Raw genomic sequence first — 57,671 nt, 5'->3', positions numbered from 1 at the left:
TCTTACTGCCGCACCTATTTTTCTGTTAAGACTTCTTACACCTGACTCTCTGGTATAATCTTCGATAATTTTATTAATTGCTTTTTTACTGAACTGAACATCTTCTTCTTTCAGTCCATGTTCCTCTTTTTGCTTTGGAATTAGATAATCTTTTGCAATATGGGCTTTCTCCTCAAGCGTATATCCATTAATTTCAATGATTTCCATCCTGTCCAAAAGAGCAGGGTGAATGGTATCAAGGGAATTTGCTGTGGCTATGAATAAGATTTTTGAGAGATCATATTCTACTTCCAGGTAGTTGTCCACAAAAGTAGAATTCTGCTCTGGATCAAGAACCTCTAACAAAGCAGAAGAAGGATCTCCTCTAAAGTCTGAACCGATTTTATCTATTTCATCAAGAATAAAGACAGGGTTAGAACTCTGTACTTTTTTGATATTGTAAATAATTCTGCCAGGCATCGCTCCGACGTAGGTTTTTCTATGTCCCCGAACTTCTGCTTCATCCTTAACCCCGCCTAATGACATTCTGACATACTTTCGGTTCAAAGCTTTGGCTATAGACTTACCTAAAGATGTTTTTCCAACACCTGGAGGGCCATACAAGCAAAGGATTGGAGCTTTCATGTTGTTTTTCAACTTCAGAACTGCCAGATATTCAATAATTCTTTCTTTTACTTTTTCGAGTCCGAAATGATCCTCGTCTAGTATTTTCTTGGCCCTTTTAAGATTAAAATTGTCTTTGCTGTATTCATTCCAAGGCAGTTCCGCAAGAAATTCCACATAGTTCATAGAAAGAGGATATTCGGACGCCATAGGATTCATGCGCTCGATTTTCTCAAGTTCTTTATGGAAATGCTTAGCTACAGCCTCAGGCCATTGCTTATTTTCTACCTTCTTTTTCAGATTGTCAATATCCTGGTCTGAAGATTCGTATCCAAGCTCATCCTGTAGTACCTTAATCTGCTGACGCAGATAATAATCTCTTTGTTGCTGATCAATATCTGAGTGAACTTTGCTCTGGATCTCCTGCTTCAATTCAAGCATTTGGATCTCTTTCATCATGTACTCCAGTAAGAGCGTCGCTCTTTTCAAACCATCATTGATTTCCAGCAGATTTTGCTTCTCCTTTACCTCAGTATTGATATTTGAAGAAAGAAAATGAGTCAGGAAAGAGGGGCTTTCAATATTATTCAGAGCAATCTGTGCATCCTGAGGAATTTCAGGATTAAGTTTTAAAATTTTATTTGCAGAATCTTTTAATGACTGAAGCAGTGCTTTAACCTCTTTCTTTTTAATATCCGGAAAATTTTCTTCCAGAATTTTTATCTTGGCTATTATGAAAGGGTTTTCCTGAAATACATCTTCGATCTGAAACCGCTTCATTCCCTGTATGATAATGGTCGTATTACCATCTGGCATTACCAGCATTTTCAGGATCTTGGCAACAGTTCCGACTTTATATAAATCTTGTATCTGAGGCTCTTCAGTAGTAGCATTTTCCTGTGCTACAACGCCAATGATTCTATTGCCTTTGTAAGCTTTTTTTACAAGTCTTATTGATTTTTGTCTTCCAACCGTAATGGGAATCACAACACCAGGAAATAGTACAGTATTTCTGACGGGTAGTATAGGTAACTCATCTGGTGTCCCTTCTTTGTTAAGTTCCTCTTCTTCCTCAGGAGATAAAAGGGGGATCATTTCCCCGGTATCACCTTCTAAAAACTTAGGTAAAAAAATTGATATTCTCTCCTTCTTTTTATTATTCATTTTCTATCCCTTCCCTTTTTTACGATTTCGTTGCCAAGATGGCACAAGTTATTAGTTTTTCACAAAATAATATGCAGAATTAAATGTTTACAACCCTCGTGCCAATTATTTCGTTTTCAAACTTGATTTTTATATCATATATCATGTACTTTGTCGTTAGTGTCTGAGGCAGAATTTATTTTGAAGCGCTTAATGAGGTCTCATAGTTTATTAATCATTATCATAACCCAGTTTATTTTTTTTAGTTTTCAAACTGCTACTGCACAGAGAAATAAAAAAAATTATACTACCAGAGATGTTTCTTTGGGAAATCCTGATTCTTTGAAAGCCATTGATGAAAATTTCTCCATTGAATTTAAAAATCTCAACAAAGTCCCCTTCTATCAGGATCCTAAGCAATTGGCGTTGATCCGAAAACTAGAGGACCAGAAAAACTATGCCGCATTACTTCCTGTCCTGGAAAATTATGTAAGCAATTTTGGAATAGATAACTTCTCCCAAAACCCTGTATTGCTTTGGAAGCTAGCCCAGTTGTACGAACATTTCGGCAGAGCAAACAAAGCCAAATCCCTTTATCGTATTATCCTCAAACACCATAGAGGCAAAGAACTCAGGAAAATATTACTACATTATGACACATTGAATACTGACAAAAAGGAATTTTATGTTCCGCTTCAGTATTATTATGACCTTGTAGAATACAGAAAAGCCATTGATACACTGATTCCTCCCAAAAGTGTATTTCTGAATATGGGAGAGCTCGTAAACGACAATAAATTTCCTGATTACGGGCCTAGCTATCACGCAGAGCAAGATTTACTGGTGTTTACTAAAAGGAAAAAAGAACTGAGTGCTACTAAATTGTCCTTCAGAGAAAATGAAGAACTATATGTAAGCAAAAATTATGACGGTTTCTGGGACGAATCTTACCCTTTCTCGAATGTCATAAATTCTCATTGTAATGAAGGATCTGCATACCTCAGCAGAGATGGTAAAACATTATTCTTCAGCAGATGCATCGTAGAAGAATATAAGTACGACTGCAGAGACTGCATGGGAAGCTGCGATATCTACGTGAGTTACTTTAAAGACTCTACATGGACTGTACCAGAAAACCTCGGACCTCAAGTGAATAGTGTTTCATGGGATTCTCACCCAACCCTTTCACATACAGAAGATACGCTTTACTTTGCTTCCGACAGAATTGGAGGGTTCGGACTTTCTGACATTTACTTTACTTATAAGACACCGAAAGGCTGGGCACCTGCGCAGAACATGGGCCCAATATTCAATACCAGAGGTAATGAAGTAAGTCCATTTTATCACGCAGCTCACGATGTATTTTATTTTAGTTCAAATGGTCAGTTACTGAACTTTGGAGATTTGGATTCTACAGACTATAGTTTCCATACAATGGATATTTACAAATCCGTAAAACTAAACGGAAGATGGACTGAGCCTAAAAACATAGGACCACTAGTAAATGGGCAAGGAGAAGAATATTACTTTACAATTGATCCAAAGTCAAAAGATCTGTTTTATGCTAAGACAGAAGTAATAGATCCTAAGAATCTGGACCTGTATAGCTTCCCACTTCCGATGGAAGCGCAACCAACTGCAAATATTAAATTTTCAGGATCTCTTACAGATACAGCTACAGGAAACCCATATAAAGGTATTGTTTCCATTATTGACTTAACGAATGGTATTGAGGTAGCTCCTAAGTTTATGAGGCCGGATGGCTCTTTTGAATTTGACCTGATTGATAATAATGATTACTTGCTTGTGATTCAGGGAGAGGATTTCTTTAGAGTGGAACAAAAATTTCACCTGGATGGCGATACTACTTTAAACCTTCATACACCAGGGCTGAAATATAACAAATGGAAATTTGCCTCTATTGAGTTTGAAGGAGGAAGTTCCCAAATACGTACAGAAATGGAACCTGACCTTGATAAGGTTGTAAACTTCCTTTTGGACAACCCTACTCTTAAGCTCAGGATTTCCGGGCACACAGACTCTGACGGAAACTCTGACCTGAACTTGAAATTATCTCAAAAAAGAGCTCAGGCAATTAAAGAATATATTATTGCCAAAGGGCAGATTGATCCTGACCGAATCGAAGCACTTGGATTCGGAAACCAGAAGTCGATTGTGGAGGAAAAGACAGACGAAGATAAAAGAATCAACAGAAGGGTTGAATTTGAAATTATCAGACCTGAAAAGAAATAATACATTCCTATCACTATGTCTTCATCTCTTGACGATATGCCTCCCTATGAATTCTTCCAGCAAGAACTGGAGGAGGCTATTTTAAAGTTTTTGGACTCAAAAGCAGATACTGATGATATTCCAAAATCTACAGAGGTATTAAGATTAAATCTTTTTGTTGAATATATCTCCTTTCACAAAAATCTGGAAAGAAAAGATCAGCTACTTCGAATAGACGAGCTATTGGGAGATTTCACCTCCCATCTTGCTACAAATTCAATTGAACTTCAGCCAGCAGCTAAAACCTTAATTTTAGAATTCGTAACTTATTTTCTTAATTCATAACAGGAAGTTCTACCTTCCATTTTTATGGTTTAGAGAGGTTGTCTATTTGCAATATGCCTGTATGAATGCTCTACTACCTTCAAAATTTAGTTTGAGTGCTTCATGCCAGTCTGCACATCCGCCTTGTTTATCTCCGGTCTGATAGCGTAACACTCCTCTGTTATTGTAAGCCAGTCCAAAAGACTTATTTAATTCCAAAGCTTTGTTATAATCTTTCATTGCTCCGGCTTTGTCTCCCAGATTGGCTTTGGCCAGACCTCTGTTACAATAAGCGTCAGCATAGTCTTGATCTAGAACTATAGCCATATTAAGATCTTCTATTACTCCCTTAAAATCATTTGATGCAAATTTAAGGATGGCTCGGTTGCCATAAACCAAAGGATTTTCAGGTATATAAATAGCTGCCTTCGCATAATCACTGATTGCACCGTTTACATTTCCGGTATTTGCCTTTAATATTCCCCTATTCAAAAATACTTCTCCATATGTGGAATCCAGCTCAATAGCCTTGTTATAATCTTTAAGGGCAAGCTCAACAGATTGAATATGGTAATATGTTATACCTCTGTTAAGATAAATCTCTTTATCCGAAGGATTTATAGTGACTGCCTTATTAAAATCTTCCAGAGCTCCTTTAAAATCATTAAGCTTGCATTTGGCAATTCCGCTGTTAAGGTAAGCTACACTTACATTTGGGTTAATTGACATAGCCTTTTGATTATCTTCCATTGCTCCTTTAGCATCATTCAATGCATACTTCACCATACTTCTGTTGCTATAAGCATCAGCATTGTCAGGATCAAAAAGGATTGCCTTATCAAAATCATTCAATGCCTCATTCAGCTTGCCAAGACTTTTGAGAACAAGTCCCCTGTTATTGTAAACAGATAAATACTTTGGATCAAGCTTCAGCACCTGATCATAATCATTTAAAGCAGTATTTGCTTCATTGAGCTTTGCATAAGAATTTCCCCTGTTATAAAGTGCATTAACATAGGTTGGATGAATTTTTAAAGCATTATCATATGCTGATATTGCTTCCTTATTTTTACCCAGGTTAGCAAGCGCTACACCAAGGTTATTATAAGCTTCCTTATGAGTCGGGTTTAATTCTATAGCTTTATTAAAATCCTCAATTGCCTGTTTATATTCCCCGGTTTTATTGAATTCTACACCTCTGTTGTTAAAAGCCACATCAGAAGGAATATGCCCAATTGCATAATTCCATAATGAAAAGCTGTCTTTCCACACTTGTACATGTGAATAATTATAAATTCCCAGAGCCAAAATATATAAGGCTAATATTCCCCGTCCAATCAAATATCCTTTTTGAAAACTCAGAACCTTATCAACAGCAAACACCAGCAATAGAAAAAAACCAATGGAAGGTAGATAGGCATAACGATCTGCCATAAGAGCCTTGCCAACAGGAAGTATCTGAAGTACTAGAACAATATTCAATATGAAGAAAATGACTGAGAGGATTACTATTTTATTCGTTCTAAAGAAAATAACAAGCCAGGTAAAAAAGCATGTGACTGAGAGGAAAGCAGCATAATAGTAAAATGGTATTTCAGCTTTGGGATATGGATAAAAAGCAACCAGATCATATGGCCACAAAAGCTTTAGTATGTACTGAGAGCATCCATATCCTGCAAATACCAGACGCTTAAATAAATTATAATCAGGGATTCCTTCTGTATCTGGCCCTAAGCTCTGTGCATACACAGCTAATATACCAAAACCTAATGCAAGTAGAAAAAAAGGAATTTTCTCCAAAATTACTTTTATAGATTTTATATCTCTCCCATAAAAATAATCCAGCAGAAAAAGAGTAGGAGCCAAAGAAACTGCCATTCCCTTTGATAACAAACTGAAAATAAAGAAGACCAAAGATAGGCCATAATAAACGTAATTCTTTTCTTTAGCGAATCCTGCATAAAGCCATAGTGAAATAAGGAAGAAAAACGTGAAAAGAACATCCTTTCTTTCGGCTATCCAGGCTACGGATTCTGCGTGTATCGGATGGACTCCAAATAATAAAGCGGTAAAAAAAGCGGTATAGCTATTTTCGAGTAATCTGTATATCAACAGAAATACGAGAACCGAATTTAAAATATGCAGAATAAGATTTGTTCTGTGATAGGGTAAAGGATTAAATTTATCTGATTGATAATCCAACGATAGAGAAATAAGAGAAAAAGGATGGTAATTTCCCATATGATTCTCCGTAAAATAGGGTTTATAATTTCCCTTTTCTATAAGTTTTATAAACGGACTTTCAGTAACGTAATTCGGATCATCCCAATTTGTAAATTTATTCTTCAGAACAGGAGCATAACTTAAATAAGTTAATATTCCCGTAAGAATAATTAAAAGAATAAGATTTAAATTCTGTTTTTTGTCTTTTTCAAAAACAACACTCATAAACTAAAATATTACCTAAAATAACCTTAGACAGGTAAATTTATTGCGAAATAATATTGAATCATAATGGTAAATTTTCCTTTATTCAAGAAGACCGCGAGCGACAGTACTTACTATAAAATAACTTCATATGTATACTTTGAAGAGATTAAACGGATAGGCACAAAATATCTATTTTACACGATAGAAGCTACTCAACTTCCAGAAAGAAATTATATCAGAGATCTTACGGAAAATGAGCATGGATATCTCATCTCAATTACAGAAGAAGAATATGAAGAGATTAAAAGGAAATGTGATTTTCATAAATAATAAAACCTGTATCTTTTCAATACAGGTTTTAAGAAAAAATAAATCTAAAGTTAATTAATTACTTATTAATGAGAGTTCATTTTGCTATTCTCCATATTGCTGTTATTCATTTTTGTGCTGCTTGTTGCATTAAGCTTTGATTCTAAAGCAGTAGCTTTGTCATAATGCATTTGAATGGTTTTAATGTTAGTAGCAGCATAGTTCTTCAGTTCAGTATCTTTAAGTTCAGTAGATGCTTTCTGAAAAAGATCCAGCATTTTTTTATGGCTGTCAACCATATCTTTGATATAAGCTTTATCAAACTCCGTACCTGTCTTCTTTTTCAGCTCATTCATCATCATTGTTTTTTCCTCACCCACAGAAGTTGGCACTGTAATATTTTGTTTGGTAGCGATTTTCTTCAGCTCAGTATTTGCTTTGGTGTGCTCATCTACCATCATTTGAGCAAAACTTTTAACTTCTTTATCCTTGGCATTTTTAACTGCTAGTTTACCCATTTCTACTTCAGCCATTCCACCGGTAGCGGCTTTCTGAACAAATTCTTTAGGGTCCATTACGGTCACTTCCACAACCTTTTTAGGTTCAATGGCAGCCTGTTTCACTTCGGCAGTTTGTTTTTCATTACCTGAATTACATGCCGTAGCATATAACAATACACTGAGGCAACCTGCAAGAATCTTTATTTTTTTCATGTTTTGTTTGGAGTTTTCTCTTTTCAAACAACTAACCAGACTACACACATGAATGTTTACGTCTTTAAAGTAAAAAATATTCTTATCCCTTATTCATCAATTAATTCTATCATAAGTATATTAAAGCAGAGATAAAGACTAAAAAAAAGAGAGCCTTCTTTGCAAAGGCTCTCCCCACAATTAAACAATTAAAACAAAGTAACTTATTTAGCAACATATATTTCTTGTCTGCTCGAAGATATTCTGGATCTGTCTATTCCAATCTCTTCGCAGATTTTTTCAAGTTCATTTACTCTGTGAAAACAGGTATGTTTTTTATTAATTGCTCTCAGGCCTGAAATAGAAAGCGCTTCATTTATACTTGTATTCAAAACAGCTGCAAGATGTAATACCATTTGTTTTCCTGTTCTTGCTACCAGATAGTCCTTACCTGGAGAAAACAGGTTTTCACAATTGCTCCATGGAGCGCTAATTAAAGGGATACCGCAAGCAAGTGCTTCAAAAGGTCTTATTGTAGGTATACCTGGTAATAGCTGAACATATGGTCTGCGGGGAATGTGTACAGTAACACGGTATTTGGCAAAGATGTCCGGCACTTTAAAGTTCGGTAACCACCCACCATATTCAATGCCTGCGTCTTTAAAAGCTTTGATAACACTTTCCGGAAATCTTACTCCATATACTTTAGCTTTCAATTTTAGTTCTTTCACAGGATTGATCAAAAACTCCTGTAGTTCAACACTTCTTTCCTCATCATAATTTCCTATCCAGACAAGGTCTCCTTCGTAAGATTTACTTCTCGGATAAAACATTCTGGTATCAGCCGCTTCATGCCATGCCCAGGCTCTTTTAGCCCAGCCTTCTATGAGAAAAATATTTTTTATAACATCCCCAAATGCCAATACTCCATCTACGTTACCAAGATTATATTTTTCTATTGCTTCTTTGTCAGTTACAACCCTATGATTTGTAACATGGAACAACAGCTTAAATTTATGTTTACTTTTCACTTCGCCAATCCTTGCAATCATCTCTGGGTCATTAGCCTCATGAGCTATAACTAGGTCAGCTTCCTTTAAAATATTATCAAGATTTAGTTTTAAAGGATTATAAAAATTTGTGCTTAAGTCAGGGTAAAAAGAATAAAACTCTTTAACAGCTTTCTGACCGTGCTCTAATACAAGATTCTGGATACAGGTATTTCCATCCTGTTCATATAATTTAACATCATGCCCTCTGGATTTCAATTCCGAAATTATTCCTCTTAAAAAATGCGCATTACCATTATTCCAGTCAGATATGAGGGATTGATAAAACATTACGATTTTCATATAATGATATATGTTAAAATGTTTATTTAGACCAAAAGAGCAGGCGTACTTCACCAGCTCCACCAATGCACTGTGTGATTTCAGAATGAAACATCAGAGTGTTCCACCTTATATATTTTATTTTAGCTTTATGTTTGTCAGATAAAGTGAACAGAAGTTTTAACTTTCAAATAGAAAAAATGTTAAAAGTAACAATCTAAAAATTTTACTCAATATTTAATTTATGAAGTGCGAGCATTGCACCTGCTACCGAACCTGAAACTTTGATTTCTCCCTGTAAAAGCATTGTTTTCAGCTCTTCTACCGATACCAAAAGTACCTCTATAGCTTCTGTTTCATCAAGATTCTGTTCTCCGGATTTAACAGCATTTTTAACTCCATATAAAGAAATTCTATTCGTGTCTTTAGTTGGATTATCTATCAGTTCTGCTATTTTCACAACTTTACCTGAGTATCCGGTTTCTTCCTTAAGCTCCCTTAAAGCTGCTTCTTCCGGACTTTCAGTGTCCGGATCATAGATACCTCCGGGTAACTCAATTAATATTTCACCGGAGCCATGTTTGTACTGCTTTACAAGGACAACCTTCTTACTTTTAGTTATGGCAAAAATAATTACAACCTCAGGTCTTACACTTACAAAATAATCATCTACAATTTTTCCATCAGGTAGTTGAACAAGATCCTTTCTTAATTTATACCATTTATGGTTGAATACTATTTCCGAGGCCAGTGTTTTCCATTTCTCAATCATAGTGCAATAATATAAATAAGCTTTGACAAAGAGGTCATTTAAAAATGCTTAAATAAAAATAATATTGATAGAAATTCATTCAAGGGTAATAAGTCTATATGGCAAGACTCTGAAATGTTCTTCAACAATTAATTTCTTTTTTCCATATCGGCATTAATAACTATGATATGTTCATCCTGCACTTTATTTCCAAATATTTTGGGAGGCGTAATTTTGTAATCAGTGATAAGAACCTTCCACTCTGCGTTGGCTGTGAGCTTGTCTCCTGTTCTTGTTAATGTACCTTCTACAGTTATTTCCCTTGAGACTCCATGCATTTTAAAATTCCCTTTGACGGTTACTTTCTGATTGCCCTCCTTCTCTGAATTAAAGTCAGAAATGATCTTTCCTTCAAATTCCGCATCAGGATATTTATCTGTTTCAATCAATTCCTTCATGTGTTTATTTCGCTTTTTTATCCCTGTATCAATACTTTCAAAAGGGACAGAGAAATAAACAGTTTTCTCCTTAAGATTAATACTTCCTTTAAGCTGATTTGAATTGCCTGTATAGCTGTTCAATGAAGCTTTTGCCTTAAATTCTGCATGTCCACTTTCTGTTGTATAAGTCTGAGCATAGGCATGATTAAAAAAGAAATAATAGAAGAAAAATGATTTAAGAAATAAGTAGGATACCTTTTTATTCATCATAACATAATTATTTTCTAAGAAACTAACACTTATCTACCCTGCCTTGTTATGATCGCTAAACTAAAATAGTAGTAATTAAGTAAAAGGAAATTAAATAAATATTTTATTTTCAGGCTTTAATAGCCTTAATCATTCAAAAAATTTTTCCTATTGCTATCCTGATATGATAGAAGAAAAAAATCTGAATCTTAATCAAGAAATGTTTCAGATTCTGATAAAAAGCAGCTCCGAAGGCATATTAGCTTTTGATACAGGATTAAAATTTACTGTCTGGAATAAAACTTTGGAGCAAAAGACGGGAAAAAAGGCTGAAGAGTGCATTGGGAAATTTATTTTTGATGTATTTCCTCATCTTTTTCAGGAAGAAACAAGAACTAAATTTTTTGATACTCTTAAAGGAAAAAGTCCTATCTCTCAAAACAGCATATTTATTCCAAGCGATACAGGTCAGAAAATTTTTTTTGATGCTAAATATTTCCCTATCAAAAATGGTGAAGAAATAGAAGGAGGTCTTGTAATCATTAATGACATTACAGAAAGTAACTCTGTAAAAAAACATCTGGATCTGCTTGAACAAACTATTAAAACTACTTTTGAAAGCACGCCATATGACTATTGGCTACTGGATGCTGAAGGCAAATTCCTCTTACAGAATAATCATTCTATTCAAAATTTTGGAGACTTGAAAGGGAAAAACTTTAGAGACCTTGACGACTCTCAGGAGTTTTTGGCAAAATGGAAAACAGATTTTGAAAAATTAAGAAAAGGAGAAACAGTAACGAGGGAACAAAACTATTTTGCCAACCAGGATGAGAAGCATTTCTACTCTATCATCACTCCGGTAAAGCAGCATCAGGAAGTAATGGCAATCGTCGGCCTTAGCATTGACATTACCGAAAGAATTAAAAATGAAAATATCAAATTAAGAAATGAGCTGGAGTTAAAAACCCTTCTGGAAAACTCTCCTGACATAATAGTAAGGATAGATCTTGATTTGAAGATTACTTTCATCAATAGAACCGTCGGAAAGATTAGCTCTACTCCACCTTCATCATTTATCGGAAAAACTTATAAGGAACTTGGTATGGACCCTAAGGAGTATGAAACTTTCGAAAAGCAGGTTCGCATTGCTATAAAGGAAAGAACTCCCTTAGAGTTTGAAAATGATTACAAATCTCATCAAGGGATTATTTCATTTTCGATAAGGCTTATACCTGAATTTTCAAGTACAGGTGAAGTCTGTAGTGTCTTGATGATATCCAGAGAAACTACAGGGCTGGAGAAAGTAAGAAATCAACTTCTTGAAAATCAAAACAGACTATCAAGTATTATGTCAAATATTCCAGGTGCCGTTTTTAAATGCAAAAACGACCCACACTGGACCATGGAATTTATTAGTGAAGGGGTAAAACAACTCACGGGGTATGATGTAAGAGACCTCATTAACAATGAAGTTCTTTCATTTCAGAAACTGATACATCCTGCGGACAGAGCAAGAGTCTGGGACGAAGTTCAAACTGCTATTGATAATGATGGCAATTATCTTGTAGAGTATAGGATTATTACAAAAGAAGGCAAAATCAAATGGGTCTGGGAGCAAGGTAGATTAGTTAATAATGGAGGATTTTCAAGCTCATTGGAAGGTGTTATTATCGATATTACAGAGCGGAAGGATTTTGAAGAAGCCTTGAAAAAAAGTGAATCGGAACTAAAGAAAACTAACGCAGAGCTTGAGGCTTATATCTATAAAGCATCTCATGATCTCAGAGGTCCCCTTGCTTCCATCATCGGGCTGGCTATGGTTGCCGAAATGGAGATTTCGGATGCTCATCCTTTACAGTATATAAAACTAATTAAAGATCGTACAGAGAGACTTAATGATACTTTAACCAATCTTCTTGACCTTGCAAAGATCAAACAAAAAGTTCTGGAACCAGAGCGAATCATTGCAGAAGAGCTGGTAAATGAAATTATCGATAATCTCAAAAGTAAAGTAGGGATTTCAAACATTGAATTTCATATAAATCTTCTTTTTAAGGAATTTTATTATGATCCTTTTATACTAACAAGTATTCTCCATAATCTTATAGAGAACAGCATTGATTTCAAACGGTCCGGTGATTCACCTCAAATTTCCATAAGTATGAGTAATGAAGCAGACGGAATAAGAATTAATATTGAAGACAATGGTATAGGCATCCCGGAAGATATTATGGAGAAAATCTTCTATATGTTTTACCGAGGTCACGATAAATCTACCGGATCCGGTCTGGGACTTTATATAGTAAAATCATCTGTAGATAAAGTCGGAGGCATTATCGACGTTAAAAGTGAGCTCAATAAAGGAAGTAAATTTTCAATATTTCTCCCTTGTATTGAGAGTGGTCAAAGTGAGACTATTAATCCTGAATAACCTCACTTTGAAAACTTTCAGGACTCTGCTTTGGAATGATAACTGATTTGAAGTTCTTTGAATACAAATGCAGATACACCACCAAATATCATATGTGCAAAAGCATTTACAACATTTCGTCCTTCGACAAACCAGGGAAACAACATAGCGAATCCGTAGAAATGAACAAAATAAAGTACTAGTCCGAAAACTACTCCGATTAGTGTGCCAGTGGCCAAGGACTGGAACCGGATAAGAAAGACCAGAATAAGTGAATAAATTATAGAGAAAGCAAAGTGAATAATTCCTGCCAACAATACTATACCTAAATTAAAATTCTGATGACTTAAAATTCCTTTTCCAAGTATCATTGCAGATATCATTCTTGGCGGTACCCATGGACTAGTCTTCAGATACAATGCCATTAACAGCATTTGAATTACAAGGAAAAACAAACCTGCAATCAAACCTGCGTAAACCCCTTCTTTCAAATCTTCCCTGTTCATAACGAATAATTCTTTTCATTAAAAACAAAGGCTAATCCTTAATAGTGCTTACTCTTTTATTTTATTAATAGCTGCATCTACCAATGGATCTTTTCCTGCAAGAAAGTCCAGATTAGTCAGTTCTTTATAAATTTCAGGAGCCAAGCCTGTCCTCTCAAAAACATTATTTTGCTTGTCTGTGGTGATGCTGGAAACTACTGTATACTGAATCCCATTAGGTAAAGTCCTTTGGATGATAGGACTAAATGCTCCTCCGGTCGTATCACCTATTGTTGTCACATTGGTCAGATCCCTTGTTGCCATAACAAAATGCTCTGTTGCACTGAAATCGTATCGATTAGTCAGAATAGCTGCTGGCTTTGTCCCAAATGAGCCAAGCCCATCTCCCTGTGTATATAGTCTGTAATTATCTGAGAAATTATTATCAAGAGGACCGGTTTTATTTTTAATATAGCCATATAGCTGAGTCGTACCAGTAAAATAAGAGGCAAGTTTTTGGGCAGCAGATAGGATACCTCCTCCGTTGCTGCGCATGTCTACAATCACCCCCATCAATTGCGGATTTCTTTTCACTATATTTCGCAGTGTATCTCTGATCGGAAGGTTGGTAAGAAATGTTCCTACATGAAAATAAAGAATATTACTGTTTATAAAACCATATCTTATGATAGTATCAGTTTTAGTTTTGTCGGAATAATCAGGAGCTGTTACAAAATTCACCTTATTATTAAGGTATTTGACCCTGACAAGACTAAAACTAAAATTGGAGTAATACTGATAATGTCTCTCATTTGCCCAAGTCTCTCCATTAGGCTTCTTTAATGAAATGTGTCCATCAAGTAAAGGACGTAGCATATTTTTAAAAATTTCAAAAAGTTCATCATCTGTAGTGGAGGCATTTACGAGAGGTCTGTTGGAATTATATACAGCCTGCCAATCTACATGATCGTATTTAAAGAAGGGATAAGTGTTATTGATATCGTTCCAGAAGATTTCAAAGTTTTTTTCTGGTGAGGAACTTTTATTGGGTTCTATCAAAGCCTTCTCGCAAGCCGAAAACAAAATAACCAACAACAGAAGAGTATAAATATATTTTATCTGAATGAGTTTCACAGAATAAGTTTTTTAGCTTTTATAAAGTTGAATGTTAAAACATTATAGCCAGTCCTAATGTCAGATTTTGAATGACCATCTGTTCTTTCCTTGGCTTCTTGAATTGATAATAATAAAAGATATAATTGATATCGATTCCTATATTTTGGGAAAAACTATAGCTGTATGTAATCCTGCTTTCCACACCAAAATAGTTTTTGAAAAAAGATGTTCCTGAAGCTTTGGCTCCACTACCTTCTTCAGGAGTTAACGTTCTTGAACCTATATTGAATATAGAAGCCGACAGGGCATATTGAAATTCATGCTGACCGGAAATGTAAACGGGCATAATCTGGGGACCGACAGAAAGGAAACGTTCTTTCAGTTTATTTTCATAGTCAAGAACCAAAAATTTTTTGTTGATTAAATCATATTGGGCAAAACCTCCGAGTCCTAGACTGAAGCGGTCATCAATATGTATCCTTGCCAGATAATACAACCTGGTTTGGAACATTAAAAAATTAACCTGACTTTGATTAAGACCATTTACCTTATCTGGAATAAAAGTCCCAAGGTCGCCCGAATAGGAGAAACCTTTATTCTCATCTGTTTTAAGTTTACTTTTTAAGAAGTATAACCTCAATCCCAGCAAAGATTTATACCCTTTATAGGAGTATTCACCTATGACGGGAATACTTTTCTTTTTATAAATATAAGTTGAAATTACCTTGTCTTTCAAAGTGCTTCCCGCTAAACCACCACTGACAGATATTTTATTAAAGCTTTCCTGACCTTTTGAAGATATTGCAAAAGCCATAAATAAGAGGAGAAAAGCAATAGGACGACTTTTTTTCAGATTCATTTGATTATTATAAGAATTAGCCAAAAACATTGTTTGGCCAGGCAATATTCGGTCTTTAAAATGAATTTTGATCAGTAACTTCCTAAAATTTCTTTGAGAATCTTAGCTCTGAAATCGAAAATTTCATTCACCTTCTTTTTAACAATAAGAGCGTGTGCAAGGGAACCTATCGGACCAAATGGAAGAGCATAATGCACTAGATCTTCCATTTCAACTCCCTCTTTTACCTCTCTGAACTTGTGCAAATGATGCCAGAAAGCGTATGGACCGAAACGTTGTTCATCTACAAATAAATGCTGATGCGCTACATGAGTTATTTCAGTGACCCAGTCAAGAGGTATCCCCAATATCGGATGCACCTTATAGCGAATGATCATCCCTGGATGAATCGGACCCTCGTTTTTTGATAAGACTTTAAAATTCAAAGAGGAAGGAGTAATTTTTGAAAGATTATGAGGAGAAGTAAAGAAATCCCATGCTTGCTCTATCTTAACCGGTAATATTTGAACTCTATTTATTGTATATATTTTCATTCGACAATTTCAATATAACTCTGCTAATTTATCTGCTTCATATATTAAAGGTAAACCTTAATTTGTTGGTATACTTTTCAGAATTCAACTTTTTTTATAACAATTTTCGAATTTCTACTTTTGTTAAAATAACTGAAAAACAAACATTTAACCCCAAAACCTTCTTTTTGATAAAAACTTTTTCATTTGATGATTTGGATTTTACTTCGCTATAACCTAATTTAGTCTATAGATTTAATAGAGTATAAAAATAAGTCATCACATAATCCTGATATAGCCATGAAAAATCCATTTAAAAACCCATACATTCTATCTGAAAACAATTCTGATTTGTTTGAAGAATATTTAAATCCTTCAGAAAAAGCTGAAGACTATGGTCAGGATTATGCAACCACTAATCCAAAAGTTACATTCTTTGAACAGCGAATTGCTGCATTAGAAGGAGGAACAAATGCTTTGGTGGTAAAATCACTTCATGCTGCTAAATTTCTTTTATTTAAAACATTACTCACTGCAGGACAAAACATAGTAACTGTTAATCCATCTACATTCCAGGGAAAAGAAAAATCGAAGCTTCAGATTCTGGGAATAACAGTTAAATCACTGTCAACATACAGCCTCCCTGAATTTAAAAGTTTAATCGATGATAAAACAGGCATTATATATCTTGAAACGATAGGTGAAAACGATCTAAGCATTCCAGACTTTGCGAGAATCATTGCTGTGGCTAAGGAAAAGAACGTACCTGTGGTGGTAGACAATAGTCATGGAGTTGCTGGATATTTTATAAAACCTTTAAGCAAAGGTGCTTCGATAGTGATTGAAAGCACAAGTGAATATTTCGACAATGCTCCAAACACTCCACAGGCAGTTATTATTGAGGGAAATACAGACTGGTCAAAATTCAATGTAAAAACTTCACCTGAGGAAATAACTTATCTTACTATAAACAATGGAATTATCAGACCAGAAACTATAAATACTTCTTCCAAAGTGACTTTGATAGATGTCCTCAGAAAATCCGTATCAAACTACAATAAATATGAAATTCCAAATGATCCATTAAGTCTGATACATAAATTGGAGACTATCTATTCAAAAGCATCCAAAAGGTCTGAGAATGCATTGCAGATTGCAAAATACCTAAATACCAATGATAATATTGCAAAAGTAGTTTATGCTGGCTTGCCTACTTCTGAAAGTTATTTACCAGCATTTACCAATATGAGAAATGGGTTTGGAAACAGAATCGGATTCTATCTTAAAGACAGGACTCAAACAGGAGCATTTATAAAATCAATCAACGAAAAAAATCCAGGAATAGAACTAAAAATAGTGTTGAATGGAAACGCTCCACTTATAATATTCTCTGCGCCAGAGGACACTATAAGTATCGTTGTTGCACTAGAATATGCTTTAAATAATCTCAAAAAAAATATAGCTGAAGCGCAATTTCTTCAGCTGACCAGCAATCTGAATGAAATTATATAAATAAAAATCACACCATTCCTTCCAACCAGAAGTGGCAATATAATTCCCCCAAAAAGAGGTTTTAGCAAACCTCTTTTTTATTTCCAGTATATTTTCCTACTGTACGATTGTTATAATGAATAATAGTCTTCCTTTTCATGAGAAAGCACTTTTATCAGTTTCATCCTGACAAGATTTACCAGGATCTTACTGGCCCTCCACCTGGAAATATTGGCTATTTTACAAAAAGCCTTTAATGTTATTCTTTCATTATGTTCCAGGTATTCTAAAATAATCTTCTCAGCTTTTCCAATTGTAATCTGAGCATCAAAACCTCTGGTATCACTTTTCATAACATCCAGCATTACTTTACTTGCTAAGAGGCATTGATCCTTAACACGAATATAAGCCCACCATTTTCCATCTTCTCCCTTTGAATAGTGCGGTTTTTCATCACTTTCCGGAACTTCTGCGATTAAAATACTTTTACCTTCAATTATTTCTTCAGTAAAATTTACTTTTATTTCTGGTTTACAAAAAAATGAAGCCGCTCCCTCAAGCATATGTCGTTCCTCCTCAGCCTTCGCCCCGGCAATACTTCCATTATCCCTCACTCCTACTAATATCTTCCCTCCCTTTGTATTTGCAAATGCTACTATTGTCTTGGCAATCTTTTGAACACTGCCAATTGTTTGTTTAAAGTCAAGCACTTCATTTTCTCCCAGCCTTATCTGTTGCCTGATACTCATTCTTTTAAAGTTATAAGTTTTAAGTTGTAAGTTATAAGAAAAAAGCGGAATGCGGAATACGCAAAGCTGAATGTAAATTTTATATAAACCCTGCTTATTTTAAACATTTTTACAACTGAATTTTAAAGCAAAAACCCAATACTTAAGTTCCCTGTCTTACATGAACTTAAATATTGGGTCTTTTATTAAATAAATTTTATTACTTAGTACTTAGTACTTAATTAAAACTGCACCTTGTATCCCATGTATGGAAATAACCCAAGCTGATAATAAGTTTCTACTTCTTTTTTCTTCTCATCCCACTCCTGAGTTAATACATTTTGAGTATTGAGCAAATTGTCTGCTGCTATAAAGAAATTATGATTTGATTTGGCTTTGTTAAGTCTGTACGAAATCTTCAAATCAGTCCTGAAGTAATCTTTTAGCTGCGTTTCATAAGCTCTGCTATAGTCATACACTGCTTCCCCCTTTTGAATGGACGCCTGTGCATCAATTGGTATAATTCTTCTTCCTCCAGATGATGTTACTTTAAAGTCAACTGATATCAACTTTTTATTATTTGCATCAAGGTGAAATTCTTTTCCGGCAAGTGCATTGACTACATACCCGATGTTAAAGGCTGAGTTTCTCCATACTCCATCAGATCCCTGATATTCAGATTTAAGAAGTGACAAATTGGTTAAGAAATAATAATCTTTATTGAAATACCTTTCTAAAGTTAGTTCAAGTCCATAATTTCTCCCTTTTCCTGTATTAACAGTGCTGTCAAGAACATAGAAACCGTAATCAGCTCCTGTGTTTAAGATGGAATATACCCCTGCTCCATCCTCATGTGAGATACTTACAGGAACATTATACATATGCTGATAATAGGCTTCCGTTTTAAACTTCAGATTTTTAGTGAGAGCTCTTTGATATCCTCCAACAAGGTGTAGACTCTTGGTAAATCCTACGTTTTTGTTTGGCTGATTATAGTTTCCAGTTTTATCATCATAGAATCTATACTGATATATAAACAGGTTCTGAGCCTGACTATGAAGTCCTGTTGCGATACTTATTCTATCCTTTTCTGTAACCATATATGTCGCTGCCAATCTTGGCTCCAGAGACTGGGTACCATTTAGAGTCAAACGTTGATAATACACTCCTGAATTTAAAGTAAGCTTTTCTGTAACTCTGAATTGCCAGTGCGCAAATGACTGAAACAATTCTGTGCTGCCTTTTTGCTTTAAACCTTGTTTGAATAAACTATCGGTATCATCGAAATAATTAGAATTATTATTATAGAAAATGCTTCTGTAAATAACTCCTCCTTTTACAAGATTTCTTCTACTTAATTTGTGCGTAACGGTATAGTTTGCAATATACTGGCCCTCGGTATTTGACATATCAAATTCAAAAAATTCTGGTTTGATATCATATATCTTTGAACTAACCACTTTAATACGACTTCCGGAAGTACTAAGAATTATCTTACCTGTTGTTTTAGGAGTTATATTGTGAGCATTGGAAATACCTGCAGCATACATATCGGAGGAAAAATTATCTGTTGTGAACTTATAAGGATCACCAGGGTCTATTTCCAGTTCCGGATCTTTAATATAGATCTTACTCTTACCTCCAATTCCCCATAATGTAAATGTTCCGGCCTTTTTCGTAGGTATATTAATTTTCAATGCTGCATCCTGAAACTGTGGAATACCGTTGACTCCAAAGTTTACACCAATTTTATTCAATGCTTCAAAAGAGAGTAATCTGTAGCTTGCCAAATATGAACTACCTGATTTCTTTGATATAGGTCCTTCTGTTACAAACTCAAGTCCATTAAGCCCTGCCTGAATTGTATGTTCTCTTTTTTCATTGTTTCCGTTTCTCAATTTCACATCAAACACCGCTGCGCTTTTATTTCCATATTCAGCAGGAAATGCGCCGGTAAGAAAATCTGAATTCGCAAGCAGGTTGTTATTTAAAATACTGAATGCACCTCCGCTGTTACCTGTAAAGGTAAAGTGGTTCGGGTTCGGAATGTCAACACCTTCGAGCCTCCACAAAACACCTATTGGAGAATTACCTCTTACAATAATATCATTCCTTTGATCTCCTCCACCGGCAACTCCTGCATAGTTAGAGGCCATCCTGCTCGGATCTTGTCTTGATCCCGCAAATCTGTTTATCTCTTCTGTACGAAGATTTGTTGCACTGACAACAGCAAGCTGGTTATTGGCCTGTGATTTATCCTTTTGTCCTACTACAACAACTTCTTTTACATTCTCTATTTCTTCTTCCATGTCCATATTCAGGATAACTTCTTTTCCTGATGTAACCAGCACGTTGGCTGAACCACCTTCCTTATATCCTGCATACATTATTTTTATTTCATGTCTTCCGAGAGGTACATTGTCAAATCGGAATCTACCATTCTCATCTGTAGCAGTTCCCATTGGAGGATTGGTACTTGTGATCACCACGTTTACTCCTGGTAGTGGTGATTGAAGATTTTTATCAATTACAGTTCCTCTTATAGTCTGAGTCACTTGCTGTGCTATTACCGAAAAGTTTAGGCATAGCAATGCCATTATAAGGCTAAAAATTAGTCTCATCGTCTTAGTTTTTTAAATGTGTTTTACTTGAGTTTTCCTGGTTGTACTAAAAATCAGAACCTGATACCTGCGTTAAATCCGGGCCACATTTTCACATTTGTATTTTCTTTTCGACCTTTATCTACACGACCTGCGTAGGTTTCATCGGAGACTGTCCATGGAGCTATATTAGAGCCGTATTCGTTTTTATCGGCATCAAAAATCTGGGATACCATTACGTTAAAAGTAGGACCAAAGAATATTGTCGTTCTCTCTCCTAATGCTATCCCAACATTTACTCTTAGTTGATTAAGTAAATTGAGTTTGTTGGTCCAAGCTCCATCTTCGTTGATGTGGTATGCGATAGCATCTATATTTACACAAAGCTTTTGACTTGCCTTTAATTCAGTACCGAATCCCACTCCGTATCCTGTTCTGAACTTTCCTCCATTGTTCAGTTGAGCACCGACAGCAAAGATGTTATAAAAACTTCTTGAACCTCCCATTTTGAAAGCTATGTTTCCATATAAACTCTCTGAACCCCAGATTTCAAATCTGCGATAGCCTTTCTTTGCTATATTAAGAATGCCTATCTGAGCACCATCAACAGTGTCTGCGATATTTATTACACCTATCTGAACACCTTTTACTCTTTTTGCAAAATTGATGAAGCCAGAAGCTTGTGCACCTCTTAAATCACCGGTAGTATTCATAAAACCAGCTAACTGACAACCTTCAGAGTTATGCTTAGCGACACTCATGAATCCTGCAGCTTGAATTCCCTTATGGCTTCCATTCGCAACATTTATAAACCCAGCCAACTGAGGACCTGTCACCATACCATTGGCTACGTTTGCGAATCCCGCGCACTGTGGGCCATACATATATCCGTTGCTAAAATTTACCAATCCGGAAAACTGTCCACCCAGGCTATTTCCTCCTGAGCTGTTCACCAATCCTGCAGCCTGAAAGCAATACATACTGTCTTTGGCGGTATTAACAAGACCACTCACTTGCACACCTTCTACATAGCCTGAAGATATATTGGTAAGACCAGCAATCTGCGCGCCTTTTACATTCTTTCCTACTAAGTTTGTCAAACCAGCAATTTGTACACCATTGACAAACTCCTTGTCCACATTTACAAGAGCCCCAACTTCAACACCATCCAGCCCTCTTGAAGTACCGGCCAGAATGTTCAATGAAGCTTTGTTTACAACCTCCGATGCATGAGCACCATTCGTGCTCATAGGAGGAACGAAGCTGACAGAAAGCGGTACGGTTTTATAAGTGGCAGAGTCTACATTTTGTCCTTCATTGCCTGAAAGTGAATCAGAAGGGTTATCAGACTTTTGCAATCTTTTCCAAACTCCTACTGGCGCTCTGTTTTCAATACTGTCAGCAATCTCGTTTAACTCTTCTCTAAGTTTGTGAGAAATCGTTTTAAAGCTGCTTTTAAAGTCTTCCTTTGTTTTCTTGTTTCCTCCGGAATTCAGGCTGTCCATCTTGGTAAGATATTCATCCCTCAATCTCCTTTTCTCCAATAAATATTGCTTACGCAGACTTACCACATCATCGCCTTTGGGTTTCTTAGCCTTCAGCATGGGTGCTTTTAAAGTTGTATCTGATGATACCAGAAGTGTTTCTTCAAGTTTTTCACTGGTTTCTGGTTGCACTTCGTCCGCATGATCATTTTCTTCAACTTCTTCAGCTTTATCAGTGCTCACACTGTTTATCGTAATTGAATTCGCATTTTCCACAATCACAAATGAAGTAGCTCCCTTTCTTGAATCTGCAGTGGCATCAGCCGATTTTTTAACAGCTTTCTTTTTCAGTACAACCTGATTTCCTACTACAGAGTAATTCACGTTATGCTCCGTAAAGACTAGGTCCAGGACTTCTCTCAACGATTTCCCCTGAACATTCAGAGATACATTTTTGTCAAGCGAAACCATATTATTCGAATAAGAAAATCTTATTCCATATTTTTCAGTAATGGTTTTCAGTATTTCGCTTTGCTTGGCCTTCATCTTAAGTGTAACCTTTGTATCCAGCGATGGCTGAGCCTGCAGGGAAAAGTTAAGACAAAGTAATAGTATGATAAGGATTTGAATAAGCCTCATTAGTGAAATGAATTAATAAATTAAATGATTTTTACCTGCGTAATCTTAACCTAAATAGGTAGTAACACGCTCTGTTGATTAATTACTGACAGCCCGAACCCTCTAGTATATATCCGTTGCCGTCTTTTTTAGAGCTTAAGCTCATAGATTCCGAAACTACATCCAATACTTCCTGTATTTTAGGTTTTTCAAAAGTTCCGGTAAACCTGCAGTTGACTAATTCTGAATTAGCCAGCTCTACATTTGTTCCAAAATAAGCCTCTACTGTAGATGCTACTTCTTCAAGCGTACTGTTTTCAAAGACCAGTTTCTCCTGTTTCCATGCTAAGAAATTCGGATTATCGATTTTCTCCGAAACAACATTGCTATTGTTTTCAACTCTTCCTTTCATGCCAGGAGTCAGAATGACTTTCTTTGTCTCGTTTTTCTTTAATGCGAAAGACACTTTACCGGTAACGACCTCTACTTCATCGGCCTGACCTACAATTGTTTTTACATTAAATGAAGTACCTAATACCTGAGTAATAGATGACAATCCTTCTACTCTGAATGGTTTTTCAACATTTCGCTTTACTTCAAAGAAGGCTTCTCCTTCTAGTTTTACCTTTCTTATATCGCCTTTGAAATCCTTGGCATAAGAAATTTTACTGTGTGCATTCAGCCAGACTTTGCTGCTGTCAGGAAGTTGTAATTCCCTTTTTTCATTTCCGGCTGCAAAAGACATTTCTTGAATCTCCTTTTGATTAAACAGCTTCATTGATAAATAGCTAATGCCGGCAAATACCAATAAAACTGCAGCAGCTTTCAAAATAAGGTTATAATCGAAGAGCTTGACAACTTTGGCTTCCTTCTGAGGCACTGTCTGCTGAGGCTCAAAACCGGCCTTTGCTTTAAACTTCATCCAGGCAGCGTCTACATCGGGCTCAAAGTCAACTTTGGCTCTTGCGGAAAAATCCCAAGTCCGGACATACTCTTCAAATTCCTTTCTGTTAGAAGGATTTTCCTGCAGCCATTCGGAAAGTAATTGTTCTTCGAAACCCGAAGATTCTTTCCTTAAGTGCTTAAGAATAAGTTCCTGATGTTCTCTTTCCATCTTTAATTAATTGGCCAATCTGATACTATGACAATTGAATTTTAATTTACCCCTACGCTACCTTCAATTTTTTTTTTAGAAATTATTTAGCAAAAAAATCAAAACCAGAATGGCATCTTTCAGGAACGGAGCTAATCTCTCCCGAAGGACTTTCAAAGCTTTGACCATTTGATTTTCAACCGTTTTAACCGATATCTGTAAAGTTTCGGCTATTTCCTTGTAGCTAAGTTCTTCATACCTGCTCAAAATAAAAACAGAACGACAGGCAGGAGGCAAACTATCTATTGCCTGAGAGATATGCCCATCCAGCTCCCCTACTTGCAGGGATTGATCTGCTCTATCGCTGCCCGGAATATTAATCCAGGTATCCTCTTCTGTTTCAGAAAATTTTTTCTTCTGTTTTAAATAGTTAAATGAGCTGTTGTAGGCTGCAGCAAAAAGATAAGATTTGACAGTAAGATGAATGGAGAGTTCATCCTTTTTAGTCCAGATCCTCATAAAAACCTCCTGCACAATATCTTCACTTGCGTCTTTATCCTGGACTATCCGATAGACGGAACGGCAAAGCTGAGCGTAGTATGTTCTGAAAATCCTTTCAAAAGATTCAGGATCAGAAAAACTTTCTTGTGTACCTTCCTTATTTATACTTTCAGACATGCTATGCTAAACTCGGTCTTAAAGGTCGGAAATATTAATTTGATTTTCCAATTATGGATGTATGATTCTTTTAATCAATATCTCAGGAAGTTGTTATAATACAACTTTACAGCTTTCTGAGCCTTATTGAGTAAATTTTTACTATTAACCTTTGATCATTAGATATTTACCGAGTGAAATGATTTTATTAAATAAAGAACCTCGGAAAAAACACAGAGAACCAGAGGCTGTAAATTTCCTCCTTTAATTTTCTTAAAAAATTTAATCATAAAATTAAACTTACTTACTAGTAAGTATTATATTTGTAATATTAAAAATAAGCCCTAATGACTTCCACCAAAGAGTCTATAGTAAATATTGCAGATGACCTTATCCGAAGAAGAGGATATAATGCATTCAGTTACAATGATATTTCTAAAGTCTTATCAGTAAAAAATGCTGCTATCCATTATCACTTTCCATCCAAATCAGACCTTGGAGTTGCTGTTATTGAATTTCATATTCAGAAAGTTGAGCACTTTATTAAGGAAGTTGCTTCTCTTTCAGAACCTGAAAAAGTAGAAGCATTTCTGAATATCTATGATCAGATTCAGACCAATAAAAAAGTATGTCTTGTGGGGACTTTGGCCACTGACTGGGACACAATCGATGAAAAAATCCAACAAAAACTTACTGTTTTTGTGACCATTGTGGGTGATTGGTTAACAAATGTTATGGAAGAAGGGCTTCAAAATGGTACTTTAACATATAAAGGAGATTCACGAACCAGAGCGATGCTTATTATCACTTCTATTATGGCTGCAGCTCAAATGGCTAAAATATTGGGGCCGGAAAGTTTTAAAAGTGTTAAAAATGCAATTTTAAACGAACTAAATCGAAGTTAAAAAAATTTGAAAGCACAACTTACTTACTAATAAGTATAATTTATAATATAAATAAAAAACACTCATATGAAACGAGTTGTAATAACAGGTATGGGAGCGATTACCCCAATTGGAAATTCTATCCATGATTTTTGGAGTTCTGTTAAGCAAGGGAAAAGTGGAGCAAACCTTATTTCAAGATTTGACACGACACACTTCAAGACAAAGTTTGCCTGTGAGGTAAAGAATTTTAATCCCCTGGACTATCTGGATAAGAAAGAATCCCGAAAAATGGACCTGTTTTGCCAATACGGAATTGCAAGTACAGAGGAGGCCATAAAAGATGCAGGAATCAACTTTGATACAATCAATAAAGATAAAGTTGGTGTGATATGGTCTTCAGGGATTGGAGGTTTTGTAACATTTCAGGAAGAGGTTCTGGCATACGCTCAAAGCAAAGTACCTAAGTTTAATCCATTCTTCATTACCAAAATGATTTCCGATATAGTTCCGGGTTATATCTCTATAAAATTTGGTTTACGGGGAATAAATTTCGGTACAGTCTCAGCTTGCGCTTCATCAACAAATGCTATAGTAGACGCCTTTAATTATTTAAGACTTGGAAAAGCAAATATAATTATTGCAGGTGGTTCGGAAGCTCCAGTTATTGATGCCGGTATCGGTGGTTTTAATGCGATGAAAGCTTTATCGGAAAATAATGAAGAATACTCAAAAGCTTCACGCCCCTTTGACAAAACAAGAGATGGCTTTGTACTGGGAGAAGGTAGTGGTACATTGATTCTTGAAGAACTGGAACAAGCAAAGTCCAGGGGCGCCAGAATTTATGCAGAAATTATCGGAGGGGGACTTGCGGCAGATGCTTATCATATTACAGCCACACATCCGGAAGGAATCGGAGCTTATCTTGCCATGAAAGATGCTTTGGAAGATGCGCATATTTCTCCTTCTGAAGTGGACTATATCAATTGCCACGCAACTTCTACTCCCCTTGGAGATCCGAGCGAACTGGCGGCAATTGACAGATTATTCAACGGACAAAAACTACATATCAGTGCTACAAAATCTATGACTGGTCATCTGCTGGGGGCCGCGGGAGCTGTGGAAGCCATCATAGCGATTAAAAGTATTGATGAAAATATTATTCCTCCGACTATTAATACAAATGATCTTTCTGAATTTAATCTGGCACCAGGAATTGAGATTGTAACAGGTAAACATAAATCAACCAATGTGGATGTAGCAATGAGCAATACATTTGGTTTTGGTGGACATAATGCTATTGCACTGTTCAGAAGATATAAAGAGTAATGGCCAGATAAAAAAAGAAGAAAGGTGGTTTACCATTCTTCTTTTTTATTAATGATCGTTCAATTAACTGTTGGATTCTGATCAAGCGATGACGGCCTATTTATTTTGAGTGCAAGCGGACGCTTGATAACAAAAAGTATGTATTCCAAAATCTTCTTCGATAGACTATTCTTATCTCTTCTCAAACTTTCTGACTTCAACGCCTGCAGATGTTAGTATACTCAGGAAGTAAACTCCTGTTGGCAATGATGATACATTTAAAGAAAGCGTATTAAGACCTTTTTCAACAACTTGTTCTTTTGTTAAAAGCTGTTTTCCTACAATATCAGTCAATTCGAGTAACACTGATGATTGACCTGAAGCCACAATCTGTAGATACAATATTTCTGAAGCAGGATTCGGAAACAGATTGATATAATTTTCATTGTCACCTTTCAAATGTATGATGGGACTATATGTAAAAGTACCATCTCTATCAACCATTTTAAGCCTGTAATAAAAACTGCTACCTCCATTCATATCCTGAAACTGATAGTGACCAAGACCGGTTGCAGAGACAAATCCTTTTGATTCAAATTGAAATCCATCGCTACTGCTTTCAATTATAAAACCTTCAACATTTTTCTCCATTGCTGTAGACCAATACAAATTGGCTACTCCATCCTGACTTACTCCTGAAAAAGATAAGAGCATTAAAGGAAGCGGACAGCTCTTTTTAGCCCAGATAGGCATTCTTCCACATGGAGCTCCATATTCAATTTCCCAATTAAAGAACGCTCCTGATTTTTTCAGATTTGGAAGAATGGTCATTACAACAGGAATGGAATAAGCTTCTTCTTCATCGCTGATTTTAAAAAAAGCTTTATCAATACCATCAATTCTTAATTCATAATTATTTCCTGGAGGAATATCAAAATTCAAGACAACTTTAGTCGGAACATCGCATTGAATAGTACCTGTTGCTGTTTGTCCTGTGGCTACCCCATTTTGAAAAAGCTGAATGGTTACACTCCTTGTAACCCCGCAACCACCAATATATAGGGCTGCCCTAACTTCTACAGATTTAAGCTTTATGGGAGCAATGACATTAAATTTCCTTAATTGCTCCTGAACAGTTATATCATTGTTACTACCATCTGCTATATACCATTCCTGAGCTGCACCTGTTCCGGTAGGGCCCAAAACAGTAGTTACTTTAACAGTATCTACAACATAGAACACAGTATCCTTAGTAAGCCCTGAAACGGTATAGCTGGTTCCAACATGAACAAGCGTACCTCCGTTTTCCTCAGTAAACCATCCATATTTCGCTGCAGCTTCCGGATTCCCCACTTCAAGCGTGACAGTTGCTGGGCCAGCATTATCACAGAAATATTGATTTACAGGAACCTCATTTCCGATTTTTTTGATCACCACCGTATCTGTAGAGGAACAATTAGCTGTAGTTACTTTTACTACAAAAGTTCCGGGAGCATTAGTTGTATAAACCGAATCCTTTTCTGCTGTAAGCTCCACTCCATCTTTATACCATGTAAAGGAAGTTCCTGTCTTTTCAAGTTTCGTATCAAGAATTGCTACTCCAGGATTACAAAGGGTTTGATCACTACCTGCTGAAAAAAGAATAACTCTGGGAGGTGGAGAAGAAATGGTAGAACAGGAAAATCCAGTTATCCCCGGAGAACCGGCTTGAGCACCATAGCTGGAAGTATCTCCCGCAGTTAAACCAGGGTTTCCACCTTCTGAAACTACCTTAACTAAAGCATTGCTAATAGAAGCAGCATTAAAACAAACGAGTCCTCCTCCACCTCCTCCACCAGGGCCATGCTCCTGTGCAGTAAGGCTTCCGCCATTTCCCCCGCGGGCCTGGATAGTGAGTGCTGAAGTTCCAAAATCATTACATTCGATTTTAATAGAACCACCGGCACCACCACCACCGCCACCGTCATTTTCACCTTTTCCTCCCTGAATAAGATCGTAATTGAAACCGATAAACCCATCAGAGATTATTTTATTTCCATTGCCTTCAATCTTGTCTGCTTTTATCACAATAATACCCCCTCCATCACCTCCTGAGTTTCCTCTATGATTATTCTCATGTCCTGCACCGCCACCTCCACCAAGGAAAAGACGAAGGCCACCCATCCTGTCAAGTGCAGCGCCACCGGATCCGTTGGATATCACGCCGCAAATTTCATTGGATATACCTATATAAGAATTTCCTCCTTTTCCACCAGCACCCATATTGGAACCACCACCTCCCCCTGCATTATGATTTAATCCACCGCCTCCGCCATTGGCGAGATTACCTGTCCCCAACTCATACTGTGGATTTCTAAATTCAGTTATCCCCTCTCCTTTCCTTCCTGCCCATTGAAGATTGGCACCATCAAGGTAAAATATACCATTGGCAAACTCATCACCAGCAGGGCCTCCCGTACCACATTGAGTAATGTCCAGATTGGAGTTAGGATTCACCGCACCTCTGAAGCCCATACCTGTAACATCTATACTTCCTGAAAGCGACAAGGTACCATTTACCTCCATAAACAAAACCCCACCTTTGTTTCCATCCCAGGGAGCACATGTAACCCCTCCCGCAGGAACAGTATAATTTCCAGATGCTTTAAACTTCTTTACGAGCTGTACCTTTCCATCTATAAAATAATTTCCACCAATGGTATTATCAAATGTTATAAGCTTGGTAGACGCGTTGATTGCAGCGATAGAAAGAACTTCATGGAAACCTGTACTACCATAACTAATAATGTCACCAAAAGTAGTATCCTGGGCCCAGCTTATATCAGCACCTTTCATCTGAATAAGAAGTACCTCATCACCAACCACAAATGGAGTGATATCATCTACAGTGACCTTATTACAAGGATTAAGACAAGGATTACAGGATGGAAAATCAAGCACCTTTGCATATTGATTCAAAACCAGTGGTTGAGCCGAAAGAGTTTGAATAAGTGATAGGGCTGATAGCAATATTAACAGACCGCAGTTTTTTAGAAAAGCAAAATGCTTGTTCATTAATCTTGAGATTTTTATATAAATGACTTGATTGTGTATTCGAAGAAATGCGGCTTTTCTTCAATAAATACAAAATGATGAGATTATAAATAGATTATAATATTCCTCTTTAATACTGTAAAAGGACAAATAGTAATCGATTTACACTTTAAAAATATTTAACTATTCTGATATTTAATATAACTAAAGCAAAAAAAATAAAACTTTTTTTCAACCTTTTCAATATTACATTATAAGTACCTGATTAAAAGAAATTTTACCACCTGGCCCAAATTAACTTTTTTAGCTTTCGGATCAGGAATGTCGCATTCCCAGACTAAGGAAAGTGCAGAGTGAACATAATTAGAACTAAATTATAAATTTGAAGGACAGTTATTAATCTAAAAAAAATCCAGTTTCATAAATCATAAAACATCAAAAGAATATTTGCATTATCTTGCTAGACATTATTGAAATAAAGATGAAAATTTACCTTGCCGGTCCTGATGTATTCAGGCAAAATGCAAAAGAGCATTTCCATAAACTGAATAGTTTTCTTTCTTCCAAAGGACATAAAGCCTTGATTCCACTGGATAATCAGATTGATCCGTACAAAGCCGAACTTGTATGCGAACAGATCTTCAATGGAAATATTCAGATGATAGAAATGGCAGATGTTGTAGTAGCGAATATAGATCCCTTTCGTGGAGCTTGCATGGATGATGGCACTGCATTTGAAATAGGAATGGCATTCGGTAAAAAGAAAAAGATTTATGCATACTGTACTGAGCCAGAATGCACAATTCCGGAAACAACAAAAAAAATGTTTGATATCTCCAAACAGCCTGAATATAGTGAGGTCGAAGATTTTGGTCACTGTGTAAATCTCATGATTCACTATGCAATAACACAGTCAGGAGGCAAAATTTTCAGAACCTTTGAAGAATGTATTGAAGCTTTGGGCTAATTGTATTTAATTTTCTTCACTTTCCGGAATATTAAGATAAGACAATACTGCAGCACTAAGGACAAACAGTGTCAGGGCATAATAAACAAAGTGCATCCCATAAACCTGGGCATGATGGCTTAACTCCTCAATACCTGCCGAATAAGCTATTTTCTTTCTGAATGAATACCAGATTGCTGCTGCTATTGACACACCCATTAGCAGTCCCAGATTTCTCATAAAAGCAAGCATACTGCTTCCGACACCCCGAAGGTGTGCGGGAGCGGAATTTAAAGCTCTTGAGCTATTGGGAGATTGAAATAATCCAAAGCCAAGGCTTATCAAAGCGCTTCTCCAGACAATCTGGTGCCAATCCCAGTTTTCTGCAATAAATGTAAAGGAAAAATAACCTGTAGCTGTAATGATAAGACCAATCGTAGCTATAAAACGCGGACCGATTTTATCGGAGAGAAAGCCTCCTATAGGGGCTATAACACTCAGCGTTGCCGGACCTGCAAGCAATATAAAACCTGCCTTTTCAGGCGGGTAGTTCAAAATTTGCTGAAGGTAAAAAGGTAAAATAAAAAAGTTTGCCCCAGTGGATGTAAAAGCCAGCCAAGCCGAAATGATCGAATAACTATAATTTCTTCTTTTAAATAAAGTAAAATTTAGCATGGGGACCGGTGCCTTTTTCTGCCAAATGAAAAAAAAGCTAAGCAGTACTCCCCCACCAATAAGGTACATTATTACATACTTGTTACTCCATCCAAAATCATCTAATGGCCCGAGATAAAGCCCAACCAGAAATAATATTGCTCCGGCAAGAAACAATAGTGCTCCGGGATAATCGAAGTACTCCTTTTTCCTTTCAGCCCCTCCTGGAATATTTCTTAGAGTAAATACTACAGCAATAATCCCAAGCGGAACATTTACAAAAAATATGCTTTTCCAACCTAAAGATCCCAAAAGTATTCCCCCCAATACAGGACCAAGGCTATTGCCTGCAGCGACAATCGTGCCTATTAAACCTAAAGCCTTGCCACGATCCTTAGGCTCAAAAACATTTGCGATGATCACTGGCCCAACAGCAAACAACATAGAAGCACCTAAACCCTGAATTACCCTAAAGGCTGTCAGATACCAGATACCTGGAGCAATTCCACAGAGCAATGAACCAATTGTAAATACTGCAAATCCAGAAACATATACCGGCTTTGTTCCTATGATATCAGAGATCCTGCCCATTATCAGCAGGGTACTGGTAGTTGTAAGAAAATAAGATATTACAATCCATTGAACTGCACTGCCAGCCTGAAGCTCTGTTTTAATAGTGGGAAGCGCGATATTTACAATACTTCCATCAAGGGTGGCCATTAAGACCCCAAATGAGACATTGGCAAGGATCAGCCACTTATTTTTATATTTATTTTCAGGTATTTTCCCGGTATCTGTCATTTAAAAGTATTCTGCATGATTGGATAAAATATTCTTAGGCATTTTCTTCCTACTTATAACTGCCGAGGTAGAGAAATAGCCAAACTAAAAGGTTAAATTCTAAAAATTTTTAAAAAAAATAAAAAGCCGGCTTTTATGAGACGGCTTTAAGAGAATGTTTAATTAGTCAAGATGCTTTCAAATAGTCTATATTCTAAAATTTACAATGCCACTACACCTTCAATTTTGGAAGCTGCCTTATAATAATGCAAGACAGAATCACCAGATTCAACAGCGAATGTGGATGTAACACTTACATAGTTCCCTTTTTGAGAATATTTTTTTTCTGTAATTCTTCCCTCAAAAATATTAACCAATTCTTTTTCTTTCTCCGTAGGAACAATAAACTTGAACATATAAATGGACGGCCATGATAATTTTTCAAGCCTTTCCTGTAAACCTTTAAATTTCTTATCTTCCATAAATTTGGTAACTGGAACTATTAAAATTGCGTTCCAAAAAACATGCTAAAAATCGTAAAACTTTCTCATGCCTGAAAGAAAATTTATTTTAAATACTTTGCTCACTGATGGAATTATTTCCACTGAAGACAAAGAAAAGCTTGAAAACTATGAGCAAAATAAGCTTTTTTCACTCTTTTGGGAAGCAAAAACAGTTTTATACCTGGGAGTATTACTCTTCTCAGCGGGAGCTGGTTTGATTATTTATTTGAATATTGACACAATAGGTCATATTTCAATCATTTCCCTTATAGGACTAGCATGCACGGCCTGCTTCTACATAACTTTCAAAAAAAGTGAGCCCTTTTCCTTTAATGAAGTAATCAGCACCTCTCCATGGAATGATTATATATTGCTTCTCGGCTGCTTGCTTTTTTTGTCACTCGAAACATATCTGCAAGTTCAATACACCATATTCGGAACACAATTCGGGACTGCCACAATTATTCCTACGCTCTTATTCTTCCTGCTTGCTTACAGATTTGATCACAAGGGTGTTTTAAGCATGGCTGTTACCGGTCTCGCAGGCTGGGCAGGAATAGCAGTAACTCCAAGAGGTGTATATGATGGCCTGGAGAACTTCTCTGATCACTCATACATATGGACTGCTCTGGGCCTGGGTTGCTTTCTGAATGCCATGGTATTTGGGTTCCAGAGAATAAATCTGAAAAACCATTTTGCATTTACTTACCTTAACTTCGCCATTCACATTCTTTTCATAGCAGCATTGGCCGGTTTGTTTTTAGAAACAAATCACCTCCTATTTATACCAATTTTATTTGTACTGGCAGGAGTTTATTATTTCCATGCAAGAAAACTTGAGTCATACTATTTCTTGCTTTTCATCATGATTTATTTATACATAGGTATTACCTATATTACTTTTCATTTCCTGTTGCAAACCGGAGCAGATATAGAATTAGTCTATTTCGGATTTTTCTATTTTATCGGTAGTTGTGCCCTAGCTGTTTACCTTATCAAGAATCACAAAAGTCTGTTGAAAATATGATTATCTATAATAAAAAATCACTTGAGAATCTAAGACTTATTGATCAGGCTAAAATCTGGAAAGAAAAACAATTATTATCCGAATCATTATTTGAAAAGATAAAAGGGAAATATATAAATGATCTATATACACCCAATTTCTTTATAAGAACAGGTCTATTCCTGTTTACTTCTATACTGATTGGTGCAAGCCTTGGCCTTATCACTCTGATAACAATTCATGACACCATCTCTGGATATGGATTACCGATCAGAATGTTGATTTATGCAATTATTACAGGTATCACAGCCGAAAAGGTAATTAGAGAAAAGAAGTTTTTCAGGGCAGGTGTTGATGATGCTTTCCAATATGCTACTTTAGGTCTTTGTATTTCTGCGATCGCAATTTTCTTTGATAATCTAAATAACAATAGTGAATCTTACTATGACAGGACTGATTATACATTACAAATACTTACGCTTTCTTTACCCCTCCTTATTTTCTTTGCTATTCGTTATGTAGACCGCCTTATCTCTGCACTGGCATTTGGAGTTTTAATTTACATTATTTTTTATGTAGTATCTAATACGGGAAATATAGGCATAGCAATTTGCCCTTTCACCATATGCATTACAAGCTTTCTTATATATCAGCTGGTTAAAAAATATGGTTATGTTGAAAAAAGGTTATTATGGAAAGATAATTTTAAAATCCTTGAACTGCTTAGTTTACTTACTTTATATCTTTCCGTTAATTACTTCGTGGTAAGAGAACTTAATGCTATAATGAATGATGAATATTCGAGCTCTCAAATACCACTAGCCTGGCTATTCTACATTACTACAGCTATTACCCCTTTGTTATATATTTACTTTGGTATAATAAAAAAAGACAGACTACAACTTCAGCTAGGCATGATGCTAATTACATTTGCGGTATTTACTTTCAAATTCTATTTCAGCCTTGGCCATCATGAAATAACGATTACACTTGCCGGAATTATTATGATTGGTGTTGCATGGTTTGTAAATAAACTTTTGAAAACACCTAAAATAGGATTGACAGTGGATAAGGATGTATTAGAAAAAGAATTCAACTTATCTGATGCAGAAGCTCTGGTAATTGCAGAGACAATGGGAAAAGACTCATCACAACAGGAAGGGTTTGAATTTGGAGAAGGTAATTTCGGCGGTGGTGGTTCCGGAGGGAAGTTCTAATAAGAAAGTAAGTTAAGATAATTTCAATATAATCCGTTTGCTTTATTCAAGGATTATTGCTCAGAAACAATTAACAGGATATAAATCAGAAAGTACTATTTGGGATAATAATCTTTACTGTTGTCCCATTTTTCTCTCCACTGGAAATAAAGAGTTCTCCCTGCAAATGTTCTACAGCACTTTGTACTAGGAATAAGCCCATTCCACTACCTTCAGACTTTTCACTTCCTCTGAAAAACATTTCTGTAACAAGACTAAGGACACCCTCTCTAATTCCATACCCATTATCTGTAATTGAAAAAGTAATATGGTCATGTGTTATATCCATCACAAAGGTAATTTCAAGCAAATCATTTCTTCCGAAAACAATACTATTTTCAAATATCTCTCTGAAGATGACATGTAAAATATCCGGATCTGAATTGAAATCTCTGTTCTCGGGAAGTTGAGCATGAATAACAGGAAATCTGTGAGAATGATTTTGGTAAAGTTTATCTTTAAATTCTGAAAAGAATGTATCGAAATTTATTCGGGAAATAATACTTTTTTCAGTTTTCAATCTTCCCAGGAATGAAAGGCCATCCAAAAGCTTGCTCAGCTTACGCAAAGTCAGTCTCATTAAATTTGACATTTGCTTTATTTCTTCCTGATCATTGGTAAGTTCAATAAGATTTAGAAGTCCTTCAGATGTGCTTACGGGTCCTTTCATATCATGAGATGCACGATATAACAAGGCATTCAGTTGGTTATTGATTGCAAGAAGTTCAATTGTGCGGTCAGCAACAATCTTTTCTAAAAGAAGATTTTGTTCTTTAATTTTTTCTTTGGCAAACTTGAGCTCCTGATTAAGACCACCCATATTACGCAGAGTCATTCCGAACATATTCTCCTGAGTGGTGATATGCTCTTTAAGCCTTGCGTTTTCTTTTTGAATTTCTAAAAATTGCTGATAATCAAAAGTCTGGGTTTCCTTCATACTTATCTTTAAACCAATGCTTCTAATTACTGGTTTTGTCGATAAAAGGATTCAAAATAAATTAAAAAATGTGGATAAACCTGATAAAAAGAGGTGACGGACTCCCCCGTCACCAGTGTAAGCAGAGAGGAATATAATTCCGAATTGCAAAAATAACGAATTAATCTGACATCCTATTGCCTCATTACATCTTTTAAAAAACTCTATGAATCAAGCTTTTTTAGTTTTCCCTCATCAGTTATTTGAAAATAATTTTCACAGAAAGAAGAACCAGTTCATCTGCTTAATCGAAGAACCCTTGCTTTTTACTCAGTACAAATTTCATAAGCAAAAACTTATATTCCACAGGGCTAGTATGAAAGCTTATGAGCAACAACTTATATCAAAAGGTTATAAGTGCATTTACTTTGAACAGGTAAAATTTTCTGATACTGAGGCTCTTTTCAAAGAATTGGTTAAGAATAAAATTAATCACATTACTTATATAGATCCTACAGATGACTGGCTATCAAAACGAATAGAAAAAAATGCGGCTATAAATGGAATCAAAACAGTTGTAGAAAGTTCACCCATGTTTCTCAATACAATCAGCTATCTTGAAGACTATTTCTCCCATAAGAGATTTTATATGGCTGATTTTTACTCTCACGAAAGAATACGCCTTGATATAATGATAGACAATGGCAAACCAAGAGGAGGTAAATGGAGCTTTGATGATGAAAACAGAAAAAAACTTCCTAAAAACCATATACCTCCGGCAGTTCACTCCCCTGAACCAAATGAATTTGTAAAAGAGGCAATTGATTATGTAAAAAGAAATTTCAGCACTAACCCGGGAACCACAATACCTTTCTTATACCCTGTCACTCATAAAGAAGCTCAAATTTGGCTGGACTCTTTTATTACCAAAAGGTTAAATTCATTTGGAACATATGAAGATGCTATTTCCTCTAAGTATCCATTTATATATCATTCAGTATTAAGCCCGCTTCTCAATTCTGGCTTGCTGACTCCGGAAGACATTCTGGATAAAGTCATGGAACATCAAAATGAGATTCCAATAAACGCATTAGAAGGTTTTATCAGGCAAATCATTGGCTGGAGAGAATACATGAGGGCTGTATATCAATTTAAAGGAAGACATATTCGGACACAAAACTATTTTAATCATAAAAGAAAATTGCCCACATCATTCTGGGATGCATCTACAGGAATCTTACCAGTAGACAACACCATCTCAAATGTGCTTAGTAATTCCTATAATCACCATATAGAACGTCTTATGATAATGGGAAACTTCATGCTTCTATGTGAAACAGATCCTGATGAAGTTTACAAATGGTTTATGGAAATGTATATTGACGCCTACGATTGGGTAATGGTACCCAATGTCTATGGAATGAGCCAGTTTGCTGCTGGCCATATTATTACTACCAAACCATATATCTCCGGTTCAAACTATGTATTAAAAATGAGCGATTATCCCCGAGGACCGTGGACCAATATCTGGGACAGTTTATACTGGAGATTTATTGATTTACATAAAAAGAAATTCCAAAGCAATCCAAGAATGACCTTAATGCTAAGGCAGCTTGAAAAAAAGGATAGACGAACTATTAAGGGGTATTATGATGTGGCTGATAAATTTTTGACGGAAAGCTAAAAGCTAAAAGCACAAAGCGGAAAGCTTAAAGTAATAGCTAGGTAAATCCACTTAATAGATTTTCTTAATCTAATTAATTGATTACAGCCAGCAGGCCTTCTGCTTCTGATGAAGCATTTAACTATATACTTTTTGCTTTAAGCTTTCCGCTTTGTACTTTAACCTCACGCCGGAATGAAGTTCACCTTGCCCACTTTATCTCTCACTCCCACTCGGCTATACTGCAAATAAACATACCATAGATCAAGGAATAAAGTAATGGCACATAAAGCCATCAATCCATTATATCCGGGAATGTTCCAGAAATGATTGTAAATCATAGCTGAGCATCCTGCAGTACCAATCATTTTGAACCAGCCATTTGCATTTGAAATTGCAAACTCAGGTTGTCTGATGATCTGATAACAATAAAAAGCACTCATATAAACGTTGATGAGATAAGCAGAAAAGGCACCAAAGCCATCTGTGTCATGCTCAGGAATAAGGAAATACAAACCTATCATCCAAAAGGCAAGCCCGAAAGTTGTAATTAACACTGATTGCTTTTTAAATGGCTCAAGCTGAAACTGCTTATGACCATATTTAAAAATGCTGTAAATGATAAAGATGTCCATAAAGAACCATATCCTGTACCCCCATTGAAAGAGCTCTCCCAGGTTCGTATGAAAGCACCAGCTCCAAAGCAACTCCCATGAAAAATTGGCAACTACTGCTGCAACTGGTATCTCTACTACTTTATGTTTAATGATATTTATAATTACAATGATGTAAACAAGAAACCAGAAAATACAGCATATCCCAAACAAGCTTAAGTCTAAAGGACTATACACTTCAAGATTTAAAAGCTTTTCCATAATTATAAAAGATTAAATAGTTAATTAAAAATCCATGTAGCTATCGTCCTGATTTCTCAAAGAACCAGAACCTTATTTTATGAAGTAGTTTAATTATAAATGGCTGATGATGCGACCATGGCAATCCTTTTTTATACCTCTGCAAGTCTCTCCACCGAAGTATGGCAAATATTGCCGGTTCATGCAGATCCCATATTTTGCACTTAGGAGCCTTTACTCCTGAAGCATCCAAGATGCTATTGACAGCCCTTCTGGCAGCTTCATTTGCACCTTCCATAGTAGCTAGATCCGTATTGGTTTTCACATAATCAGATGCAAGGAACAGATTAGGAACCTGAGTGTATGCATAAGGTCGCAAGTCCCAGGTATTAGTAGAGTTGACCAACAGAGGTTCTTCATTACGCATAGGACTCTCAAAGACAATATCGGGATCGATAAAAGATGAATGCAGAAAGTCATCTTTAAGAACTACATTACCATTGACATTCAGACTTCTTTTTAACTGTTCCCAGATCTCTTTAATGATTTCTTCTTTCGTACATTCTTTAGCAGGCTTATTATAAATTACACCCGGAGTATTCCAATCTGAGACATCTACTGATAATATACCTTTAACCTTACCATCACCATGCTCAGCAATGCTGAATTTCTTCCAGAACTGGCACTGATATATGGAAGTAAGTGCCCATGGTGTATCTATATATATTGAATGACCGGGAACAGACTCAATGTTGGTATTCAGATAGAACTGAGTACCGTTCATCCAAGAAACATACTGACTAAGCGTTTTAAGATAATTTAAAGTAGGATCGATTTTTACCAGATCATTGTTAAGCAAGCTGGCCATTACTTCTACAGGTACTGCAGAAATGTAGTAATCTGCGACAAACTCCTGCTGTTTTCCTTCGCAAGAGATGGTAACACTTTTAATCGCATTATCAGCACAATTAATGCTCAGAACCTTTGAATTGAATCTGTATTCAACGCCTTTCTTTTTAAGGTCTTCAAGCCAGGGATCAATCCAAACTTCATTGGTAGGACCACATAATACTCTGTCGCAACTAATACCGGGTTTAGCGACATCAAATAAAAGCTGGATAAAAATATCGCCTCCTGTTTTAGTACTTGCCTCTTCAGCCCTTGCCGCCACCAGTGTACGAGTAAGGCCTTTGGCAAAAATACTCTGATAAGCAGAAGATTGTTGATCGGCATCGAGGTACTCCCACCAGCTGATCCTTTCATACTCATGCTTTCTTCTTTCCTTACAACTAGTCATTAGTTGCCAGACTTTTTTTGCAAACAGAGCTTTTTCTTCTGTAGAAAGACCAAGGTTGAGATCCAAACCATCTGCAAGTATTTGAATAAACTCCCCAAGAGATCTGGGAAACCTGGCCGGCATCAAAACAGGATCTTTTCCAAATCTTGCCATTTGAATACGTGTGGTATCTACCAGATTATCAGCTACACCATTTTTATTTTCGCCATAAGGAATTTCTTTCATGGTAGCAATGATGTGCTTGTAAAACCTTGGAAAAAAGCGAAAACCATGTTCCCCTGGCAGATCTTTCCGGCCATCCGTTCCAGTGTTTAGCACAGAAAGACTTCGCGCCTTACCTCCGGGAATGCCCTTGGATTCAAACACTACAACATTAAACCCTCTGTTGATTAATTCATGAGCAGCGCTCAACCCTCCTATACCTCCTCCAAGAATGATGACACTTTTCTTTTTGGGATCCATAAAAATTCAGATTTAAAATACTTCTAATACGATGGACCCAATTGAAAAGACATGAGAATACTAGCATAACCAATAAGAACTAGATGAAGAATTAGAATAAATCGACAAGATTAAAAAGAATGGCTTATTCCAAGGAAATATTTCACACTATTATATAAGCTAAAAAATAGTCCATTTATACATATTAAGGAGTAAGGTAAATGTATATGTATTTTATTCTAAAATCGCTTATAAAGAAACGACTCGTTCAACATAATTAATAGGATAAATTTTATACCTAAATCCACCAAAACTTATAAAACCCAACAAACATACTTCACAAAACCGGGTATATCGTATGTAAGAGTTACGTTTTTCATCTTACCTACCTAAAAAATTGGCCAAATTGGTCAAAATTGGCATTTTTAATTAACAGAAGTTCAGGAATTTATTAATCTAGAAAAAATTCTACTTTAAAAAATTAGGTAGTAATACGGTTTTTTACTAGTTTTATTTAAAAGTAGGTCAAATTTTAAACACCAAAAGCAACAATGAATATATTTTATAAATTTTATACCCAAAAATTTTACTTGTTTTAAGAAAATTTACTAATTTTAGTTCACAATTAACCTTTACTAAATTTTAACTACCTTATGAAAAAACTATCAATTGTCCCATTTGCAGTATTGCTGGTTGTTACTGCACTGGCATTTGCTTTCCCGGGTGTTCCAAAATCAATCGAAACAGAAGGTCTTAACACAGGTGACATCGCATGGATGTTGGCATCCGCAGCGCTTGTACTCCTAATGACTCCCGGACTTGCACTTTTTTATGGTGGAATGGTTAACGCTAAAAACGTAATCTCTACTATGTTACAAAGTTTCATATGTATGGGTATCATCTCCGTACTATGGATTACAGTTGGTTTCAGCCTTGCTTTCGGTGAAGACATCGGAGGATTTATCGGAGATCCTACCTCATTCTTTATGTTCCAGAATGTATTAGATGGAAAGCCATGGCCATTAGCTGCAACTATCCCTTTGGTTCTTTTCGCCTTCTTCCAGTTGAAATTTGCAGTTATCACACCTGCTTTGATAACCGGATCATTCTCAGAAAGAATCAAATTCACATCATATATTCTGTTTGCATGCCTTTTCAGCATGTTTATCTATGCTCCGATTGCACACTGGACATGGCATCCTGAAGGCTTCCTTTTTAAAATGGGAGTTCTTGATTTTGCCGGCGGTACTGTAGTTCACATCTCTGCTGGTTGCGCTGCTCTTGCTGCTGCTATCTACCTTGGCAAAAGAAAAGAACATGTTGAACCTGCTCCTGCAAACATTCCATTTGTATTATTAGGTACAGGTTTATTATGGTTCGGATGGTTCGGCTTTAACGCTGGTTCAGCTGTTGGAGCATCTGCACTTGCTGCTTCTGCTTTCGCTACTACAAACATCGCCGCTGCTGCTGCTGGTATTGCCTGGATATTATTTGATTCTGTTAAAGGTAAAAAACCATCTGCAATGGGATTCTGTATCGGTGTCGTTGTTGGTCTTGTAGCTATCACTCCTGCTGCTGGCTTCGTAACAATTGCATCCAGTGTTGTAATAGGTGTTGGCGCTAGCTTAATCAGCAACATCGTTGTAGGCCTAAGAGCTAAAACTGGCATCGATGACACACTTGATGTATTCCCTTGCCATGGTGTTGGAGGAATGAGCGGTATGCTTTTTACTGCTGTATTTGCTCATGTTGCAGTAAACTCTGCAAACACTACCGGTAACGGTCTCGCTTTCGGTGAAACTACACTTTTCGTAACCCACCTTATCGCTCTAGGTATTGTTGTAGCATTCTCATTCGTAGGCTCTTACATACTTCTTGTAATTACAAACTTAATCGCTCCTCTAAGAGTAACAGAAGAAGAAGAAAAAGAAGGATTGGATCTTTCTCAACACGAAGAAAAAGTACTTGTGGTATAGTACATCTGACTTTGATAAATCAAAAAGCTGCCTCGTTATCGGGGCAGCTTTTTTTTATAATTTGTAGAAAAATTATGATCACTCTTTACTTCTCAATAAAGATTTATTTTATATAAAATTTAACCTGAATACTTGCTGATATTTTTATTTTCTGAAACTGTAGCTCATCATTTTTAAACTTCCCATAACTTAAATCAAGTCGTTCATTTGAATTAGCATATAATACCGGAGAAAGTGATGCTCCAGAATCATTAACCCAAATAACCTTACCAGTTTGTTCACCTAAGGCGCTTAGCAGATAATCCGCCTTTTCTTTTGCAGCTTTTATAGCTTTTATATTCGTTTCTTTTTTCAGGCTGTCCATTTTCGAATGGTAAACTTTCCAAATTGAAGCATCATAGATTTTCAATTTATCCAGTTGCATAAAGACCTTACCAACAGTAGTTGCTCCATCGACTTTCAGAGTATAATCTTTTTGACTCAGCAAATCCTTAGTCCTCCATTTGATCTTCACAAAATCTGCATTTGCATCAGACAAATAAAAATTATTAAGATTGACCCCTATTTCTTTTAAGGAATTCCGGAGTTGCACTTCCTGACTTTCCACATCTATTTTTTCCTTTCCTTCATATCGCTCTTTTATTATGATACTCAAGTAAATTTCATCCGGAACAATCTCCATTTCTGCAGTTCCAACAACATCAATATGAGGCTTCTCTTCCTGTGCAATAAGGGTCTGACCCGAAACAATGTGACCTATAAACACTGCTATTGCCACTACAAACAATCTTAATTTTATCATTTTATTTATCATTTTTAAGAAAGGTAAAATGATTGAAAAATAAGTTCCACAAGAAATTAGGGAACCTCCACTTTGAATAAGTAAAATGGCCAGTTCAATGAGGCAACACAAAAAGAATTGTTTGCCTTTACAGATTTTTCATAAATTTATATTCGTTTAGATTTTATGAATCTTTTAAATACAACATCAATGTTTTTGCTAAAAAGGTGGTACTTACTTCTGTCGGTCATTCTCTTTTCCAGCTGTAACTCAGTAATGGAAATGATTCCTCTGGATATTGATAAAAATCTGGGAGAACAATTTTCCTATCAGATCAATGAAAGCCAATCCGAATATCCATTCCTTGATCCGGAAAAAAATAAAGAAGTTTATGACTATGTAGAAAACATCAAAAACCAGCTGATAAATTCTGATAAAATAAAATATAAAGATCAATTTCCCTATACAGTAAAAATTATTCAGGACGACAATACGCTTAATGCTTTCTGTGTAGCTGGCGGATATATCTATGTTTACACTGGCCTAATCAAGTATGTCGATTCCGAATCCGAGCTTGCAGGTGTACTTGCCCATGAGATAGCGCATGCAGAAAACAGACATACTGTAAAACAGCTGGCAGAATCTTATGGCACGGGGGTAGTAATCTCCTTGATATTTGGTTCGGACTACAAAGAACTCGTTAATGTTGGCCAACAACTTCTCTCTTTAAAATTTAGCCGTGGAGATGAAAAAGAAGCTGACGAATATGCTGTTGAATACCTTTATGACACCAAATATGATCCCAGAGGAGTTGGCGGATTTTTCAAAAAGCTCATTAAAGAGGAAAAAGATCATAACGAAATTCCGGACTTTCTGAGTACCCACCCAGCTTCTCAAGACCGCATTGATGATATTAATACTAAGTGGGAAGAAATGGGATCTAAAGAAGGAGATACAGGCACTGAGAAGCATAAAGAAATTGTAAAACTGCTAACTACCAAAAATTAAGGCTGACAAAATCAGCCTTAACTTTTTCTTATAATAAAACATTTTTGACATTTTAAGCTATTATAGAAATCAAAACCGACTAAGATGAAAAAATTTTTACCGATCATACTAGCCTGTATCGTATTCAACTCTTTATTTCTTTCTGCGACAGCACAGATTAAAAGAATCATCGGAGGAAAAAATGCAGCCAAAGGTGCTTATCCATGGATGGTAGGTATCGGATACTCCGATGAAACTACACCAGAGAATTCTATATACTGCGGCGGAACAATCATCAATAATGAATGGATACTTACAGCTGCACACTGTGTCACTGACGAAACTACAACTACTACTACCCCATACAAACCATCTCAAATCAACGTTTTTACTGACTTTTATTCTCTGACGAAGCCTGAATCAGGCTACCAGAGAATCAATGTTAAAAAGATCATCATTCACCCTACATATGATCCAGTTACTGTAGATGGAGACATCGCACTTATTCAGCTCGAACACCCAGTAACAAATACTCCTGTTTCTTTACCCGAACAAGACGATACAACTTATACAAAAAATGGGTTAACCAGCACTGTAATGGGGTGGGGATATACACAACCTACATCATTAATTGCAGATACCCTACAGGAGGTTGAGGTAAAAATCATTTCCAATGCGGTTTGCAACAGTGATGCTGTTTATGAGGGAGAAGTTACTTCAAATATGCTTTGTGCAGGGTTTCTGACCGGAGGTAAGGATGCTTGCGCCGGAGACAGCGGAGGTCCTCTTGTTTTTAAGTCTGTAAATGAAAACAAAACCATTCAGACAGGTATCGTTAGCTGGGGCGGAGCATGTGCGGCACCTAACCAGCCAGGAGTATATACCAGAGTTGCAAACTATGCAGACTGGATACTTGCCAATGCCACTGTTACATCAATTACACAGCCTGAAAGTGTAGGAACCATAATCAATGGCTTTATGCAACTAAACTCTTCAATATCTGAAGGAGAATATTCCATCTATGACGTTTGTGGACGCTTGCTTTGCAAAGGATCCATTAGTAACAATGAAGTCAACCTATCTTCTCTTAAAGATGGCCTATACGTAATTTTAGTACAGGACGGAAATCAAATGATCTCAGGTAAATTTTATAAAAATTAATGAGTAAAGTAATCTTTGAAAACTATACAAAAGCATTCATACTATTCTTATTCGCAATAACAGCTTCATGCAAAAAAGGGCCTGCATCTACAGCATCTTTTCAAGGAAACAGTAATTACCCTGCGATACAGATAGTAAAAGATACTGCATCGGGATTTAGAGACCCTGACTATGACATACTATCTTCAAAGATCACTAATGACATATTAACTGTTACAGTTAAATATGGAGGAGGATGCAGGCAGCATAAGTTTGAACTATTAAGCAATGGCAAGCCTTCTGCTTCGGTTTTCGAGTTGAACCTACTTCATCTTACTACAGATGACCATTGCAGAAGATTATTATTAGACACCTTACGTTTTGACCTTTCTCCACTCAGAAAAATATCAAAAAATTATTCTGTTAAGATCAATCCATATCCTCAAATCATTCCAACCAAATAATCTCTGATTGAAATTAATCCCTTGCAGGTCTTGTTTTATATACAAAGGATTAATTATGAAAACAAAATCCCGGGACATAGAAGAAATTGTAGCTGAGAAAGAAAGAGATGAACATCCCGGACTTTCTTCAGGATTAGGAGAAGAAGCCGGAGATTTTATGGCAGAATCTTCTGAAGATATAGATGAAGAAATTCACAATGGACTGTCCTCCGGAGAAGGAGAAGAAGGAGGAGACTTTATAGGAACAGGGAAAATAAGAAATAGAACAAATAAACTTCCGGATGGACAAGGTTCAGCAGGATCTTTACCCTATGAGATCGATTATAACAAAATCGATACAGGTACAACAGGATCCAATATTACCAGAGATATAAACCTGGAGAAATCAGGAAGCGGAGAAGCATAAAAGAACAGGTATAAGAACCTGTTCTTTTTATTTTAAGCAAAATCCAATTGCTTGACTAAAGGTATTTCAATTGTAAAAGTACTCCCCTTGCCTTCAGCAGTTTCCAGACTTATTTTTCCGCCCATCTTTTCAAGTGCCATTTTTACAATATGTAGTCCAAGACCGGACCCTTCAGAAGTTGAATCAATCTTAAAAAACATTTCAAAAATCTTATCCTTTAATGAAGAATCTACTCCAAGACCATTATCCTCAAAAACCATTGAAAGTTTTCTTCCTGATGACTTTATTATTACTTTAAAAAATGAATTTTCCTTTGAAGGATCACTATACTTCAATCCGTTCTCTACCAGGTTTTGAATCACTGACCTATACAGAGATTTATCGCCTTTCAGAGGCTCCTGTACATTTATATCAATATAGACTGAAACATCATGAAACAACTCCAGATGTGAAAAGCTATTGATAGACTCTTCCACTAATACTTTAAAATCTATTTCTTCCTCTTTCAAAGTTGCTTGCTGAATCCTTGTAAGGGAAATTAAATCAGCAAGCAGAAGATCCAGCCTGGTGGTGCTTTTCAAAATATGCTCAAAATACTCTTTAGCCTTTTGGTCTTGAACGTCCTTTGCTCCTACTTTGGTTAGACCAATGATAGACCTTAACGGCCCTTTGATGTCATGGGAAGCCTTAAAAACAAAAGTATCCAGCTTTTGAGTCCTCTCCAGTACCTTTTGCTCTAAATCCCTGTTAACCTTACTTCTGAATTGCTCCTTTTCCTTTAAGTGATAGATAAGCTGCTCTTGCATATCTTGCTTTTCTTTAAGCAAAAGTTTAACTCTTAACGCCAATGCAAGAGAGAATATAATAGCTTCCAGTGCAACACCGAAATTAAGGCTGTATACATAGAAGATTGAAGGAGAAATAAATCTTAAATGATCGAAAACATAGATCGTATACCCTAAGAAGAAAAATCCAAAGGCGATAACATATAAATACGCAGGCTTATACTTTTGTCTACGCATGGCCTCTATACCAGCGGCAAAAGTAAACAGAAAAATAACCAGATCAGTAAAAGGGCAAATAAGTCTATACAAAACAGGATGTACAAAACTTACCAGATACAATCCCATTCTTATAAAACTCCACATGACAAGCATGTTGTCAAACCAGATAGACTCTGTTTCTGTCCGCAAAAAGGCTCTGCAATAAAGTATTACAAACAGAATAACAAGCAACAAAGAAAAATCTGGTAAAAACTCATTCAATACAGGCATATCTGGCCAGAGATATTGAAACCCTGTCCCGTCCTGAGTAGAAGCATAAATAATGATACTAATCAGATAAAAGACATAATAGATATATGCTCTATCTTTTACAGTTACAAACATGGAGATATTATAGAGCACCATCGCAATGAGCACTCCGTAAAAAAGAGCCAGAAGGAAGTATTCACTTACTGCGTAACCTAGGAATCGCTTTGAATTTCGGATAACCCCAATGATTCCAACGGGCCCTTCTGATCTTACTTTCAAATAAATTACATTAGGCCTGTTTCTGGGGAGATTGACATCAAATGCAAAATTTTTATGTTTATAGATTTTCTTATTGAAATGTCGTTTATCTCCCCCTTCAAATTTCTCAAAACCACCATAAGGATTAGGAACATATAGCTCAAAATCATCAATTCTGAAATCAAAAAGTTCAATTGTCCAACCGGAAGTGGCCTTCCTATTGATGACTGTGAACCTCACCCAGTAATCTACCTTTGAATTGACGATAGTAGCTACCATGGCAGCATCATAGGGTTCAAAAACCACATTGTGATGATCCACAATATCCCTGATTGTTACTTTTCTGCTGGTATCTTTAAAAATTTCAATTGACCCTCCTGTAAAAACATAATCCATTTCAGGATCATTTTCCCCTATCTCAATAGGTGTCGAGCTATAACCTGCATATGAGATAAGATAAAGAAGGATTAATAGAAAAGACCTTAAAACAGACATATTAAGAATCGGGATTCCGATTACTGACTCATTTAATAAACAATTACTTGCTAATTTTCACACCTGATCTCCCACACTACAGACCTTTAAACTGTCAAAGTATATCTTGGTAACGGGGACCATAATTTGAAATTGTAACATCCCCCCTAAAGGTTTTTATATAATATAAGTGGATGTACGCAAAACCCGTAAAAAAGTAAAAACCTAAAATACAGGTTTAAGCGATTTTCAATAAAATTAAAGGTTTTATCTTAGTATTTCTATATATTTTTACATTTCTTCGACAAATAAACTTAATTTAAAGACATCACTTTTAGGAAATTCGCCGTTAAAAGGATTTATACAGGCAGGGGTACTAACCATATGTTAAATTTAAACTTCAACAAAGAAAAAAGTTTTGCCATTGACCTTGGCAATAATAATACTTTACTAACAGACAAGAATAATGTCTTATTATCAGAACCTTCCTACATTGTTTTGAACAGATATAACAATTCTCTCAAAGCTGTTGGTGGTGAGGCATATGATATGTTTGAAAAAACACATGAGAACCTTAAGGCTGTAAAACCAATGAAAGGTGGTGTAATAGCAGACTTTCATTCTGCAGAAAAAATGCTTGGAGGGCTTGTTGAGAAGATCTTCCCTAGCAAATTGCCTTTCAGGGGTTTTGACCACATTATATCGGGAATCCCTTATTATGCGACCGAAGTGGAGAGAAGAGCTTTACGCGATGCTTTGGAGCAATTTAATTCCAGAAAAAAATATCTTATTTTCGAGCCTTTGGCTGCTGCAATGGGCATGGGATTGAATATTGAAGAACCTGACGGAAAGTTTATTGTTGACATTGGAGGAGGCATCACTGAAATCGTCGTGATTTCCTTATCCGGTATCGTATCATTTAATTCAATCAGAACAGCTGGAGATACTTTTGACGAAGAAATTCAGGACCATTTCAGGAGGAATTATAACCTTGCGGTGGGGCTTAAAACTGCAGAGCAGATAAAGATCCGCATTGGGGCAGTTCGTGAAGATATCGACAATCCTCCTGCTCCTCTCACTATCAAGGGTAAAGACCTTGTTACAGGAATTCCCATAACAAAAAAAATCGACTACAAAGAAATCTTTTCTGTTATTGATAAATCAGTTACAAAAATAGAGAATACCATCGTTCAAACCTTAGAAACCTGTCCTCCGGAACTTGCTTCCGATATCTATTACAATGGAATTCATGTAACAGGTGGAAATGCTTTGTTAAGGGGTTTGAAGGAAAGATTCGAAGCCCGTATTCAAGTGCCAGTGCATATTGATTATAATGCCTTTTTCTCGGTTAGCAAAGGGATTGCTCAAATACTTCAAAAACCTGAAAACTTTAATCATGTACTAATGGCTTAAGCTTAAGCCATTGTGAACAATGCATTCTGAGCGTAGTTTTCATCTAAACTTTAATAAAGATGAAACTACCCTCTTTAATCATCCCGGTTTTCAACCTCATTATTTTATTCTTCCCCCTATTATCCCCTTATTCAAATCCTGCCCTTGCCGGTGATTATAAAAATGGGGATGTCGTTATCATTGACACTTCTACTAGCAGAGATCAATATGTTTCCTCCAAAAAACTTGTTTCCAAGGCAGTTATAAGCGGCGACTTATATGCGGCAGCACAAAGCATTTCAATTGAAGACACCATAAAGGGAGATCTCGTAACAGCAGCTGAAACAATAGACGTAAAAAGTGTATTGAATGATGACTTCAGAGCTGCAGCGAGAAACATCAACATCAACAGTATCATTAAGGGAGATGTAATACTATTTGCAAACGAAGTATATATCAGCAAAGGCAGTATTATCCATGGTGATCTTACTGTATATGCAGGAAGCATATTTTGTGAAGGAGTCATCAAAGGTAATCTTATCATTAAAGGTGGGACCATATCTCTAGGTGGAAACATTGATGGTAATACCAGAATTGAAGGAGGGAAACTCCGAATCAATGCAGTATTGAATGGACGTGCTGAAATTGCAGCACAAAATTTTACAGTTGGTTCCAATGCTTTTTTTAAGGATAATGTCAGATACTGGAAGGAAGGAGGACCACTAAAAGTTTCCCCCAAAGTTCATTCCGGACGCTTTGATTACGACAATTCCTTGGCAGCACACAATCAAAAGAACGATACTTCATTCCAATCTGGATTCATCTTTCTTATCTGGCATATCTTTTTTGCGATATTGATGTTTATCATTCTCACATATATCTGGCCTGCATCTTTTCAGAGCACCGGAGTATATCTTGCTAAGACACCAATAAAAAGCCTGGGATATGGACTTATTTACTTCATATTATTTCCATTTGCGATTTTTCTTCTGTTTATAAGTATTATCGGCATACCAATCGCTGTACTTCTATTCTTTATCTATCTCTTTAGTATTTCCTGCGGACTTGTCGTTACATCCCTTGCCATTGCCAATATGGGGAATTATAAGCTACAGAAGCACTGGAGTAAATGGATGCTTTTATTAACAGCCATTATTATCCTGATACTACTTCATGTGATCTTGCTGATTCCGTTTATAGGATTTCTAATTATTGCTCTACTTACATGTGCAGCCTATGGAGGACTGCTTTTAAAATTCATGGACAAGAGAAATCAGACGAGGGTTAGTTTTTAATAAGAAAAAATTCATATAAAAAAAGGAGCTTCAAGAAGCTCCTTTCAATCTATAATCTTTTAATAGAAATTATTATTAATAATAATCAGATAGAAGATCTGCAACTCTAGAATGCAATCCTCTTATGAGTAATAGCATTAATAATATAATATAATCCAAACACCATTGCAAAGATTCCGACAACGAAAGTAAGCGCTAGCGCCGAAGTTGCAGGTGAATACAATATCCAGAAAGCAAACATAATAGCCGCTATTCCAAATATCAGTCCTAACCACCAGCTTTTAACTTCAGACCTGTAGGCAATTGAAGTAGATATCTGAAGAACACCTCCAAAGAATATCCAGAATCCCACCATTATTGGAAATATTAAAGCTGTCATAAATGGATACGACAATAGCACTATTCCGAAAATTATATCCAAAATACCTTCAGCAAGAGCCCATCCCCAACCATTAACCCTATGATTCACAATTGCTGCAATAGTTATAATAAAGCCTGTCACTAATGTAGTAATACCAACATAAATTGCAAATGTAAGTATTGTTGCGATTGGGTAAAACAAAGCTACAACACCTAATAGAATAAGAACGAGTCCTTTTAAGGCAGCCATCCACCGCACCCTTCTCTCATATCTCGATACAGAAGTCTCCATAATATCAGTTCTAAGTACACAATAATTTTTTCAATTAGTCACACTATATAATTATTAAAAATATGGACTTCAATTAAGTTCAGATACATACGGATCTTCACTGATATAATATTAATCTGCCCTGTTTTCAGCTCTTCGGTAACGTTTATAAAAAAAAGTACTAAATAAAAATGAATAAAAATTAGTTCATTAAATCATCAAAAATTATCCCTTAAACGAATTGAGGAACAGAATAAAAAGTCATTGATGTTAATCAATTGTAAGTTTAAATTAAAACAAAACGACAATGCGATATATAATGGTTATTTTGCTGGCTGCAGGGATATGGAACGTTTCAGTAGCGCAGGAATATGTTTGTACAGAAAAAGAATCTGGTGAGTCCAGAATGTCAGGTGACAAATCTAAACCAGATGAACTCCAGTATGACGAATACGACTATAATATAAATGATGACCAGCTCGATGAGCAGGACAGACAATATGATTATAGCAGCACAGGTGACAATTACAACGATGCTTACCAGTTTGAATCATCCGAAAGTGAAGATGTGGACATGAATGACGAAATGCTTGAAGATACTTCTGCATCATGCCCAAGCGGTTCATCTATGCTGAACGATACTTCATCTTTTGAAGAATCAGCAAGTACTGCAGGCGGTGACACTTCTCTATTTATGGAAGAAGACTATGCAGATAACAGCGATCAGACTGTGAAAAGCGAAGAGGAACTTGTAACTACAAGTGACGAAATGACTGAAGCTACCGAAACCGTAACTTATAAAAAGAAAGAGAAAGGGCATCAGTCTAAATTCAGAAATATAGTAGAAGCTCCTTTTAAAGTCGCTACAACTATAGTCAGTGAAACAGGTGAAGGTATTGCACGTATTGCATACTCACCGGTAAAAGGTATAACCAAGCTTTTCAGAGGTGAGCCTAAGGATCAGTACAACAAAAAATATAGAGAAAGTGTCGTTGAAAATCCATCACAACCTGTTGAGAAAACAGAATATTATTATGAAGAAACAGAAGCAAAAACTCCAATGGACGAAGGATATGATGCTTCTAGCGAATACAATTTCGATAGCAACGATGAAGTTGAAATTGATAGAAATGGGGATGTAGAAATAAACTCTGAATCACCTTATCAGGATGAAACTGATGTTGAGATTCATAATTATTAAAAAATACATCTCATAATAAAAACGCCCATCGAATTTCGATGGGCGTTTTTATTTAACTAGTTATTACTTTTCTTTAAAAGGTACAAACTCCATAGATACAGAGTTGACACAATGCCTTAAATTTTTGGCCGTAAAACCTTCTCCCTCAAAAACATGACCTAGATGCGCTTTACAATTCGCACAGATAATTTCAATTCTCATTCCATCAGGATCAGGAATTCTCTCTACTGCACCTGGAATTTCATCATCAAAACTTGGCCATCCACAAAAAGAATCGAATTTATCCTTAGATCTATAAAGAGGAGCATTACACCTTTTACAGATATAAGTTCCCTCTTCTTTGTTTTTATAATATTTACCTGTAAAAGGTCTTTCAGTACCTTTATGCACTATAACCCTTTCTTCTTCAGGATTCAAAGCATTAAACTGGGAAGAATCTTTAGCCACATGGAACTTTTCTAACTCCACCGATTTTTCATTTGTATTCATAGGTTTATTCTGAGAACAGGATGAAACATAAAATAACAACATATTGCCAAGCAAAAGAAAAACACATTTCTTCATAATCTCAAAAAGATGTTAATACAATATAAAACTTTTTGAGATAGCTTTTCTTATGTCGTCTTTCTAATTTTAAAACAAAATAGCGTTTCTAAATATTGAATTGCTTATTGATTTTCATATTCATCTAATTTGTAATAAAGTGAGCACAACTGATCTTCCGATTCAGGAAATTATTCCGGATATAAAAGATAAATTAAATCTTTATACTACCCTGATATTACAAGCTCCTCCAGGAGCAGGAAAGAGTACAGTTCTCCCACTTGCATTATATAATGAACCTTGGCTCAAAGGCAAAAAAATTCTTATGCTCGAACCCAGGAAACTGGCTGCCCGGGCTGTGGCATCAAGAATGGCCAAACACCTGAATGAAGAGGTTGGGAAAACAGTTGGGTATCGGGTCCGCTTTGACAATAAGGTAAGTAAAGACACAAAAATTGAAGTACTTACAGAGGGAATATTAACCAGAATGATTCAGCAGGATAATTCTCTGGATAATGTTGGTCTGGTTATCTTCGACGAATTCCATGAAAGGAGCCTGCACGCAGACCTTGCTCTTGCTCTTTGCAGAGAAGTACAAACCGTACTCAGAGAAGATTTGCGCATTTTGATTATGTCCGCAACTTTAAATGGAGATCAACTATCTTCTTTACTGGATAAAGCTCCTATTCTCTCCAGCAGCGGCAGACAACATCCGGTCACGATCAATTATATGCCTCAGGATCATAACCTTTCGATTCCTCAGCAATCATCAAAGGCTATAAGAAAAATATTATCCCTGCATGATGATGGTGACGTCCTCGTATTCTTACCGGGAACAGGTGAAATACTTAAAACCCTAGACTCGCTGAGTGAAGATCTGAGAAGTATAAAAATATTGCCTTTGTACGGTGATCTTCCTCTGCAAAAGCAACAGGAAGCTTTATCTCCTGATCCTAATGGCTACAGAAAAATAATACTGGCTACTTCAATAGCAGAAACCAGCTTAACAATAGAAGGAATAAAAATCGTTGTTGATAGTGGCTTTTCAAGAGCTCCTAAGTTTGATCCCAAAACTGGTTTAACCAAACTTGAAACAATACCAGTCACTAAAGATGCTGCTGACCAAAGAGCTGGAAGAGCAGGAAGACTTGGACCGGGAATATGTTATAGGCTATGGTCACAGCCATCACATCAATATCTTCAGGACCAGAGAACACCTGAGATCCTTGAAGCAGATTTAAGCCCCACCATGCTGGAACTGATAAACTGGGGAGCAAGAGACATTAACAACCTCTCCTTCCTTACGGCTCCTCCGCAAGGTTCGGTAAAACAAGCCAAAGAGCTTCTTAAAAATATTGATGCAATTGATGATCAGGAAAAAATCACTGAAAGAGGAAAAGAAATTATCAAGTTACCTACTCATCCAAGGATTGCTCATCTTCTTATAGAAGGTAAACATAAAAGCCTTTTAACATTAGCCTCAGACCTTGCAGCCATTCTCGAAGAGAGAGATCCATTGCGCAAAGAAGCTGGAAGCAACATGGTGATCAGAATAGAGGCTCTAAGAAGGTGGCGCAATAAGGAATATACAGAAGCTGAAAAAAATATTCTTGAAAGAATTGAACGTATAGCTTCTTCCTGGAGAAAAGCATTTAATATATCTGCTGACAACTCATCTGTAAGCGCAACTTCTGTTGGAGAACTGATAGCAGATGCATATCCTGAAAGAATTGCTATCAAAAAAGATGCAGCGAACAATTCATACAGACTGGCAAATGGAAGATCCGCAAAGCTCGGAGAATATGATCCTTTAAATGTTGAAAACTGGCTTGCCATTGCTCATCTCGATGCAGGTATAGGTGAAGGTAAAATCTTTCTTGCAGCACCAGTTAACCCCGACGATCTGGATCATTTTAAGAAGAACAAAAGAGCGGTAGGTTGGGATAAAAATAAAGGGATGTTAATTGCCCGAAATGAGATTAAGATAGGTGAAATTATAGTCAGCTCTAGTCCGCTTAAAAACATTCCTGAAGAAGAACTATCTGCAATGTTAAGTTCAGTTATAAAATCAGAAGGCAAAGATCTGCTTCCCTGGTCGGAAGAAACTGATGAACTAATGGCAAGGTTGCAAAGTCTTCACCTATGGAGAAATACAGAATCATGGCCTGAAATGAACCGAAAGTACATTACAGATAATGCTGAAGAATGGGTTGCTCCTTATCTTCAGGACCTCAGGAAAAAAGAAGATTTCAAAAAACTGGATATGAATGGAATCATTTCAGGAATAGTTTCCTGGGATCTGTTTCAAAAACTGGATCATCTTGCACCGACACACATCAAAGTACCCAGCGGTTCACTTATCAAACTTCAATACAAGGAAGACGGAGCACCACCAGTGCTGGCAGTAAGACTTCAGGAAGTCTTTGGTTTACTTGATTCTCCTGCAGTAAACGAAGGAAGAAATAAAGTAATCCTACATTTGTTGTCTCCAGGATATAAGCCTGTTCAAATAACCCAGGATTTAAAAAGTTTTTGGCAAAACACTTATCAGGAAGTAAGGAAAGAACTCAGAATGAGGTACCCCAAACATCACTGGCCGGAAGATCCCTGGACTGCAGAGGCTGTAAGAGGTGTTAAAAAAAGAGAACAAAAATAAAATTTGCAACAAATGAATTTAAAACCATGCAATGTATCAAATGCCAGGAAACCATTCCGGATCTGCGTCTAAAGGCTTTACCAAATACAAAACTTGCACTGAATGTTCAGCGACAGCAAGAGTAGCTGGGTTTCCAATTGTATCAGGCAAAACTACTTACTCTGAATTGCAGATTGTTTCTACAGAAAAAGCTGAAGAATTATATCAAAAACAGAACCGTACAGAGGAGTTTCCGAAGGAATTAAATTCAAAGATCCTCTATTCCCAAGCTCAGCAATCTGGAGTAAATTTATTGAGCATCAAGGCACAATATTTTTGTGGAACGCATTTTAAAATCTTAAAGTATACCTATTTAGAAAAATATAATTTTACAAATTATTGTATAGGGGTAATTACCCAATACGTTGTCATAGCTATAAATACATTTGCTATGAGAAATATTAAAAAAACTGTTTATGGAATTCTGGATAAAGAAATTCTGATTCATTCAAAAAAAATTAACAGCACTTCATCTTTTACAAAAGATCTGAATTTAACCATTCTAGATTTTAATCTTTTGTTATTCAACGTAGAAAACATTTTTAAAATAGATATAGGGAATAATGAAATAACTCCGGAATCCACAATTGAAGATCTGATTTATTGCATTAACACCAAGGTAAATAACAATCAGACATAGTGTTAAAAGTCCTGCCTGGTAAAAGCCATGCAGGATTTTTTTCTTATTGATTTTTTGAAGATTCAATCATTCAGGATTTATACCTACTTTTGAGGAAATAATTTTAAGATTTAATTATTTTTTGCAATTCAACAACTATTGACTTTTTATATTCGATATAGGATTTATATAAACCATTATTTACTCTTTTACTATCATGATCTACGTTTTTATTGTTTTCGCCATCCTGACCCTCATTATTTTGTTTAGTTCTTTTGTTACCATAAAACAGGGAACAATTGGTGTGATCACTGTTTTCGGAAAATATCGTCGAATTCTTACGCCCGGATTAAATCTGAAAATCCCCTTAATTGAAACTATACACAATAGAGTATCTGTCCAGAACCATTCAGCAGAGCTTGAGTTCCAGGCTACTACCATTGACCAGGCCAATGTTAATTTTACTGCAATGTTACTATACTCAGTATTGGACCAGAAAGAAGAAACCATAAAAAATGTTGCTTTCAAATTTGTAGACCATACCAATTTCATGCAAGCACTGATCCGCACAGTAGAAGGTTCAATCAGAGGATTTGTAGCAACCAAAAAACAATCTGAGGTGCTTTCTCTGCGTAGAGAAATTGTAGAAGATGTAAAGGAACAGCTTGATGTAACTCTTGAAAGCTGGGGCTATCATTTGCTGGACCTTCAGATGAATGATATAACTTTTGATGAAGACATTATGAAATCTATGGCTCAGGTGGTTGCTTCCAACAACCTTAAAGCAGCTGCAGAAAATGAGGGCCAGGCATTACTCATCACTAAGACCAAAGCTGCCGAAGCAGAAGGTAATGCTATTAAAATTGCTGCAGAGGCAGAAAGGGAAGCTTCAATGCTTCGCGGGCAAGGAGTTGCTCTATTCAGACAGGAAGTAGCAAAAGGTATGACCCAGGCAGCCAAAGAAATGCAAGAAGCCAACCTTAATGCCTCTCTTATTTTGTTTTCGATGTGGACAGAGGCTGTGAAGCATTTTGCTGAACATGGCAAAGGAAATACTATATTCCTGGATGGATCTGCAGACAGTATGCAGAGAACTATGAAAGAATTGATGGCGATTTCAATGGGTGATTTTAAAAATGCTTCAGGAAAAAATTCTGACTAATAAATGCCTTTAGAAAATTACTTTAACAAAAAGGCATAGGTCTGGCCTATGCTTTTTTGTTAAAATCCTTTTTGATAATTCTTCTATTAAAATACTTTAAAAGAAAATCAGATAAATAATAGACCCGAAAAGAGCATATTTCACTCCGTAATAAACAGTTTTATTATATGCCTTTATCTTTTTGCCAAGCAACCTAATCTGATATAAATATTTGAATATTTTATTCAGATTTCCGGTTTTATCTTCTTCCTTATTAGGAGAAGCAGCTGAAGCCATAATAAACCAACCGAAAA

48 protein-coding genes (2 of these 48 cut by a window edge) are annotated in these 57,671 nt (G+C 36.1%); 22 read left to right on the top strand and 26 right to left on the bottom strand.

Going from position 1 to position 57,671, the window contains the following annotated elements:
- A protein-coding gene (lon, locus tag K350_RS27720) for an endopeptidase La (protein ID WP_051312920.1) crosses the window boundary here: on the bottom strand, positions 1 to 1,767 show its 5' portion. 744 nt of this gene lie to the left of the window's left edge; 1,767 of the gene's 2,511 nt are visible here — the first part of the coding sequence; its start codon is at positions 1,765 to 1,767; the stop codon falls past the left edge of the window.
- 192 nt (positions 1,768 to 1,959) lie between these two features.
- On the opposite strand from lon, the gene K350_RS27715 reads away from it, so the two are divergent.
- Both K350_RS27715 and K350_RS0106465 read left to right on the top strand, forming a co-directional pair.
- Positions 1,960 to 3,999 (top strand): OmpA family protein, encoded by a 2,040-nt coding sequence (locus K350_RS27715; protein ID WP_081670917.1) that lies wholly within the window; start codon positions 1,960 to 1,962, stop codon positions 3,997 to 3,999.
- Between the two features lie 15 nt (positions 4,000 to 4,014).
- Positions 4,015 to 4,323, top strand: coding sequence for a hypothetical protein (locus K350_RS0106465; RefSeq protein WP_028979207.1), 309 nt, complete (start codon positions 4,015 to 4,017; stop codon positions 4,321 to 4,323).
- A gap of 42 nt (positions 4,324 to 4,365) precedes the next feature.
- Here K350_RS0106465 and K350_RS30875 read toward each other — a convergent pair whose 3' ends face one another.
- Complete coding sequence (locus K350_RS30875) at positions 4,366 to 6,750, bottom strand: tetratricopeptide repeat protein (protein WP_051312918.1); 2,385 nt, start codon at positions 6,748 to 6,750, stop codon at positions 4,366 to 4,368.
- Positions 6,751 to 6,816: 66 nt separating this feature from the next.
- Between K350_RS30875 and K350_RS0106455 the strand changes: the two genes are divergently transcribed.
- A complete protein-coding gene (locus K350_RS0106455; protein WP_028979206.1) occupies positions 6,817 to 7,062 on the top strand; it encodes a hypothetical protein in 246 nt (81 codons plus the stop codon).
- Positions 7,063 to 7,127: 65 nt separating this feature from the next.
- On the opposite strand, the gene K350_RS27705 is transcribed toward K350_RS0106455, so the two are convergent.
- From K350_RS27705 to K350_RS0106435, 4 genes are all read right to left on the bottom strand, one after another.
- Positions 7,128 to 7,754 (bottom strand): DUF4142 domain-containing protein, encoded by a 627-nt coding sequence (locus K350_RS27705; protein ID WP_051312917.1) that lies wholly within the window; start codon positions 7,752 to 7,754, stop codon positions 7,128 to 7,130.
- A gap of 203 nt (positions 7,755 to 7,957) precedes the next feature.
- Positions 7,958 to 9,085, bottom strand: a complete 1,128-nt coding sequence (locus K350_RS0106445) for a CgeB family protein (protein ID WP_028979205.1) — start codon at positions 9,083 to 9,085, stop codon at positions 7,958 to 7,960.
- 205 nt (positions 9,086 to 9,290) lie between these two features.
- Positions 9,291 to 9,836: an NUDIX hydrolase gene (locus tag K350_RS0106440; protein WP_028979204.1), complete on the bottom strand. Its 546-nt coding sequence runs from the start codon at positions 9,834 to 9,836 to the stop codon at positions 9,291 to 9,293.
- A gap of 128 nt (positions 9,837 to 9,964) precedes the next feature.
- The gene (locus tag K350_RS0106435; RefSeq protein WP_081670916.1) at positions 9,965 to 10,525 is read right to left on the bottom strand and encodes a YceI family protein; all 561 of its coding nucleotides are present in this window, start codon (positions 10,523 to 10,525) and stop codon (positions 9,965 to 9,967) included.
- A gap of 163 nt (positions 10,526 to 10,688) precedes the next feature.
- Between K350_RS0106435 and K350_RS0106430 the strand changes: the two genes are divergently transcribed.
- On the top strand, positions 10,689 to 12,938 hold the full coding sequence (locus K350_RS0106430; RefSeq protein ID WP_028979202.1) for a PAS domain-containing sensor histidine kinase: 2,250 nt from the start codon (positions 10,689 to 10,691) through the stop codon (positions 12,936 to 12,938).
- Positions 12,939 to 12,955: 17 nt separating this feature from the next.
- Here the strand turns inward: K350_RS0106430 and K350_RS0106425 are convergent, their stop codons facing one another.
- The 4 genes from K350_RS0106425 to K350_RS0106410 all read right to left on the bottom strand — a co-directional run bounded on the left by K350_RS0106425 (position 12,956) and on the right by K350_RS0106410 (position 15,910).
- Positions 12,956 to 13,423 (bottom strand): hypothetical protein, encoded by a 468-nt coding sequence (locus K350_RS0106425; protein ID WP_028979201.1) that lies wholly within the window; start codon positions 13,421 to 13,423, stop codon positions 12,956 to 12,958.
- A 48-nt stretch (positions 13,424 to 13,471) separates the two neighbouring features.
- Entirely contained in the window at positions 13,472 to 14,536 is a 1,065-nt protein-coding gene (locus K350_RS0106420) for a S41 family peptidase (protein WP_028979200.1), read from the bottom strand.
- A 34-nt stretch (positions 14,537 to 14,570) separates the two neighbouring features.
- Positions 14,571 to 15,377 carry a hypothetical protein gene (locus K350_RS0106415; RefSeq protein WP_156026956.1) on the bottom strand — a complete coding sequence of 269 codons (807 nt, stop codon included), beginning with the start codon at positions 15,375 to 15,377 and terminating at the stop codon, positions 14,571 to 14,573.
- Between the two features lie 71 nt (positions 15,378 to 15,448).
- Positions 15,449 to 15,910 carry an SRPBCC family protein gene (locus K350_RS0106410; RefSeq protein WP_028979198.1) on the bottom strand — a complete coding sequence of 154 codons (462 nt, stop codon included), beginning with the start codon at positions 15,908 to 15,910 and terminating at the stop codon, positions 15,449 to 15,451.
- A gap of 279 nt (positions 15,911 to 16,189) precedes the next feature.
- On the opposite strand from K350_RS0106410, the gene K350_RS0106400 reads away from it, so the two are divergent.
- Complete coding sequence (locus K350_RS0106400) at positions 16,190 to 17,401, top strand: PLP-dependent transferase (RefSeq protein WP_028979196.1); 1,212 nt, start codon at positions 16,190 to 16,192, stop codon at positions 17,399 to 17,401.
- Positions 17,402 to 17,511: 110 nt separating this feature from the next.
- Here K350_RS0106400 and K350_RS0106395 read toward each other — a convergent pair whose 3' ends face one another.
- From K350_RS0106395 to K350_RS27700, 5 genes are all read right to left on the bottom strand, one after another.
- Positions 17,512 to 18,129, bottom strand: a complete 618-nt coding sequence (locus tag K350_RS0106395) for an AlbA family DNA-binding domain-containing protein (protein ID WP_028979195.1) — start codon at positions 18,127 to 18,129, stop codon at positions 17,512 to 17,514.
- A gap of 221 nt (positions 18,130 to 18,350) precedes the next feature.
- Positions 18,351 to 20,729 carry a TonB-dependent receptor gene (locus K350_RS0106390; protein WP_028979194.1) on the bottom strand — a complete coding sequence of 793 codons (2,379 nt, stop codon included), beginning with the start codon at positions 20,727 to 20,729 and terminating at the stop codon, positions 18,351 to 18,353.
- 53 nt (positions 20,730 to 20,782) lie between these two features.
- A complete protein-coding gene (locus K350_RS0106385) occupies positions 20,783 to 22,831 on the bottom strand; it encodes an STN domain-containing protein (protein WP_028979193.1) in 2,049 nt (682 codons plus the stop codon).
- 82 nt (positions 22,832 to 22,913) lie between these two features.
- Entirely contained in the window at positions 22,914 to 23,924 is a 1,011-nt protein-coding gene (locus K350_RS0106380; RefSeq protein WP_028979192.1) for a FecR family protein, read from the bottom strand.
- Positions 23,925 to 23,999: 75 nt separating this feature from the next.
- The gene (locus K350_RS27700) at positions 24,000 to 24,581 is read right to left on the bottom strand and encodes an RNA polymerase sigma-70 factor (RefSeq protein WP_037574426.1); all 582 of its coding nucleotides are present in this window, start codon (positions 24,579 to 24,581) and stop codon (positions 24,000 to 24,002) included.
- A 326-nt stretch (positions 24,582 to 24,907) separates the two neighbouring features.
- Here K350_RS27700 and K350_RS0106370 point away from each other — a divergent pair, with 326 nt between their 5' ends.
- Complete coding sequence (locus tag K350_RS0106370) at positions 24,908 to 25,465, top strand: TetR/AcrR family transcriptional regulator (protein WP_028979191.1); 558 nt, start codon at positions 24,908 to 24,910, stop codon at positions 25,463 to 25,465.
- Positions 25,466 to 25,531: 66 nt separating this feature from the next.
- Complete coding sequence (gene fabF / locus K350_RS0106365) at positions 25,532 to 26,773, top strand: beta-ketoacyl-ACP synthase II (protein WP_028979190.1); 1,242 nt, start codon at positions 25,532 to 25,534, stop codon at positions 26,771 to 26,773.
- Between the two features lie 171 nt (positions 26,774 to 26,944).
- On the opposite strand, the gene K350_RS30870 is transcribed toward fabF, so the two are convergent.
- Positions 26,945 to 29,806 (bottom strand): T9SS type A sorting domain-containing protein, encoded by a 2,862-nt coding sequence (locus tag K350_RS30870; RefSeq protein ID WP_051312915.1) that lies wholly within the window; start codon positions 29,804 to 29,806, stop codon positions 26,945 to 26,947.
- Between the two features lie 460 nt (positions 29,807 to 30,266).
- On the opposite strand from K350_RS30870, the gene K350_RS0106355 reads away from it, so the two are divergent.
- The gene (locus tag K350_RS0106355; RefSeq protein WP_028979189.1) at positions 30,267 to 30,752 is read left to right on the top strand and encodes a nucleoside 2-deoxyribosyltransferase; all 486 of its coding nucleotides are present in this window, start codon (positions 30,267 to 30,269) and stop codon (positions 30,750 to 30,752) included.
- 6 nt (positions 30,753 to 30,758) lie between these two features.
- On the opposite strand, the gene K350_RS27690 is transcribed toward K350_RS0106355, so the two are convergent.
- Both K350_RS27690 and K350_RS0106345 read right to left on the bottom strand, forming a co-directional pair.
- A complete protein-coding gene (locus K350_RS27690; RefSeq protein ID WP_081670915.1) occupies positions 30,759 to 32,186 on the bottom strand; it encodes an MFS transporter in 1,428 nt (475 codons plus the stop codon).
- A 200-nt stretch (positions 32,187 to 32,386) separates the two neighbouring features.
- Positions 32,387 to 32,647, bottom strand: a complete 261-nt coding sequence (locus K350_RS0106345) for a DUF493 family protein (RefSeq protein ID WP_028979188.1) — start codon at positions 32,645 to 32,647, stop codon at positions 32,387 to 32,389.
- A gap of 67 nt (positions 32,648 to 32,714) precedes the next feature.
- On the opposite strand from K350_RS0106345, the gene K350_RS0106340 reads away from it, so the two are divergent.
- Positions 32,715 to 33,695, top strand: a complete 981-nt coding sequence (locus K350_RS0106340; RefSeq protein ID WP_028979187.1) for a DUF2157 domain-containing protein — start codon at positions 32,715 to 32,717, stop codon at positions 33,693 to 33,695.
- A complete protein-coding gene (locus K350_RS0106335) occupies positions 33,692 to 34,891 on the top strand; it encodes a hypothetical protein (RefSeq protein ID WP_028979186.1) in 1,200 nt (399 codons plus the stop codon). Before K350_RS0106340 ends, K350_RS0106335 begins: the two co-directional genes overlap by 4 nt.
- Positions 34,892 to 34,976: 85 nt before the next feature.
- Here K350_RS0106335 and K350_RS0106330 read toward each other — a convergent pair whose 3' ends face one another.
- Entirely contained in the window at positions 34,977 to 35,867 is an 891-nt protein-coding gene (locus K350_RS0106330) for a sensor histidine kinase (protein WP_028979185.1), read from the bottom strand.
- A gap of 205 nt (positions 35,868 to 36,072) precedes the next feature.
- On the opposite strand from K350_RS0106330, the gene K350_RS0106325 reads away from it, so the two are divergent.
- Positions 36,073 to 37,530 carry a cryptochrome/photolyase family protein gene (locus K350_RS0106325; RefSeq protein WP_028979184.1) on the top strand — a complete coding sequence of 486 codons (1,458 nt, stop codon included), beginning with the start codon at positions 36,073 to 36,075 and terminating at the stop codon, positions 37,528 to 37,530.
- A 164-nt stretch (positions 37,531 to 37,694) separates the two neighbouring features.
- Here the strand turns inward: K350_RS0106325 and K350_RS30865 are convergent, their stop codons facing one another.
- Positions 37,695 to 38,384: a transmembrane-type terpene cyclase gene (locus K350_RS30865; RefSeq protein ID WP_028979183.1), complete on the bottom strand. Its 690-nt coding sequence runs from the start codon at positions 38,382 to 38,384 to the stop codon at positions 37,695 to 37,697.
- A 40-nt stretch (positions 38,385 to 38,424) separates the two neighbouring features.
- Positions 38,425 to 40,122 (bottom strand): hydroxysqualene dehydroxylase, encoded by a 1,698-nt coding sequence (locus tag K350_RS0106315; RefSeq protein ID WP_037574423.1) that lies wholly within the window; start codon positions 40,120 to 40,122, stop codon positions 38,425 to 38,427.
- Positions 40,123 to 40,754: 632 nt separating this feature from the next.
- Here K350_RS0106315 and K350_RS0106310 point away from each other — a divergent pair.
- Complete coding sequence (locus tag K350_RS0106310) at positions 40,755 to 42,077, top strand: ammonium transporter (protein WP_028979181.1); 1,323 nt, start codon at positions 40,755 to 40,757, stop codon at positions 42,075 to 42,077.
- A 103-nt stretch (positions 42,078 to 42,180) separates the two neighbouring features.
- Here the strand turns inward: K350_RS0106310 and K350_RS0106305 are convergent, their stop codons facing one another.
- Complete coding sequence (locus K350_RS0106305) at positions 42,181 to 42,879, bottom strand: SIMPL domain-containing protein (RefSeq protein ID WP_162144137.1); 699 nt, start codon at positions 42,877 to 42,879, stop codon at positions 42,181 to 42,183.
- Positions 42,880 to 43,044: 165 nt separating this feature from the next.
- Here K350_RS0106305 and K350_RS0106300 point away from each other — a divergent pair, with 165 nt between their 5' ends.
- The 4 genes from K350_RS0106300 (at position 43,045) to K350_RS0106285 (ending at position 45,855) form a co-directional block, all read left to right on the top strand.
- Positions 43,045 to 43,866, top strand: coding sequence for a M48 family metallopeptidase (locus K350_RS0106300; RefSeq protein WP_028979179.1), 822 nt, complete (start codon positions 43,045 to 43,047; stop codon positions 43,864 to 43,866).
- Positions 43,867 to 43,950: 84 nt separating this feature from the next.
- Positions 43,951 to 45,006, top strand: coding sequence for a trypsin-like serine protease (locus tag K350_RS0106295; RefSeq protein WP_028979178.1), 1,056 nt, complete (start codon positions 43,951 to 43,953; stop codon positions 45,004 to 45,006).
- Complete coding sequence (locus tag K350_RS0106290; protein ID WP_028979177.1) at positions 45,006 to 45,449, top strand: hypothetical protein; 444 nt, start codon at positions 45,006 to 45,008, stop codon at positions 45,447 to 45,449. The genes K350_RS0106295 and K350_RS0106290 overlap by 1 nt, the downstream gene beginning before the upstream one ends.
- Before the next feature lie 55 nt (positions 45,450 to 45,504).
- Positions 45,505 to 45,855, top strand: a complete 351-nt coding sequence (locus K350_RS0106285; protein WP_028979176.1) for a hypothetical protein — start codon at positions 45,505 to 45,507, stop codon at positions 45,853 to 45,855.
- Positions 45,856 to 45,887: 32 nt separating this feature from the next.
- Here the strand turns inward: K350_RS0106285 and K350_RS0106280 are convergent, their stop codons facing one another.
- Entirely contained in the window at positions 45,888 to 47,861 is a 1,974-nt protein-coding gene (locus K350_RS0106280; RefSeq protein WP_028979175.1) for a sensor histidine kinase, read from the bottom strand.
- A 363-nt stretch (positions 47,862 to 48,224) separates the two neighbouring features.
- Between K350_RS0106280 and mreB the strand changes: the two genes are divergently transcribed.
- Complete coding sequence (gene mreB / locus K350_RS27680; protein WP_037574418.1) at positions 48,225 to 49,253, top strand: rod shape-determining protein; 1,029 nt, start codon at positions 48,225 to 48,227, stop codon at positions 49,251 to 49,253.
- Between the two features lie 59 nt (positions 49,254 to 49,312).
- Positions 49,313 to 50,527, top strand: coding sequence for a DUF8173 domain-containing protein (locus K350_RS0106270; RefSeq protein ID WP_028979174.1), 1,215 nt, complete (start codon positions 49,313 to 49,315; stop codon positions 50,525 to 50,527).
- 106 nt (positions 50,528 to 50,633) lie between these two features.
- On the opposite strand, the gene K350_RS27675 is transcribed toward K350_RS0106270, so the two are convergent.
- Positions 50,634 to 51,179: an HdeD family acid-resistance protein gene (locus K350_RS27675; protein WP_081670914.1), complete on the bottom strand. Its 546-nt coding sequence runs from the start codon at positions 51,177 to 51,179 to the stop codon at positions 50,634 to 50,636.
- A gap of 286 nt (positions 51,180 to 51,465) precedes the next feature.
- Here K350_RS27675 and K350_RS0106260 point away from each other — a divergent pair, with 286 nt between their 5' ends.
- The gene (locus K350_RS0106260) at positions 51,466 to 52,359 is read left to right on the top strand and encodes a hypothetical protein (RefSeq protein ID WP_156026955.1); all 894 of its coding nucleotides are present in this window, start codon (positions 51,466 to 51,468) and stop codon (positions 52,357 to 52,359) included.
- A 63-nt stretch (positions 52,360 to 52,422) separates the two neighbouring features.
- Here the strand turns inward: K350_RS0106260 and K350_RS0106255 are convergent, their stop codons facing one another.
- Positions 52,423 to 52,848, bottom strand: a complete 426-nt coding sequence (locus tag K350_RS0106255) for a methionine-R-sulfoxide reductase (protein ID WP_211236723.1) — start codon at positions 52,846 to 52,848, stop codon at positions 52,423 to 52,425.
- Positions 52,849 to 53,062: 214 nt separating this feature from the next.
- Here K350_RS0106255 and hrpB point away from each other — a divergent pair, with 214 nt between their 5' ends.
- From hrpB to K350_RS0106240, 3 genes are all read left to right on the top strand, one after another.
- Positions 53,063 to 55,558, top strand: coding sequence for an ATP-dependent helicase HrpB (hrpB, locus tag K350_RS0106250; RefSeq protein ID WP_037574415.1), 2,496 nt, complete (start codon positions 53,063 to 53,065; stop codon positions 55,556 to 55,558).
- Positions 55,559 to 55,589: 31 nt separating this feature from the next.
- Positions 55,590 to 56,237: an acyl carrier protein gene (locus K350_RS0106245; protein WP_156026954.1), complete on the top strand. Its 648-nt coding sequence runs from the start codon at positions 55,590 to 55,592 to the stop codon at positions 56,235 to 56,237.
- A gap of 196 nt (positions 56,238 to 56,433) precedes the next feature.
- The gene (locus K350_RS0106240) at positions 56,434 to 57,378 is read left to right on the top strand and encodes an SPFH domain-containing protein (protein ID WP_028979168.1); all 945 of its coding nucleotides are present in this window, start codon (positions 56,434 to 56,436) and stop codon (positions 57,376 to 57,378) included.
- Between the two features lie 96 nt (positions 57,379 to 57,474).
- Here K350_RS0106240 and K350_RS0106235 read toward each other — a convergent pair whose 3' ends face one another.
- Positions 57,475 to 57,671 carry the 3' portion of an aspartyl/asparaginyl beta-hydroxylase domain-containing protein gene (locus tag K350_RS0106235; RefSeq protein ID WP_028979167.1) on the bottom strand. 730 nt of this gene lie beyond the right edge of the window, so only the last 197 of its 927 coding nucleotides appear in the window; its start codon lies beyond the right edge, outside the window; the stop codon is at positions 57,475 to 57,477.

Source organism: Sporocytophaga myxococcoides DSM 11118 (assembly GCF_000426725.1).
Lineage (GTDB): Bacteria > Bacteroidota > Bacteroidia > Cytophagales > Cytophagaceae > Sporocytophaga > Sporocytophaga myxococcoides.
This window is presented reverse-complemented; position numbering and strand designations above follow the sequence as displayed.

Bases quoted from the DNA above. Each gene is read 5' to 3' on its own strand.
- K350_RS0106330 (WP_028979185.1), bottom strand. From the start codon at position 35,867: ATGAAGGAAACCCAGACTTTTGATTATCAGCAATTTTTAGAAATTCAA.
- K350_RS0106445 (WP_028979205.1), bottom strand. From the start codon at position 9,085: ATGAAAATCGTAATGTTTTATCAATCCCTCATATCTGACTGGAATAAT.
- K350_RS0106430 (WP_028979202.1), top strand. From the start codon at position 10,689: ATGATAGAAGAAAAAAATCTGAATCTTAATCAAGAAATGTTTCAGATT.
- K350_RS0106260 (WP_156026955.1), top strand. From the start codon at position 51,466: ATGCGATATATAATGGTTATTTTGCTGGCTGCAGGGATATGGAACGTT.
- K350_RS0106370 (WP_028979191.1), top strand. From the start codon at position 24,908: ATGACTTCCACCAAAGAGTCTATAGTAAATATTGCAGATGACCTTATC.
- K350_RS0106390 (WP_028979194.1), bottom strand. From the start codon at position 20,729: ATGAGACTAATTTTTAGCCTTATAATGGCATTGCTATGCCTAAACTTT.
- fabF (WP_028979190.1), top strand. From the start codon at position 25,532: ATGAAACGAGTTGTAATAACAGGTATGGGAGCGATTACCCCAATTGGA.
- K350_RS0106385 (WP_028979193.1), bottom strand. From the start codon at position 22,831: ATGAGGCTTATTCAAATCCTTATCATACTATTACTTTGTCTTAACTTT.
- K350_RS0106270 (WP_028979174.1), top strand. From the start codon at position 49,313: ATGAAACTACCCTCTTTAATCATCCCGGTTTTCAACCTCATTATTTTA.
- K350_RS0106435 (WP_081670916.1), bottom strand. From the start codon at position 10,525: ATGATGAATAAAAAGGTATCCTACTTATTTCTTAAATCATTTTTCTTC.
- K350_RS0106305 (WP_162144137.1), bottom strand. From the start codon at position 42,879: ATGATAAAATTAAGATTGTTTGTAGTGGCAATAGCAGTGTTTATAGGT.
- K350_RS0106325 (WP_028979184.1), top strand. From the start codon at position 36,073: ATGAATCAAGCTTTTTTAGTTTTCCCTCATCAGTTATTTGAAAATAAT.
- K350_RS27715 (WP_081670917.1), top strand. From the start codon at position 1,960: ATGAGGTCTCATAGTTTATTAATCATTATCATAACCCAGTTTATTTTT.
- K350_RS0106395 (WP_028979195.1), bottom strand. From the start codon at position 18,129: ATGAGTATCAGGCAACAGATAAGGCTGGGAGAAAATGAAGTGCTTGAC.
- K350_RS0106255 (WP_211236723.1), bottom strand. From the start codon at position 52,848: ATGAATACAAATGAAAAATCGGTGGAGTTAGAAAAGTTCCATGTGGCT.
- K350_RS0106310 (WP_028979181.1), top strand. From the start codon at position 40,755: ATGAAAAAACTATCAATTGTCCCATTTGCAGTATTGCTGGTTGTTACT.
- K350_RS0106240 (WP_028979168.1), top strand. From the start codon at position 56,434: ATGATCTACGTTTTTATTGTTTTCGCCATCCTGACCCTCATTATTTTG.
- K350_RS0106415 (WP_156026956.1), bottom strand. From the start codon at position 15,377: ATGAATCTGAAAAAAAGTCGTCCTATTGCTTTTCTCCTCTTATTTATG.
- K350_RS30870 (WP_051312915.1), bottom strand. From the start codon at position 29,806: ATGAACAAGCATTTTGCTTTTCTAAAAAACTGCGGTCTGTTAATATTG.
- K350_RS0106455 (WP_028979206.1), top strand. From the start codon at position 6,817: ATGGTAAATTTTCCTTTATTCAAGAAGACCGCGAGCGACAGTACTTAC.
- K350_RS0106400 (WP_028979196.1), top strand. From the start codon at position 16,190: ATGAAAAATCCATTTAAAAACCCATACATTCTATCTGAAAACAATTCT.
- K350_RS0106280 (WP_028979175.1), bottom strand. From the start codon at position 47,861: ATGTCTGTTTTAAGGTCTTTTCTATTAATCCTTCTTTATCTTATCTCA.
- mreB (WP_037574418.1), top strand. From the start codon at position 48,225: ATGTTAAATTTAAACTTCAACAAAGAAAAAAGTTTTGCCATTGACCTT.
- K350_RS27675 (WP_081670914.1), bottom strand. From the start codon at position 51,179: ATGGAGACTTCTGTATCGAGATATGAGAGAAGGGTGCGGTGGATGGCT.
- K350_RS30865 (WP_028979183.1), bottom strand. From the start codon at position 38,384: ATGGAAAAGCTTTTAAATCTTGAAGTGTATAGTCCTTTAGACTTAAGC.
- K350_RS0106300 (WP_028979179.1), top strand. From the start codon at position 43,045: ATGAATCTTTTAAATACAACATCAATGTTTTTGCTAAAAAGGTGGTAC.
- K350_RS0106295 (WP_028979178.1), top strand. From the start codon at position 43,951: ATGAAAAAATTTTTACCGATCATACTAGCCTGTATCGTATTCAACTCT.
- K350_RS0106245 (WP_156026954.1), top strand. From the start codon at position 55,590: ATGTATCAAATGCCAGGAAACCATTCCGGATCTGCGTCTAAAGGCTTT.
- K350_RS0106410 (WP_028979198.1), bottom strand. From the start codon at position 15,910: ATGAAAATATATACAATAAATAGAGTTCAAATATTACCGGTTAAGATA.
- K350_RS0106290 (WP_028979177.1), top strand. From the start codon at position 45,006: ATGAGTAAAGTAATCTTTGAAAACTATACAAAAGCATTCATACTATTC.
- K350_RS0106340 (WP_028979187.1), top strand. From the start codon at position 32,715: ATGCCTGAAAGAAAATTTATTTTAAATACTTTGCTCACTGATGGAATT.
- K350_RS0106440 (WP_028979204.1), bottom strand. From the start codon at position 9,836: ATGATTGAGAAATGGAAAACACTGGCCTCGGAAATAGTATTCAACCAT.
- K350_RS0106355 (WP_028979189.1), top strand. From the start codon at position 30,267: ATGAAAATTTACCTTGCCGGTCCTGATGTATTCAGGCAAAATGCAAAA.
- K350_RS0106465 (WP_028979207.1), top strand. From the start codon at position 4,015: ATGTCTTCATCTCTTGACGATATGCCTCCCTATGAATTCTTCCAGCAA.
- K350_RS27690 (WP_081670915.1), bottom strand. From the start codon at position 32,186: ATGACAGATACCGGGAAAATACCTGAAAATAAATATAAAAATAAGTGG.
- K350_RS0106315 (WP_037574423.1), bottom strand. From the start codon at position 40,122: ATGGATCCCAAAAAGAAAAGTGTCATCATTCTTGGAGGAGGTATAGGA.
- K350_RS0106380 (WP_028979192.1), bottom strand. From the start codon at position 23,924: ATGGAAAGAGAACATCAGGAACTTATTCTTAAGCACTTAAGGAAAGAA.
- K350_RS27700 (WP_037574426.1), bottom strand. From the start codon at position 24,581: ATGTCTGAAAGTATAAATAAGGAAGGTACACAAGAAAGTTTTTCTGAT.
- K350_RS30875 (WP_051312918.1), bottom strand. From the start codon at position 6,750: ATGAGTGTTGTTTTTGAAAAAGACAAAAAACAGAATTTAAATCTTATT.
- K350_RS0106285 (WP_028979176.1), top strand. From the start codon at position 45,505: ATGAAAACAAAATCCCGGGACATAGAAGAAATTGTAGCTGAGAAAGAA.
- K350_RS27705 (WP_051312917.1), bottom strand. From the start codon at position 7,754: ATGAAAAAAATAAAGATTCTTGCAGGTTGCCTCAGTGTATTGTTATAT.
- K350_RS0106345 (WP_028979188.1), bottom strand. From the start codon at position 32,647: ATGGAAGATAAGAAATTTAAAGGTTTACAGGAAAGGCTTGAAAAATTA.
- K350_RS0106335 (WP_028979186.1), top strand. From the start codon at position 33,692: ATGATTATCTATAATAAAAAATCACTTGAGAATCTAAGACTTATTGAT.
- K350_RS0106425 (WP_028979201.1), bottom strand. From the start codon at position 13,423: ATGAACAGGGAAGATTTGAAAGAAGGGGTTTACGCAGGTTTGATTGCA.